Source organism: Pseudescherichia vulneris NBRC 102420, from assembly GCF_000759795.1.
GTDB lineage: Bacteria > Pseudomonadota > Gammaproteobacteria > Enterobacterales > Enterobacteriaceae > Pseudescherichia > Pseudescherichia vulneris.
This window is the reverse complement of record NZ_BBMZ01000003.1, coordinates 1-57,671: the sequence shown is the minus strand read 5'-3', so window position 1 is coordinate 57,671 and position 57,671 is coordinate 1. Positions and strand designations below refer to the sequence as shown.

General features: G+C 55.8%; 53 protein-coding genes and 2 tRNA genes (1 of these 55 running past the window's edge). 19 read left to right on the top strand and 36 right to left on the bottom strand.

The window, feature by feature from the left end:
• The 4 genes in view from EV102420_RS03120 to EV102420_RS03105 are tightly spaced (at most 55 nt apart) and all read right to left on the bottom strand, a layout consistent with a single transcriptional unit that may run on beyond the window.
• Positions 1-214, bottom strand: the start of a protein-coding gene (locus EV102420_RS03120; protein ID WP_042388784.1) for a D-lyxose/D-mannose isomerase. It extends 482 nt beyond the left edge of the window; the window shows 214 of its 696 coding nt (coding positions 1-214); its start codon is at positions 212-214; the stop codon falls past the left edge of the window.
• A gap of 55 nt (positions 215-269) precedes the next feature.
• Positions 270-1,211: an ABC transporter substrate-binding protein gene (locus tag EV102420_RS03115; RefSeq protein ID WP_042388782.1), complete on the bottom strand. Its 942-nt coding sequence runs from the start codon at positions 1,209-1,211 to the stop codon at positions 270-272.
• A gap of 30 nt (positions 1,212-1,241) precedes the next feature.
• Positions 1,242-2,249 (bottom strand): ABC transporter permease subunit, encoded by a 1,008-nt coding sequence (locus tag EV102420_RS03110; protein ID WP_042388780.1) that lies wholly within the window; start codon positions 2,247-2,249, stop codon positions 1,242-1,244.
• Complete coding sequence (locus tag EV102420_RS03105) at positions 2,242-3,753, bottom strand: sugar ABC transporter ATP-binding protein (protein WP_042388778.1); 1,512 nt, start codon at positions 3,751-3,753, stop codon at positions 2,242-2,244. The genes EV102420_RS03110 and EV102420_RS03105 overlap by 8 nt, the downstream gene beginning before the upstream one ends.
• Before the next feature lie 114 nt (positions 3,754-3,867).
• On the opposite strand from EV102420_RS03105, the gene EV102420_RS03100 reads away from it, so the two are divergent.
• Complete coding sequence (locus EV102420_RS03100) at positions 3,868-6,150, top strand: hybrid sensor histidine kinase/response regulator (RefSeq protein ID WP_042388775.1); 2,283 nt, start codon at positions 3,868-3,870, stop codon at positions 6,148-6,150.
• Here EV102420_RS03100 and EV102420_RS03095 read toward each other — a convergent pair whose 3' ends face one another.
• Together EV102420_RS03095 and EV102420_RS03090 are read right to left on the bottom strand one after the other, a co-directional pair.
• A complete protein-coding gene (locus EV102420_RS03095) occupies positions 6,151-6,519 on the bottom strand; it encodes a phosphonate C-P lyase system protein PhnH (RefSeq protein ID WP_042388773.1) in 369 nt (122 codons plus the stop codon).
• Between the two features lie 118 nt (positions 6,520-6,637).
• Positions 6,638-6,973 carry a zinc ribbon domain-containing protein YjdM gene (locus EV102420_RS03090; RefSeq protein WP_042388771.1) on the bottom strand — a complete coding sequence of 112 codons (336 nt, stop codon included), beginning with the start codon at positions 6,971-6,973 and terminating at the stop codon, positions 6,638-6,640.
• Positions 6,974-7,583: 610 nt separating this feature from the next.
• Between EV102420_RS03090 and crfC the strand changes: the two genes are divergently transcribed.
• Together crfC and EV102420_RS03080 are read left to right on the top strand one after the other, a co-directional pair.
• Entirely contained in the window at positions 7,584-9,935 is a 2,352-nt protein-coding gene (gene crfC / locus EV102420_RS03085) for a clamp-binding protein CrfC (protein WP_042388768.1), read from the top strand.
• Positions 9,932-10,816 (top strand): diguanylate cyclase regulator RdcB family protein, encoded by an 885-nt coding sequence (locus EV102420_RS03080; protein ID WP_042388767.1) that lies wholly within the window; start codon positions 9,932-9,934, stop codon positions 10,814-10,816. The genes crfC and EV102420_RS03080 overlap by 4 nt, the downstream gene beginning before the upstream one ends.
• 43 nt (positions 10,817-10,859) lie before the next feature.
• Here EV102420_RS03080 and kdgT read toward each other — a convergent pair whose 3' ends face one another.
• Complete coding sequence (kdgT, locus tag EV102420_RS03075) at positions 10,860-11,861, bottom strand: 2-keto-3-deoxygluconate transporter (RefSeq protein ID WP_042388764.1); 1,002 nt, start codon at positions 11,859-11,861, stop codon at positions 10,860-10,862.
• Between the two features lie 675 nt (positions 11,862-12,536).
• Here kdgT and proP point away from each other — a divergent pair.
• Positions 12,537-14,039, top strand: a complete 1,503-nt coding sequence (proP, locus tag EV102420_RS03070) for a glycine betaine/L-proline transporter ProP (RefSeq protein WP_042388762.1) — start codon at positions 12,537-12,539, stop codon at positions 14,037-14,039.
• A 67-nt stretch (positions 14,040-14,106) separates the two neighbouring features.
• Here the strand turns inward: proP and EV102420_RS03065 are convergent, their stop codons facing one another.
• From EV102420_RS03065 to EV102420_RS03030, 8 genes are all read right to left on the bottom strand, one after another.
• On the bottom strand, positions 14,107-15,063 hold the full coding sequence (locus EV102420_RS03065) for a nickel/cobalt transporter (RefSeq protein ID WP_042388760.1): 957 nt from the start codon (positions 15,061-15,063) through the stop codon (positions 14,107-14,109).
• Positions 15,064-15,153: 90 nt separating this feature from the next.
• Positions 15,154-15,441, bottom strand: coding sequence for a hypothetical protein (locus tag EV102420_RS03060; protein ID WP_042388757.1), 288 nt, complete (start codon positions 15,439-15,441; stop codon positions 15,154-15,156).
• A 19-nt stretch (positions 15,442-15,460) separates the two neighbouring features.
• Positions 15,461-17,158, bottom strand: coding sequence for a hypothetical protein (locus tag EV102420_RS03055; RefSeq protein WP_042388755.1), 1,698 nt, complete (start codon positions 17,156-17,158; stop codon positions 15,461-15,463).
• Positions 17,155-17,895: a hypothetical protein gene (locus tag EV102420_RS03050; RefSeq protein WP_042388752.1), complete on the bottom strand. Its 741-nt coding sequence runs from the start codon at positions 17,893-17,895 to the stop codon at positions 17,155-17,157. The genes EV102420_RS03055 and EV102420_RS03050 overlap by 4 nt, the downstream gene beginning before the upstream one ends.
• 188 nt (positions 17,896-18,083) lie before the next feature.
• Entirely contained in the window at positions 18,084-18,566 is a 483-nt protein-coding gene (locus EV102420_RS03045) for a cold-shock protein (RefSeq protein WP_042388748.1), read from the bottom strand.
• Positions 18,567-18,655: 89 nt separating this feature from the next.
• Complete coding sequence (locus tag EV102420_RS03040) at positions 18,656-18,901, bottom strand: DUF2543 family protein (protein WP_042388746.1); 246 nt, start codon at positions 18,899-18,901, stop codon at positions 18,656-18,658.
• Positions 18,902-19,003: 102 nt separating this feature from the next.
• A complete protein-coding gene (locus EV102420_RS03035; protein ID WP_042388745.1) occupies positions 19,004-20,029 on the bottom strand; it encodes an LLM class flavin-dependent oxidoreductase in 1,026 nt (341 codons plus the stop codon).
• A gap of 149 nt (positions 20,030-20,178) precedes the next feature.
• The gene (locus tag EV102420_RS03030) at positions 20,179-21,069 is read right to left on the bottom strand and encodes an oxidoreductase (RefSeq protein WP_042388744.1); all 891 of its coding nucleotides are present in this window, start codon (positions 21,067-21,069) and stop codon (positions 20,179-20,181) included.
• Between the two features lie 149 nt (positions 21,070-21,218).
• Here EV102420_RS03030 and EV102420_RS03025 point away from each other — a divergent pair, with 149 nt between their 5' ends.
• On the top strand, positions 21,219-21,899 hold the full coding sequence (locus EV102420_RS03025) for a type 1 glutamine amidotransferase domain-containing protein (RefSeq protein WP_042388742.1): 681 nt from the start codon (positions 21,219-21,221) through the stop codon (positions 21,897-21,899).
• 264 nt (positions 21,900-22,163) lie between these two features.
• The gene (catA, locus tag EV102420_RS03020) at positions 22,164-22,841 is read left to right on the top strand and encodes a type A chloramphenicol O-acetyltransferase (RefSeq protein WP_042388741.1); all 678 of its coding nucleotides are present in this window, start codon (positions 22,164-22,166) and stop codon (positions 22,839-22,841) included.
• Between the two features lie 106 nt (positions 22,842-22,947).
• Here catA and EV102420_RS03015 read toward each other — a convergent pair whose 3' ends face one another.
• The 5 genes from EV102420_RS03015 to EV102420_RS02995 form a co-directional block, all read right to left on the bottom strand.
• Positions 22,948-24,876, bottom strand: coding sequence for a putative bifunctional diguanylate cyclase/phosphodiesterase (locus EV102420_RS03015; protein WP_042388739.1), 1,929 nt, complete (start codon positions 24,874-24,876; stop codon positions 22,948-22,950).
• A gap of 17 nt (positions 24,877-24,893) precedes the next feature.
• The gene (locus EV102420_RS03010) at positions 24,894-25,388 is read right to left on the bottom strand and encodes a putative pterin-binding protein (RefSeq protein WP_042388737.1); all 495 of its coding nucleotides are present in this window, start codon (positions 25,386-25,388) and stop codon (positions 24,894-24,896) included.
• Positions 25,389-25,694: 306 nt separating this feature from the next.
• Positions 25,695-25,770: transfer RNA gene (locus EV102420_RS03005), tRNA-Phe, on the bottom strand.
• Positions 25,771-25,899: 129 nt separating this feature from the next.
• Positions 25,900-27,579 carry a glycoside hydrolase family 43 protein gene (locus EV102420_RS03000; protein WP_042388735.1) on the bottom strand — a complete coding sequence of 560 codons (1,680 nt, stop codon included), beginning with the start codon at positions 27,577-27,579 and terminating at the stop codon, positions 25,900-25,902.
• A gap of 56 nt (positions 27,580-27,635) precedes the next feature.
• Entirely contained in the window at positions 27,636-29,090 is a 1,455-nt protein-coding gene (locus EV102420_RS02995; RefSeq protein ID WP_042388730.1) for an MFS transporter, read from the bottom strand.
• A gap of 234 nt (positions 29,091-29,324) precedes the next feature.
• Between EV102420_RS02995 and EV102420_RS02990 the strand changes: the two genes are divergently transcribed.
• Positions 29,325-30,167 (top strand): AraC family transcriptional regulator, encoded by an 843-nt coding sequence (locus tag EV102420_RS02990; protein WP_042388728.1) that lies wholly within the window; start codon positions 29,325-29,327, stop codon positions 30,165-30,167.
• A gap of 44 nt (positions 30,168-30,211) precedes the next feature.
• Positions 30,212-30,808, top strand: coding sequence for a LysE family translocator (locus EV102420_RS02985; RefSeq protein ID WP_165570645.1), 597 nt, complete (start codon positions 30,212-30,214; stop codon positions 30,806-30,808).
• 2 nt (positions 30,809-30,810) lie between these two features.
• Here the strand turns inward: EV102420_RS02985 and EV102420_RS02980 are convergent, their stop codons facing one another.
• The 5 genes from EV102420_RS02980 to aspA form a co-directional block, all read right to left on the bottom strand.
• A complete protein-coding gene (locus EV102420_RS02980) occupies positions 30,811-31,386 on the bottom strand; it encodes a transcriptional regulator (RefSeq protein WP_042388832.1) in 576 nt (191 codons plus the stop codon).
• Positions 31,387-31,433: 47 nt separating this feature from the next.
• Complete coding sequence (locus EV102420_RS02975) at positions 31,434-33,122, bottom strand: protein-disulfide reductase DsbD (RefSeq protein WP_042388723.1); 1,689 nt, start codon at positions 33,120-33,122, stop codon at positions 31,434-31,436.
• Positions 33,098-33,421 carry a divalent cation tolerance protein CutA gene (cutA, locus tag EV102420_RS02970; protein ID WP_042388720.1) on the bottom strand — a complete coding sequence of 108 codons (324 nt, stop codon included), beginning with the start codon at positions 33,419-33,421 and terminating at the stop codon, positions 33,098-33,100. The genes EV102420_RS02975 and cutA overlap by 25 nt, the downstream gene beginning before the upstream one ends.
• Positions 33,422-33,533: 112 nt before the next feature.
• Positions 33,534-34,835, bottom strand: coding sequence for an anaerobic C4-dicarboxylate transporter (locus EV102420_RS02965; RefSeq protein WP_042388718.1), 1,302 nt, complete (start codon positions 34,833-34,835; stop codon positions 33,534-33,536).
• 118 nt (positions 34,836-34,953) lie between these two features.
• A complete protein-coding gene (aspA, locus tag EV102420_RS02960) occupies positions 34,954-36,390 on the bottom strand; it encodes an aspartate ammonia-lyase (RefSeq protein WP_042388716.1) in 1,437 nt (478 codons plus the stop codon).
• Positions 36,391-36,693: 303 nt separating this feature from the next.
• Between aspA and EV102420_RS02955 the strand changes: the two genes are divergently transcribed.
• On the top strand, positions 36,694-37,164 hold the full coding sequence (locus tag EV102420_RS02955) for an FxsA family protein (RefSeq protein WP_042388713.1): 471 nt from the start codon (positions 36,694-36,696) through the stop codon (positions 37,162-37,164).
• Between the two features lie 37 nt (positions 37,165-37,201).
• Here EV102420_RS02955 and yjeH read toward each other — a convergent pair whose 3' ends face one another.
• Positions 37,202-38,443, bottom strand: coding sequence for an L-methionine/branched-chain amino acid transporter (yjeH, locus tag EV102420_RS02950; RefSeq protein ID WP_042388710.1), 1,242 nt, complete (start codon positions 38,441-38,443; stop codon positions 37,202-37,204).
• Positions 38,444-38,621: 178 nt separating this feature from the next.
• Here yjeH and EV102420_RS02945 point away from each other — a divergent pair, with 178 nt between their 5' ends.
• The 3 genes from EV102420_RS02945 (at position 38,622) to EV102420_RS02935 (ending at position 41,097) form a co-directional block, all read left to right on the top strand.
• Positions 38,622-38,915, top strand: coding sequence for a co-chaperone GroES (locus EV102420_RS02945; RefSeq protein ID WP_042388708.1), 294 nt, complete (start codon positions 38,622-38,624; stop codon positions 38,913-38,915).
• Positions 38,916-38,958: 43 nt separating this feature from the next.
• Entirely contained in the window at positions 38,959-40,605 is a 1,647-nt protein-coding gene (groL, locus tag EV102420_RS02940) for a chaperonin GroEL (protein ID WP_042388705.1), read from the top strand.
• 138 nt (positions 40,606-40,743) lie between these two features.
• Entirely contained in the window at positions 40,744-41,097 is a 354-nt protein-coding gene (locus EV102420_RS02935) for a DUF4156 domain-containing protein (protein ID WP_042388702.1), read from the top strand.
• A 62-nt stretch (positions 41,098-41,159) separates the two neighbouring features.
• Here the strand turns inward: EV102420_RS02935 and epmB are convergent, their stop codons facing one another.
• The gene (epmB, locus tag EV102420_RS02930) at positions 41,160-42,188 is read right to left on the bottom strand and encodes an EF-P beta-lysylation protein EpmB (protein ID WP_042388699.1); all 1,029 of its coding nucleotides are present in this window, start codon (positions 42,186-42,188) and stop codon (positions 41,160-41,162) included.
• A gap of 40 nt (positions 42,189-42,228) precedes the next feature.
• On the opposite strand from epmB, the gene efp reads away from it, so the two are divergent.
• Together efp and ecnB are read left to right on the top strand one after the other, a co-directional pair.
• The gene (efp, locus tag EV102420_RS02925; protein WP_042388697.1) at positions 42,229-42,795 is read left to right on the top strand and encodes an elongation factor P; all 567 of its coding nucleotides are present in this window, start codon (positions 42,229-42,231) and stop codon (positions 42,793-42,795) included.
• 177 nt (positions 42,796-42,972) lie between these two features.
• Positions 42,973-43,119 (top strand): lipoprotein toxin entericidin B, encoded by a 147-nt coding sequence (gene ecnB / locus EV102420_RS02920; RefSeq protein WP_042388694.1) that lies wholly within the window; start codon positions 42,973-42,975, stop codon positions 43,117-43,119.
• 30 nt (positions 43,120-43,149) lie between these two features.
• On the opposite strand, the gene EV102420_RS02915 is transcribed toward ecnB, so the two are convergent.
• On the bottom strand, positions 43,150-43,752 hold the full coding sequence (locus tag EV102420_RS02915) for a response regulator transcription factor (protein WP_042388691.1): 603 nt from the start codon (positions 43,750-43,752) through the stop codon (positions 43,150-43,152).
• Between the two features lie 265 nt (positions 43,753-44,017).
• Here EV102420_RS02915 and sugE point away from each other — a divergent pair, with 265 nt between their 5' ends.
• Positions 44,018-44,335 (top strand): quaternary ammonium compound efflux SMR transporter SugE, encoded by a 318-nt coding sequence (gene sugE / locus EV102420_RS02910; protein ID WP_042388690.1) that lies wholly within the window; start codon positions 44,018-44,020, stop codon positions 44,333-44,335.
• Here sugE and blc read toward each other — a convergent pair.
• From blc to frdA, 5 genes are all read right to left on the bottom strand, one after another.
• Positions 44,332-44,862: an outer membrane lipoprotein Blc gene (blc, locus tag EV102420_RS02905; protein ID WP_042388688.1), complete on the bottom strand. Its 531-nt coding sequence runs from the start codon at positions 44,860-44,862 to the stop codon at positions 44,332-44,334. The two genes, sugE and blc, sit on opposite strands and share 4 nt — an antisense overlap.
• A 120-nt stretch (positions 44,863-44,982) precedes the next feature.
• A complete protein-coding gene (frdD, locus tag EV102420_RS02900) occupies positions 44,983-45,342 on the bottom strand; it encodes a fumarate reductase subunit FrdD (protein ID WP_042388687.1) in 360 nt (119 codons plus the stop codon).
• Between the two features lie 9 nt (positions 45,343-45,351).
• Entirely contained in the window at positions 45,352-45,747 is a 396-nt protein-coding gene (gene frdC, locus EV102420_RS02895) for a fumarate reductase subunit FrdC (protein ID WP_042388685.1), read from the bottom strand.
• Positions 45,748-45,757: 10 nt separating this feature from the next.
• Complete coding sequence (locus EV102420_RS02890; RefSeq protein ID WP_042388683.1) at positions 45,758-46,492, bottom strand: succinate dehydrogenase/fumarate reductase iron-sulfur subunit; 735 nt, start codon at positions 46,490-46,492, stop codon at positions 45,758-45,760.
• Entirely contained in the window at positions 46,485-48,275 is a 1,791-nt protein-coding gene (gene frdA, locus EV102420_RS02885; protein WP_042388681.1) for a fumarate reductase (quinol) flavoprotein subunit, read from the bottom strand. The genes EV102420_RS02890 and frdA overlap by 8 nt, the downstream gene beginning before the upstream one ends.
• 240 nt (positions 48,276-48,515) lie before the next feature.
• On the opposite strand from frdA, the gene epmA reads away from it, so the two are divergent.
• Both epmA and yjeM read left to right on the top strand, forming a co-directional pair.
• A complete protein-coding gene (epmA, locus tag EV102420_RS02880; protein WP_042388679.1) occupies positions 48,516-49,493 on the top strand; it encodes an elongation factor P--(R)-beta-lysine ligase in 978 nt (325 codons plus the stop codon).
• A gap of 212 nt (positions 49,494-49,705) precedes the next feature.
• A complete protein-coding gene (gene yjeM / locus EV102420_RS02875; protein WP_042388675.1) occupies positions 49,706-51,208 on the top strand; it encodes a glutamate/gamma-aminobutyrate family transporter YjeM in 1,503 nt (500 codons plus the stop codon).
• A 48-nt stretch (positions 51,209-51,256) separates the two neighbouring features.
• Here yjeM and mscM read toward each other — a convergent pair whose 3' ends face one another.
• The 3 genes from mscM to rsgA all read right to left on the bottom strand — a co-directional run bounded on the left by mscM (position 51,257) and on the right by rsgA (position 56,741).
• Positions 51,257-54,589, bottom strand: coding sequence for a miniconductance mechanosensitive channel MscM (gene mscM / locus EV102420_RS02870; protein ID WP_042388674.1), 3,333 nt, complete (start codon positions 54,587-54,589; stop codon positions 51,257-51,259).
• Positions 54,590-54,624: 35 nt separating this feature from the next.
• Positions 54,625-55,590 (bottom strand): archaetidylserine decarboxylase, encoded by a 966-nt coding sequence (asd, locus tag EV102420_RS02865; protein WP_042388671.1) that lies wholly within the window; start codon positions 55,588-55,590, stop codon positions 54,625-54,627.
• Positions 55,591-55,688: 98 nt separating this feature from the next.
• Positions 55,689-56,741 carry a small ribosomal subunit biogenesis GTPase RsgA gene (gene rsgA / locus EV102420_RS02860; protein WP_042388670.1) on the bottom strand — a complete coding sequence of 351 codons (1,053 nt, stop codon included), beginning with the start codon at positions 56,739-56,741 and terminating at the stop codon, positions 55,689-55,691.
• A 94-nt stretch (positions 56,742-56,835) separates the two neighbouring features.
• On the opposite strand from rsgA, the gene orn reads away from it, so the two are divergent.
• Positions 56,836-57,381: an oligoribonuclease gene (gene orn, locus EV102420_RS02855; protein ID WP_042388667.1), complete on the top strand. Its 546-nt coding sequence runs from the start codon at positions 56,836-56,838 to the stop codon at positions 57,379-57,381.
• A gap of 199 nt (positions 57,382-57,580) precedes the next feature.
• Positions 57,581-57,656: transfer RNA gene (locus EV102420_RS02850), tRNA-Gly, on the top strand.
• Positions 57,657-57,671: the final 15 nt, after the last annotated feature.

Sequence of the window (57,671 nt, the reverse complement as noted above, 5' to 3'; positions counted from 1 at the left end):
TGAAGAGCGTTAACCCCTGTGCTGCAAAGTTCGCTCCGCCAAAAGCAGTCACGTCCCATCCCAGCCGCAGATCAAACACTTCCTGCCAGGCATCGGCAGGCAGCTGCCGCCAGCGGGCCGGGGCGAAGCTGGCAAAAGCCGGCAGGTGCACGTCGTGCATGGAGAAAAACTGCCGCGTGTGACCAAGGATTTCGTTAATCGCGGAGCGTTTCATATACGGGCCTCCAGAGGCGTAGGCCGGGTAAGCGCAGCGCTACCCGGCGTTTACGTTATTTAACCGTCCAGCCTTTGTAGTTCGCTACGCTCTGCTTATCGATCATCGTGACCGGGATCAGCACCGGCTCTTTCGGCGCGGGTTTGCCCTGCAGGATGTCATAGCCAATCTCCACCGCCTTCGCCGCCATTACCTGCGGATCCTGGGCCGGGGTGGCCACGAACAGGGAGTTCTCACGCTTCAGTGCCTCTTCCCCGTCCGGCGAGCCGTCTACGCCAACGATAAAGAACTCGCTGCGCTGGGCCTGCTTCGCAGCAAGATCGGCCCCGATCGCCGTAGGATCGTTAATGGCGAATACGCCGTCGATCTTCGGATTGGCTGCCAGCAGGGAGGTCATGATCTCCAGGCCACCTTCGCGACTGCCCTTGGCGTTCTGGTTCCAGGAGAGCACCTTGATGCCAGGGTGACGCTTGAACTCGGTCTGGCAGCCCTCAACGCGGTTCTGCACCGCTGAGACCGGCGGCCCGTTGATGATCACCACGTCACCTTTGCCTTTCAGGCGATCGGTGATGTACTTACAGGCGATTTCGCCTGCCTGGGTGTTATCGGAGGTGATGGTCGCGTCGGCACCTTCGGCCGCCACGTCAACCGCCACCACCACGATCCCGGCATCTTTAGCACGCTTTACCGCCGGGCCGATGCCTTTGGAATCCGCCGCGTTGAGAATGATCATGTCTACCTTCGCGGCAATAAAGTTATCGATCTGCGACACCTGCTGGCCGAGATCGTAGCCGCTGGAGACCAGGGTCACCTTGACGTTATCCCCGGCCAGCTTGCGCGCCTCCAGCTCTGCGCCCTTGGTGATCTGGACAAAGAACGGGTTCGCCAGGTCGCCGACGGTAACGCCAATGGACTTCAGATCTTTGGCCTGCGCAAACGGCGTTGCGGCAAGCAGTGCGCCAGCACAGAGCGCGGTGACTAAGGGTTTCAAACGCATATTCTGTTCCTTATCTGTAGGGTATTGTTGTTATGCACTTTGATGGTGACGGGTACGGTATTTATCGATTAGCACCGCAATGATGATCACCGCCCCTTTGATCACCAGCTGCCAGAAGTAGGAGACGCCCATCAGCGTCATGCCGTTGTTGAGGGTGGCGATAATCAGCGCGCCCACCAGCGTACCGGTGATGGTGCCGATGCCGCCGACAAAGCTGGTGCCGCCGAGGATCACCGCCGCGATGGCGTCCAGCTCGTAGCCGGTGCCGAGGTTGCCGTTGGCGCTGTAGAGGCGCGAGGCGCTCATCACCCCGCCGAGACCGGAGAGCAGGCCGCTCATGCCGTAGACGAAGAGCAGCACCAGCCACACCTTGATCCCGGTGAGGCGCGCTGCCTGCATGTTGCCGCCGACGGCGTAGATGTGGACCCCGAGGGTGGTGCGACGCAGGATAAACCAGCAGATCGCGATCACCACCAGGGCGATGACCACCAGCCACGGGATCGGGCCGAGGTAGTTATTGCCGATCCACTCGAAGCTAATACTGGAGTTAATCACCGTGGTGCCGTCCGCCAGCAGGTAGGCCGCGCCGCGCAGGGCGGTATAGGTGCCAAGGGTGACAATAAACGGCGGCAGCCCGGCAAAGGCCACCAGCGCGCCGTTAAACAGCCCCAGCACCAGGCCGAGCATCAGCGCCGCCGGAATCGACAGCATCGACAGCTCTGGGATCAGCGAGACGACCATGGCTGCCACGGCGGTGGTGCCCAGTATCGAGCCCACCGACAGGTCAATACCGCCGGTTAAAATAATGAAGGTCATGCCCGCCGCCAGCACGATGTTAATCGACGCCTGACGGGTGATATTAAGCAGGTTGCTCTCGGTAAAGAAGTTAGGCGCAATAAACCCAAAGACGGCGACGATCAGGATCAGGATCGGTAGGATCCCGACCGTTTGCATCAGATCCCCCATCAGCATTTTCTTTGCCGACGCGGATTTCGCTACCTGCTGTGGGGTAGGTGCTAAGGTCTCTTTTTTAGCCATGGTGTACCGCCTCATCTACGCCGGTTGCCAGCGTCATTATATTTTCCTGGGTGATCGCCTCTCCGTGCAGCTCGCCGGCAATGGTGCCTTCATGCATCACGTAGACGCGGTCGCTCATGCCAACCACCTCCGGCAGCTCGCTGGAGATCATCAGGATCGCCACGCCTTTGTGCGCCATCTGGTTCATGATCCGGTAGATCTCGCTTTTCGCCCCGACGTCGACGCCGCGCGTTGGCTCGTCGAGGATCAGAATGCGTGGATTAATAGCGACCCAGCGGGAGATCAGCAGCTTCTGCTGATTGCCGCCGGAGAGTCCCCCCGCCCGAACCTGCGCGTGGGGAACGCGGATCTGCAAGAGCTGAATAGCGTCGTCAGAGATAGCCTGGGCCTTTTTGCGATCCAGCATGCCGTAGTTCGCATCGCGCTCCAGCGTCGCCATGGTGATATTTTCGGCAGCGGCCAGTTCGAGAAACAGCCCCTGCTCTTTACGGTTCTCGGTGAGAAAGCCAATGCCCAAATCGATAGCGGTGCGCGGGGAGTGGATCACCACCGGCTCGCCGTCAATCTCAATGACGCCACCGGTGGCGCGGCGCACGCCAAAAATTAGCTGCGCCAGCTCGGAGCGACCGGCGCCCACCAGCCCCGCAAGGCCAACGATCTCCCCGGCGCGGACGTGCAGGCTGATAGGGTGAATTTTGCCGCCGTCGGTGAGGTTCTGCACGTTGAGGCGGGTTTCGCCAGGGGTAATGTCGCGCTCTTTATTAAACAGGTCGCTGAGCGGGCGGCCCACCATCATGCGTACCAGCTCGGCCGCGTTCAGCTTGTCGCGCATCAGGCTGCCGACGTACTGCCCGTCACGCAGGACGCTGACGCGGTCGGAGAGCTCGTACACCTCGGCCATGCGGTGGCTGATATAGATAATCGCCATGCCCTCGTCGCGCAGGCGCAGGATCAGCTCAAACAGACGATGGGTTTCCCGAGAGGAGAGGGCGGCGGTGGGTTCATCCATCACCAGCACGCGGCTGTTGCGGTGCAGCGCCCGGGCGATCTCGACCTGCTGCTGCTCGGCGATGGTCAGCTTCATCACCAGATCGCTGGCCTTAAACTGCGCCCCGAGGCGGTTAATGACGCTCTGCGCCTGGGTAACCATCTCTTTACGCTTGATCAGCCCACCGTTGGAGAGCTCGCTGCCGAGGAAAATGTTCTCAGCAACGGTGAGGTTCGGGGCGAGCTGCATCTCCTGGTAGATCAGGGTAATACCGGCAGAGAGGGCATCCTTCGGGCCTTTAATGCTGTAGGGCTGGCCGTCGATCAGGATCTCACCGCTGGTAGCGGTGTAGGCCCCGGCGAGAATTTTCATCAGCGTGCTTTTACCCGCGCCGTTCTCTCCCATCAGGGCATGAATTTCACCAGGCCAGACCGTGAGATCCACACCCTTAAGCGCATAGAATTTGCCAAAGGCTTTGGCAATATTGCGCATTTCCAGTACCGGTGTCCTGCTCATGGCGGATCTCCTGCGAGGTGGGCGATATCAGCACTCCATCACAGGAACGTAAACGCAAAATGTCAGAAGCCGTTCATATTTGTCATATTGTGATTTTTCTTCCGGGAGCGTGATATGCCGCAGCAAGGAAGTCACTTTTTCGCCAGCGCGCGCGGGCGACTGCTCATCTTTAACCTGCTGGTGATGGTGGTGACGCTGATGGTCAGCGGCGCTGCGGTGCTGGGGTTTCGCCACGCCAGCCAGATCCAGGAGCTGGTGCAGCAGCAGACGCTGGACGATATGACCGGCAGTATGAACCTTGCGCGGGATACGGCGAACGTCGCCACGGCGGCGGTCAGGCTGTCGCAGGTGGTGGGTGCGCTGGAGTATCAGGGTGAGGCCGATCGGCTGAAGGCGACCCAGGCGGCTCTGCAACGCTCGCTGGCGCAGCTAGCCCACGCGCCGCTGGCGCAAAGCGAGCAGCAGCTGGTGGCGCAGATCATTCAGCGCAGCACCGAGCTCCAGCACAGCGCAACGCAGATGCTGGAGCGGGGCCATCGCCGCCACCTGCAGCGTAACGCGCTGCTTAGCTCGCTCTACCAAAATCAGAGCTACCTGCATCAGATCCGGGGGATCATGCTGCGCGACGGCGGCAGCGTGCCGGATGCGCGACTGCTGGATGAGATAGACCGCCTGATCGGCGCGGCGATCCAAACCCCTTCTCCGCGTCCAACGGTAGCGGCGCTGGATACCATTATGACGCAACTGCCCGAGGAGGCGGGTTCACCCCTCATCAACACCGTGCTGGGCGACTTCACCGCCGAGCTGCGCAAGCTGGGGCCGCTCTCCTTGCAGCTTGAAGAGAGCGATCTGGCGATCAGCTGGTACATGTACCATATCAAGGCGCTGGTGGCCTTTTTGAATACGGATATCAACCAGTATGTTGAACGCGTCGTGGACGTCTCCCAGCAGCGTATCGATCGAAGCCACCGGGAGCTGAGGTCTATCATCCTGTTAATTATCGCCTTTGCTCTGCTGGCGCTGGTGATCACCGGCTTTGCGGGCTGGTACATCTACCGGAACCTGGGATCAAACCTGACGGCTATCTCCCGGGCGATGAGCCAGCTGGCACGAGGGGAGCAGGATGTCTCGGTTCCGGCGCTACAGCGGCGGGATGAGCTGGGGGAGCTGGCGCGCGCGTTTAACGTCTTTGCCCGCAATACCGCCTCGCTGGAGCACACCTCCCGGTTGCTGCGGGAGAAGACAACCCAGATGGAGATTGACCGCACCGAACGGCAAGGGCTGGAGGAGGCGCTGCTGCACAGTCAGAAGATGAAAGCGGTGGGGCAGCTGACGGGCGGACTGGCGCACGATTTTAATAACCTGCTGGCGGTGATCATCGGCAGCCTGGAGCTGGTCAGCCCAGGTTCGCCGGATGCGCCACGCATCAGCCGGGCGCTGAAGGCCGCCGAGCGGGGTGCGCTGCTCACCCAGCGCCTGCTGGCGTTTTCGCGCAAGCAGTCCCTGCACCCGCAGGCGGTGGCGATGCAGCCTCTGCTGGAAAACCTGAACGAGCTGCTGCGTCACTCTCTGCCTGCCACCCTGACGCTGGAGATTGAGGCGCAACAGCCCGCGTGGGCGGCGTGGATCGACGTCGGGCAGCTGGAGAACGCCCTGATCAACTTGGTGATGAACGCCCGCGACGCGATGGAGGGCCGAAGCGGCGTTATCCGCATCCGCACCTGGAACCAACGGGTCACGCGCAGCGATGGACGCCGTCAGGATATGGTGGCGCTGGAGGTGGCCGACCGAGGCTGCGGTATGTCGCAGGCGATTAAAGCTCAGGTGTTCGAACCCTTTTTTACCACCAAGCAGACCGGCAGCGGCAGCGGCCTTGGCCTGTCGATGGTGTATGGATTTATTCGCCAGTCGGGCGGACGGGTAGAGATTGAGAGCGCGCCGGAGCAGGGGACGACGGTGCGGCTGCATCTGCCCCGCGCCTCCGAGCTGGCGCATGACGTCAGCGAGCCTGAGTCCATGCCCGATGGCGATAACACCGACCGGCTGATTCTGGTCCTGGAGGATGAGGCCGACGTACGCCAGACGCTGTGCGAGCAACTGCATCAGCTCGGCTACCTGACGCTGGAGGCGGAAAACAGCGAGCAGGCGCTGGCGCTGCTGGACGCCGCGCCGGATATCGATTTTCTGCTGAGCGATCTGATGCTGCCGGGCAGGCTGAGCGGCGCGGAGGTCGTACAGTTTGCTCGCCAGCACTATCCCGGCCTGGCGCTGCTGCTAATCAGCGGCCAGGATCTGCGCCCGGCGGACAACCCGGCTCTGCCGGACGTTGAGCTGCTGCGTAAACCTTTTACCCGCGCCCAGCTGGCTCAGGCGCTACGAAAAGCGCAGGCGCGCTAATCAGCGGACTTCGATATGGGTCGTGCGGGGAATGGCCATCAGGCGTTCGCCGCAGGTCAGGAGCAGATCGACATCCGGCGAGAAGGGGGGCAGACGTTCGGTAAGCTCATGCACGATGCGCTCCGGCAGCTGAGGGGCAACCATGCGCTCATCGGCGATGCCGTTGCCGGTCAGACGCAGCATGCGCCCGCCGCTCAGGCTGGCAACCTGTAAAATCAGCGGGGCGCGGCTGCTATCGGTTAACGTTAGCAGCACGCTGGCGAGATCGAGCGGCTGGCACTCATCGTTAAGCGGGCTGAAGGTGACAATGACCCCCGGCTCGCTCATAGCTTTAGATAGACGGCGAAAATGGTGTTGAGCACCCTGCATGGACGACCTCCGGTTAGAATCGTCCTATCCTGGCCGCCGAGTGTGACATTTAGGTTAAGTTACCATGACCGGATAATGAAGATAGCGCCAGCGCTGTCTGAAAATGGGTCGCCGAAGATTAATTCTTTTTAACGAATTCTGATTTAAGCTTCATCGGACCAAAGCCGTCGATTTTGCAATCGATATTATGATCGCCCTCAACGAGGCGAATATTTTTAACCTTGGTGCCGATCTTCAGCATTGAGGAGCTGCCTTTGACCTTGAGATCCTTAATTACCGTCACGCTGTCGCCATCTGCCAGCAGATTGCCGTTCGCATCTTTGACGATTAATTGATCGGTATCGGTTGCGGCTTCGCTTTCCGTCCATTCATAAGCGCACTCCGGGCAGATAAGCAGGCCGTTATCTTCATAGGTATACTCGGATTGGCATTTAGGGCAGTGGGGAAGTGACATGGTACGCTCCTCGCAAGGCTGGCAACGCGGACGCAGGGCCCGCAAAACGCTCGGCAACAGGCCGAGAAAGAGGGCGATTATACACTAATACCTTACAGTTGTCGGTGCTATTATTTTTATGTAAAAGCAGAGAAAAATGTCTGGTCTTGACACAACCTGGCACAGCCGTGAGCGATGCTAGCGGTATGACGCAGGGGGAATAGGTTTATGTATGATATTTAGAATATTTTTCGGCGGAAATTGCCACTTTTCATCAATTCATATATGGTGAGATGAAGCATTAAGCGCTATTCGCGACGGCATCTGGCACCCGCTCACTCTTCTGCCGAAGGTGGTTTCTTACCCTCAAATTAGGTGGGTAAATATATGAAGATATATCCTGTTTGCACATAAAAATGCGCTACGCTCTCTAATCGCTCTGGCTTCTTGGTCCGGAACGAAAGATCTGTCGATGAGTTGAGACAAAAACTATTTATTTTCCTGAGCGTCTTCAGGCGATTATCTTTTTTAGATATTTTCCACACGTAATTATAAAAGCCGAAACTTTACTAAATAAATAGCACGGCTAAATAAAAGTAAGAAAAATTTGCGTTAAGGAAAGACTTTCATCATGCACACACAGACAATTTTCGAATTAAGCCAGGAAGCCGAGAGGCTGTTGCAGCTTTCACTGCATAATCTCCAGTCGGTGCAGGCCATCCCTATGGCGACGCTGGATAGCGCATTGTCTGCGGGGGACAGAGACACCGCCAACGTGCTGCCGTTGCATTTTAGTACTCGGGGCGTGGAGGCCCAGTACGCCACTCTCGATAATGAGCTGCGGAAAATTACCCGGCTAGAGATGGTGCTAGCCATTGTCGGCACGATGAAGGCGGGAAAATCGACGACGATTAACGCCATTGTCGGTACCGAGGTGCTGCCCAACCGTAACCGACCGATGACGGCTCTGCCCACCCTTATTCGCCATACGCCGGGACAGAAAGAGCCGGTGCTGCACTTTTCCCACGTTGGGCCCATCGACGCCCTGACGCAGCAGCTCCAGACCCGACTGTTTACCGTTGACCGCGAGCGGCTGGCGCAGAAGCTGGAGATCGACAAGGATATGACGACCCTGTTGGATCGTATCCAGCAGGGCGACGCCTTTGATAAACACTATCTTGGCGCACAGCCTATTTTCCACTGCCTGAAGAGCCTGAACGATCTGGTGCGTCTGTCAAAAGCGCTGGAGGTCGATTTTCCCTTCTCTGCCTATACCGCCATTGAGCATATTCCCGTCATTGAGGTTGAGTTTGTGCACCTCGCGGGGCTGGAGAACACCATGGGCCAGCTGACGCTGCTGGATACCCCTGGACCAAACGAGGCCGGGCAGCCGCACCTGCAGCAGATGTTGAACGAGCAGCTGGCGCGCGCCTCGGCGGTGCTGGCGGTGCTCGACTACACCCAGCTCAAATCTATTTCGGATGAAGAGGTGCGCCAGGCGATCGCAGCGGTAGGCAAGTCCGTACCGCTCTACGCGCTGGTAAACAAGTTCGATCAAAAGGATCGCAACAGCGATGATGAGGAGCAGGTCCGGGCGCTGATCGCCGGGACGCTGATGAAGGGCAATATCAACCCTGAGCAGATCTTTCCGGTCTCCTCCATGTGGGGTTATCTGGCGAACCGCGCCCGCCACGAGCTGAACCTGCGCGGCAAGCTGCCGGATCCCAACGAGCAGCCATGGGTACAGGATTTTGCCGAAGAGGCGCTGGGCCGTCGCTGGCGGCTGGCGGATCTCGATGACATCGCCCACATTCATCATGCGGCGGAGCTGCTGTGGGAGGATTCGCTGTTTGAGCAGCCGATCCGTAAGCTGCTTCACGCCGCCCATGCCAACGCCTCGCTCTACGCCCTGCGTTCGGCATCGCATAAGCTTTTAAACTACGCCCACGGCGCTAACGAATATCTGGATTTTCGCTATCAGAGCCTGACGGTGGCGTTTGAGAAACTTGAGCAAAACATCGCCCGCCTCGAAGAGGATATGAGCCTGCTAAAAAGCTGCCAGGCGCGGGTCACTGATGAGGTTAACCATGAGGTTGACGAGGCGCTGAGCGCAGCGGATATTTTCATTAATAGCCAGCAGGCGGATATTGTCAGCGCGATCGATAGCTATTTTAAAGATGGCTCGCTGACGGAGATGGCCAATCTCAGCTTTGCCAACCTGCAGCAGGACGAGGAGTTTGGCCCAGGCAAGCTGGTGCTGGAGGATGAAGGACAGGCGCAGATCGTGCTGAGCAAGATCCGCTCCGCCTGCGAAGTGATACTGCTGGCGGCGCAGGAGAAGATTGGTCGCGAGCTGGCGCTGCGTTTCGACCAGCTGGAGAATACCCTCACGCGCTCCCTGCATGATGCCATGCGCCCTATCGAAACGCGTATTAAAGAAGAGCTCAGCCACACCGGGTTCCGGGCGCGTATTAGCCTGCCTGCCTTCCAGGCCAGCACCCTGAACTTTAATACGCGCCAGCTGTTTGTCGACGCCATTGCCTCAGAGGATCTGCCGATGGGGCGGTCCCGCGTCGGTGGCGTGAGGGAGTCGATGTCCCGCTGGCTCAATAATCCTGGCTGGGGCTGGAGTGACTGCGTCGTCACGCGCACGCGTTATGTTATCGATGTTTCACTGTTGCATAAGAATTTGACCGCCCATGTTGCGCATTTTTGTGCACAAATTCGTAAAGCTTTAGCAGCCCAGGTCGATGTTTCAGTGACGGCAGGAATGGCCACCTTCTTTGCCGAATTTTCGTTAAGCCTTTCCGGACTTCAGGAGAGCCTGCGTGACAGTCTGGCCATCCGCCAGCAGAACGCGTCATCGGTCATCGCGCTTCGTCAGCACCTGAAGCAGTGTATGACGACGGCAAAATGGATCCACGAGGATGCCCGCCTGTTACGCGATGATATTCAAACTCTATTCGCGGCAGACCAACCATGAAAAATCGACTACTGAACGGACCCGGGAGCACGCTGGAGTGTATCCATCCCAAGTTTATCGTCGATCTGGTGCTGGGCATTGATGCTCCCCGCCAGGCGCAGATCGTACCGCAGCAGCAGCTGTTACGCGATCGCCTGACGCAGGAGATCATGAACCAGACGCAGCTGCGCCCGTGGGCGATGGCGGGCGTCTTTAATGAGAGCGATGCCCTGCGCCTCGGCCTGGCCGAGAAGCTGGCAAGCATGTTCGATCCCGGTCAGCTTGCGCTCGCGCGTATTACCCAGCGTCTGGCTGCGCTTCTGAACAGCATCGAGCGTCGTCCTGCCTCCTCTACCGCCTTGCCTGAGCAGATTAGCGAGCTGTATAAGCATTTCAGTCAGCGCGCGGCCTGGAAAGAGAAAGCCTTAACCCAGCGCGGCCTAATGGTGCAGGCGGGCGCGCATAGCGAGCAGATCTTTACCCGCTGGCGCGCCGGTAAGTACAACGGCTGGTCTATGGCCGGGCGCTGCTATATCGCGCTTGAGGAGCTCCGCTGGGGCGCGTTCGGCGACGCCTGCCGTCTGACCAGTCCGGAGGCCTCCTCGCTGCTGAAGGATAATCTCCGGGCCATGGCCGCCGATTTTCTGGCCCAGGGCATTAACGCCTCGCCCGCCACGCGTCACTTCTATCATCAGTGGTTAACCACCCCCACAACGCCGGGCCTGATGGATTACAAAGATATGCTGGGCTGGCTGGGGGACTGGTGCGATGCGGATCGCCATCCGATATGCTGGACCATCACTCAAAGCTGGCAAAACGTGGCGCTAGGCATGCCGAGGCTCTGTTCGGCAACGCGGCTGGCAACGGCAATGGTGGATGAGATCTTTGGGGAGGGCGTGTAACCCCTCCCGGCTGGCAGGAGGGGTTGGAGTACAAATAACAGTCTTAGTGGTGTAACGAATCGGCTTCTACTGGCTTCTCTCTACTTACCGCATCCTGCGGCTCACCAAAGCGTCTTGCATAGAGTGCCGTAATAATCGGTACCAGAATCGCCGTCACAATCACGCTGGCTGCGACCAGCGCCGTCGCTGACGCCGCTACCGGTTCGAACGCCGGGTTAATCTGAGCAATGATAACTGGGTTGGCTACCGCCGCGCCTGCTGCTGATGAGGCCGCAACCCCCGCCGTACCGTTACCGCCGCCAATGAACTTATCAGCCAAAATCAGTGGGATACCGGTGATGACGATGACCGCCACGCCAAGGACGATACCCAGCAGGCCGGTGTCCATAATGACTTTCAGGTTGATGGTGTTACCCAGTGCGAAACCGAAGAACGGGATCAGCACCGGCGTGGCCTTGCTGAAGAACGCTCGCAGGTCGTGGTCAAGGTTACCCAGCGCGAAGCCGATCAGGAACGGCAGTACCGCACCGACAAAGTGGTGTGGCTCAAAGGAGGCCAGGCCAGCAGAGCCGAGGATCACCATGGTCATCAGCGGGCCGGACTCCAGCGACATCAGAACGAACGCGCCAGACTCCTCTTTGGTGCCGTACTGGTTCATCAGGCTGGCGTAGAGGCCGCCGTTAGTCATATCCATCGCGGAGACAATCGCCAGCACGGAAATCCCGGCAAAGAAGCCTGTCTGGATGCCCTGTTCCGGAATAAAGCTGGCGGCAATCATCGCCACCAGCCATGCGACGGCTATTTTGGTCAGCACCAGGGTGCCGGATTTACGTAAGACCGTACCGGTAGCGCGTAAATCAATGGATGCGCCAATGCAGAAGAACCAGACGGCCAGAATCGGTACCGTACCGGAAATCATACCCTTGGTGAATGAACCGAAATAGGCACCGGTATCGGGCGCTAAGGTATTTAAAATCGCGCCAAGCAGCAGCGGAACCAGCATCATCCCACCGGGGATACGTTCAATTGTGGCCTTGATTTTCATTATGAACCCTCACTTCTCATCACGCTGCACGAGCGAGAAAATAATAGTTTTAATTTCAATTAGTTAAGGCATCCTGGCGTTGAGGCCTTCGATCTCATCATGCAAGTCGAACCGGGGGAAACGTGGCTGGCGTGGCCAGTCCCGATAGCCCGAGCTCGTTAGAACTGCGATTATGATGCGATCTTTGGAATATTGATTCAATGAAAATAAAACAGCGTTTTAGTTATCTTCGTCACAGAATTAACGTAAAGATTTCTAACGCGTTGAGAAGGGAAAAACAGTGTAAATACCTTGTAAAAATTACACTTTTATAATCGCTAGCGATGAAATAATTAGCTGGATTATTAATGAAAAAGGGTTACGTGACATTATTTTATATTTATTTCGGCCGCTTTCCTGTTAACCCCACTCCGATTTACAAACGCGACGGAAATAGAGTAACCGCACACTTTATGTGAAGTTGATCACAAATTTAAACCCTGTTAATGTTAATAGCTCGTTAACTGCCCAATCAGGCGTAAACAGGTTTAGTTGTACAGGCTTTAACCAAACTGAATATCTAAACCTGCTACTCTTGAAGAGGGATGCCACCGCATCCTGAACGTTTAGCATCACCATAGAGGCGTATGCCTTCCTGGCCAGGCGATTAAGGGCGCAAGTCAAAAGAGGATAAAGATGCTTAAAAGGAAAAAAGTTAAGCCTATTACGTTAGGTGACGTCACTATTATTGATGACGGTAAGCTGCGTAAGGCTATTACCGCTGCATCGCTCGGTAATGCGATGGAGTGGTTTGATTTTGGTGTGTATGGCTTTGTGGCTTACGCGCTCGGTAAGGTTTTCTTCCCGGATGCTAACCCTAGCGTACAGATGATTGCTGCTCTGGGTACGTTCTCGGTTCCCTTCCTGATCCGACCGCTCGGCGGACTCTTCTTCGGTATGCTGGGCGATAAATACGGCCGCCAGAAGATACTTGCCATCACGATTGTGATTATGTCGATCAGTACCTTCTGTATCGGGTTGATACCTTCCTATGAAAGTATTGGTATCTGGGCACCGATCCTGCTGCTGGTCTGTAAGATGGCCCAGGGCTTCTCCGTAGGCGGGGAGTACACCGGTGCGTCGATATTCGTTGCCGAATATTCCCCGGACCGTAAGCGCGGATTTATGGGTAGCTGGCTGGACTTCGGCTCCATTGCCGGGTTCGTCCTCGGCGCAGGCGTGGTGGTAATACTCTCTACCGTTGTCGGTGAAGAGAACTTCCTCGACTGGGGCTGGCGTATTCCGTTCTTCCTGGCGCTGCCGCTGGGGCTGATTGGCCTCTATCTGCGTCATGCCCTGGAGGAGACGCCTGCGTTCCAGCAGCATGTAGATAAGCTGGAGCAGGGCGATCGCGAAGGGCTGCAGCATGGTCCCAAGGTGTCGTTTAAAGAGATTGCAACCAAGCACTGGCGCAGCCTGCTAGCCTGTATCGGCCTGGTGATCTCCACCAACGTGACCTACTACATGCTCCTGACCTATATGCCGAGCTACCTGTCGCATAACCTGCACTACTCGGAAGATCACGGCGTGCTGATTATCATCGCCATCATGATCGGGATGCTGTTCGTCCAGCCGGTAATGGGCCTGTTAAGCGACCGTTTCGGCCGCCGTCCGTTCGTCATTCTGGGCAGCACCGCGCTGTTCTTCCTGGCGATCCCGGCCTTCATGATGATTAACAGCGACGTGATCGGCCTGATTTTTGCCGGTCTGCTGATGCTGGCGGTGATCCTGAACTGCTTTACCGGCGTCATGGCCTCCACGCTGCCGGCGATGTTCCCGACGCACCTGCGCTTTAGCGCCCTGGCCAGCGCCTTCAACATCTCGATTCTGATTGCGGGCCTGACGCCAACGCTGGCGGCTTGGCTGGTAGAGAGCACCGAGAATCTGATGATGCCCGCCTACTACCTGATGGTGGTGGCAGTGATTGGTCTGATCACCGGTATCACGATGAAGGAGACGGCCAACCGTCCGCTGCGCGGCGCGACGCCTGCGGCATCGGATATGCAGGAAGCACGTGAGATCCTGCAGGAGCATCACGACAACATTGAGCAGAAGATTGAGGATATCGACGAGGAGATCGCGGAGCTGCAGAAGAAGCGTTCGCGCCTGGTCGATCAGCATCCGAAGATTAACGAGTAAGTTTCACCACTCAGTAAAAAGCGGGCCTCGGCCCGCTTTTTTATTGCCTGATATCAATAATCTACCTTCAACAACCCGCCGCGATATAGTCCCCGTTGGCGCTCACCGGGATCACGGTTAAAAACAGCACGGTGGCAAATAGAATGAGCGCCACGCCGCCCGCAACCTTCAGCGCAGGCACAACCCACGCCAGACGCTGCGCCTCGCCGCCAAACAGCGCCGCCGTACGCCCGCGGGCATAGCGCACCGCCAGCGAGAGACCCATAATCGACAGCGCCGTACCGAAGGACATCGTCATAACCGCAGCGATCCCCCAACTGACAATCCCCAGCGCGTTAGAGAAGAGCAGGATCATAATCGCCCCGCTGCACGGGCGCGCACCGATGGCCAGAATCACCCCCAGCCGCGTCTTCCAGTCGCCCTGCGTCGCCACGCCTACCCCATGATGACCGCAGCCGCAGTCCGGGGCGTGCTGCTGCCCGAGCGGCGTCAGGGAGGCGATACGTAACCTGCGTGGTCTGAGGCTCTTTAGCGCCCGGTACATCACGTAGGCACCAAAGCCGCCAATCATCAGGGCGCTGATCTTCTCAACGTACCAGCGACTTTCGCTCAGGTCGCCTGCCGCGAGGTTAAAGCCAACCGCCAGAATAAACACGAACAGGATCGCACTTACACCCTGCATCAGGCTGCCAAGAAACGGCACTACCCGGGTGGCCAGCTGGCTCTCCTGGTTAGTGCTGAGATAGGTGGCTACGATAAATTTGCCATGGCCTGGGCCAATGGCGTGCAGTACGCCGTAGAGAAATGCGCCGGTCAGCAACCACAGGCCGCCGCTGTACTGATGGTTATTGAGCTGCAGCAGGTACATCACCAGGTAGCGGTGGAGCATGATTTGCGTGCTCAGACACCACTGCAGGAAGGCGCCCCAGTGGCTGTGGAGGGTGAAGAGGGTAAAGAGCGCGATGAGCAGAAGCATCACCGCGCCGGGAATACGCCAGTGTCGGGTAAGCAGTTGCGTCGTCATGGGCTGCCAGTCACGTGAAGAGTTGCCGAATTATAGTGCATGGTGCGGGATTTTCGGCAGGAAGGCTACCCGACGCGTTAATTCACCCGCTTAGTCTTTCTGAATAATCAGGCGTGAATAGGTCGTGGTTTTCGTGGGATCCGTTTGCGAAAGCGTACCGATTTGGTCGGTGATCTGCACAATTTTCCATCCCTGTTTCGCCAGTTCTGGAATGGTTCCTTTTACGCCCCCGCCGCAGGTGAACACGGTGCTGTCATCGATATTCCCCTGATCGCTTGCCAGCGCATTCACCTGACGCGAACCACAAACATGCGCTTCTCCGGCGTAAACCGATGCGCTCATACCGAGTAAAACAGCAACTAATACGCTTTTTTTCATTTGTGCCTCGCTTCGTTAATTATTTATTCCCAGAGGGAATAGCGTTTTCGTGTGTGCTATAGCCGAAATCGAATCCGCCCAGCGCGGTCTCCCGCAGATACTGATTCATCGGATAGCTGTAGCTCTGTCCAATACTGACGGCGTGAACGATACGTAATAACGACTCGCCGCGCAGAAACAGGGGTTCATCGGTGATGGTAATATTCGCCCCCTGCAACGCGTTTTTTAAATCCTGATAGGCCGGTGAAACGGTAATGCTGTTATTCATGCAGCTGAACATCACCAGCAGCCCTGAGATCAGCGCCACAGGGAAAACCAGCGGATGATGATTAAGCACGCGCACGGCACGCGACGATTTTCTACTTAACAGGGCGGCGGTCAGGGGAACGAGAATTAAATAGAGCAGTTTTGCCAGATGGGTCAGCGCACCAATAAGAGAGAAGATCAGTGCAACAGGCGGCACAATCACCGCGAGTGCGGCATCTTCTCCCTGCTTTTCATTCTTTCCACCCATACTGTAACTCTGTAACGACGCGCGCAGGGTCGGTAACTGCTCTTTCACCGCCTCGTTAAGATGGGCTGCGTGTAGCTCAAGGGCAAAAAGCTTCAATCCGTCGTTGAGTGGATACGCTTCACGCACCGGCGTGCCTGCCGGGAGCAATAATTTTTCGCGGAGTGATTTTTGCACCACTTCCTGACGGAAAAAGACGCCCCAGTCGAGGCGTTTAGGGATCGTCACCCCGTTGAATACCACGGTACGCTGGGCGAGATACTGCTGTCTGACGGTTTTCGCCACCGCCGCATCAAAACCAGCCCGATCGGATGGCGACCAGTTATTGGCTACCGGGACGCCCTGGGCGCGGACATTGCTGCGGACGCTGGCATAATAGCGCCGGGGGACATTCCAGGTTCTCAGTCCCTTAGCGCGCAGCGAGCGTTCATACCGCTGCCAGGCTTTCTCCTGCTCCCGACGAGCGGTTTCGCTGATATCCATCTCGTCGTTGTAATAGGCTACGTACTGTTTATGGACGGCTTCCCGCGCCTGGATCCAGGCTTTATAGAAGCCAAGAACGCCACCCTCTCTGGCGCTGATGCTGTCACGCAAATTTTGTTCCGCACCGCTTTTCAGCAGCTCATGATAACGATCAACGGAGCTGAGCAGGATCGGCAGCATCGCCAGAAATGCCTTTCCTGACGGGCTGCTCCATGTTTGCGCCTGACCGCCGTGACTATCGAGCGGAATGCCCTCTAGCGTCTGGTGCCCATCAATCAGCGATTGCTGGTAGAGCTGCGCCAGAAGCGACATCTGCCGAAACGCCCCCGTACTGTTTGACACCTGACGTTCAATAAACCACTCTACCGCATGCCACGTTACTGCGCCGGTCAGCAGACACAGGCAAAGCACCCCACTTACGCTGGCCCTTGTCGACAGAGAGACGTTTTTCCTCTTCAGCCTGGCGATGCCCACAAGGGCAAACTGTAACACCAGAAGCGCTGCGGCAATGGCGGTTAAGGTTCTGCCGTACCGCTCCATGTTGTGAACTTCTTCTGCCGTTGAAATAGTGCCTACCAGATCCAGCAGGCGGGAATTGAACGCCAGTTCACAGATGAGGTAGGTGAGGGTGATGCCCATCACCAGCCAGTTTTGCCAGGCGGGGAGGGGGGAGCGCTTGATCCCGTCCCGCACCTCGCTATTTCCTACAACCTGCTCCGTCATGACTTAATACCCAGGCTGGTCTGGCGGGTTTTTGTTGGCTGGTAGATTTCAGTAGGCAAGGAGTTGTCCAGCTCTGGCTGGGCAACCTTCGGCGGCAACGGCTCTGCGGCTTTTACCTGGGTGCGTTTCGTCGGTTTAACCGCAGGTTGAGATTTGGCCTTGCGGGACGATGTTGTTTTATTCGTAGTGCTATTTTGAACGGTTTTTTGTTGCTGAACCGCGAGCCGACGATGGTAGACCTCACCATGCTGCCAGTTGAACTGCTCAATCCGATTATCGACCTTAAAATTCAGCTGCAGCTTATCTGCGCTGGCCGTCACGTCCGGCCCGATGTCGCATATGCCCGTAAAGGCCCACTCCTGGGAACGTGTATTCTGGAGGTCTACCAGACGGTACTGCGCCGGGCAGGCGGGCGTGGCCACCTTTAGCAGCAGCAGCGTATGCCCTTCAACCTGGTACTGGTTGATGATCCTCACCCAACTCACGCCCTCCAGCGGACGCTCAATCATCAGATTGCTCCACTTCAGGCTATAGCGGCCATTCAGCTCCCGAAGCGCACCTTTTGAGCCATCGGCCAGCGTAAATTGGCCTACTTCATTGCCCAGCACGCTCGCCAAATCGGGGTTAAAAAGCATCTTACCGCTCTTATCGTAACGGACAGAGCAGCCATTTAGCGCGAGGGCAAATGAGAGAACCAGTAGCGTTCTCAGGATGACGTTGAGGGGTGACACGATCATGTCTCAGTTCCATTTGTGTGCGTGGTTTTTATCAATGCGAATAAGTTATCAATGTCACCATGGATAACGTGCAGAAGGGTTGGCCTTGATAGGATTATATTTTTGGTAGTTTGCCTTCGTCAGGATGAAAGGCAAACTACCATATATGGAGATGGGAGGTGGGGGCGCAGCGTTACTTTTGCGTAACGTCAGACCTTAAGCATTTTTACCGTGGCATCAATATCTATCTCATCTGCCGAGAAGATAAGCGTAGTGCCCTGGAAGGTGGTGATCGCCAGCTTTTTCAGCGAGCGCATTTCGCCCGGCTTGATATCTGATTTCGGTCGGATGCTGTTCATCAGGATACCCACCGACAGCACCGGATTCTCTTTATCGATACCGGCATCAGCAGGCACTTCTTCACTGTAAACCACGTAAGACTTGATCGAGGTGAGCTTAATGCGCTCGCCCGCGATATAGATATACTTGCTTTCCGGGGCAACCTTCACCGCGTACGCTGACAGGCCCTTGTTATTGGTGGTGGGCTCAAACGTCACCGCCGCATCTTTTTTGATCAGCTCAGGGTTGGCGACCTTAATCACATGAAAATAACGGTTATCCCCGTTCTCATCTTTGATAAATCCAAAACCTTTATCTTTAAACCACGTTGTGATTGTTCCGTTCATCGCCATTACCGCCTGATTAATCGTTTATCTACTCAATTTTTGCAGCGCGCAGTGTAAAGCACAATGCCTGCGCAGACTACGTCTTTGAACAGACGCTACTCATTGCCCCATCGATTGAGGAACTCTGCGATCTCATCGATACGTTCTGCATCAATGCTCGACTCAAGGGCCATCTCGCGCTGCGCCTCTTCGCTGATCTCTTCGTTGTTCATTAAACGGGTGATCAGCAGCTCGAAATAGCGCGCCAGGGCGTCACGTTCGGCCTCGTCTACGGGTTTGGCGGCTTCCGTCGCATACTCATCCGCAATGTCATAATATTTCAGGGGTGTTTCACTACTCATAGGCCGTCTCCAGAGTGTATGCCTGCATCATTTGCTCTATAAACTATAACGCCTCGCATGCCGTAAAGCACGCGAGGCGTTTTGTCCTGCCGGGTTGCGGTCTTAGTCGCGCCAGCCCATCGCCGGAGCCACGTGTTTTAGGATGGATTCGATAACGTGAGCGTTATAATCCACGCCCAGCTGGTTCGGCACGGTCAGCAGCAGGGTATCCGCTTCGGCAATCGCTTCATCCTGCTTCAGCTGCTCGATCAGCTTGTCAGGCTCTGCGGCGTAGCTGCGTCCGAAGATGGCCCGCGTTTTCTCATCGAGGAAACCGATGCTGTCGCTTTCGTTACGGCTTGAACCGAAGTACATCCGGTCGCGCTCGTCCATCAGAGCAAAAATGCTGCGGCTGACCGAGACGCGTGGCGTACGGTTATGGCCCGCTTCCGCCCAGGCTTCGCGATAGGCGCGGATCTGTTTTGCCTGCTGAATGTGGAACGGCTCGCCCGTCTCATCATCCTTCAACGTCGAGCTTTGCAGGTTCATCCCCAGCTTGGCAGCCCATACTGCGGTGGCATTCGAGCCAGCGCCCCACCAGATACGATCTCGCAGACCCTCGGAATGCGGCTCAAGGCGCAGCAGGCCTGGCGGGTTCGGGAACATCGGCTGCGGATTGGGTTTGGCAAAGCCTTCACCGCGCAGCACGTCCAGCAGCACCTCGGTATGGCGGCGCGCCATATCCGACTCGTTTTCCCCTTCTGAGGGCGCGTAACCAAAGTAGCGCCAGCCATCGATCACCTGCTCCGGGGAGCCACGGCTGATACCCAACTGCAAACGGCCACCGGAGATCAAATCCGCTGCACCGGCATCCTCTGCCATATAGAGTGGATTCTCATAGCGCATGTCGATCACGCCGGTACCGATTTCAATCCGCTTGGTCCGCGCCCCTACGGCTGCCAGCAGCGGGAAGGGTGAGGCCAGCTGGCGGGCAAAGTGGTGCACCCTGAAATAGGCCCCATCCGCGCCCAGCTCTTCGGCGGCAACGGCCAGATCGATGGATTGCAGCAGCGCGTCAGCGGCCGAACGGGTTCCAGACTGCGGCGACGGCGTCCAGTGACCAAATGACAAAAATCCGATCTTCTTCATGGCGTTTATCCTGACTTCAGAGAAATAGGCGGCAGGCCGGAGCCTGCTTTTGATATGCCTACTCTACGCGTTACATAGTGAGAATAAATGCCATTTGTTTAACGTAATTGGTCAAATAAATTGATGGAACACAGGGAAGAGTAGCGGCATCAACCCGGTCCCTCGCTTCCTGCTGCTAGCAGGGGAACCAGCACGTCGCCGATCGGCGTGGGAATACCGTGTGAATGGCCATAGCGTTGTATCACGCCGTTGCGAATATCCCACTCCAGCGGGCGGTTAGCCTGGCGGTCGGCAAGAATCGAGGTACCCAGATCCGCCGGGGCACGGTGGAAACCGTCGACGATCTCCTGGGGTACGCTGTCGCTCAGTGTCGCACCTTCCGCACGCGCAACGGTGAGTCCCTCTTGCAGATAGGCTAGCGCCAGGGCGGTGATATCCGGGCGTGAGAACATCCCCGCGCGGCGATTGGCGAGCACCATCAGGCCTGCGACCGCGTTTTGCAGCAGCTTGCGCCAGGCGAGAGAGATAAAATCAGACGATAGCTCCACCGCACAGCGTGTGCCGCTGAGCGCATCCGCTATCGCTTTTGCCTGAGGTAAATCCGGCAGGGTGAGTCGCGGCGTGGCGCGTAACCAGACAGAGGCGTCTGGCTCTCGCTGCGCGGGAAACCAGACTATCGACGGCAGCACCTCTGCTCCGTTAACCAACGGGGCCAGCTGGGTTTTCTGCTCAACGCCGTTTTGCAGGGCGCACACGATACTGTTTTCATCGCACAGCCTCGCTAACCAGCCCGCAGATTCAGCAACCTGCGTCACTTTCACCGCCACAAAGACGATATCGAACGGATGAGAAACTGCCGCCGGATCGCTCAGTACCGGACCGGGCACCACGATTTCACCCTCCTCGTGGCGCAGCGTTAACTGCGGGTGGGCGGTGCGTCCGCAAAGCAGTGGCGTGCGGCCAACTTCATGCAGCGCGGCAGCGATAGTCGTACCGATTGCACCTGGGCCGATAAGCGCAATTCTTGGATGCTCAGACATCTCGTGTTCTCCTGATGTGATTGAATAATCATTACAGTGCCAACAAGGGATAGTACGCTGATATGCCTTACCGACTAATCTGAATTGGCACTATTTTTATATACGGCCGGGCTAGTATTAATAGCAAAGTGATAAATCGGAGAATGATAATGAAAGTATTAATAGTCCTGACCTCTCACGACACCTTGGGCAACACCGGTCATAAAACGGGTTTCTGGCTTGAAGAGCTGGCCGCACCTTATTACGCCTTTAAAGACGCCGGCGCGGAAATCGTGCTGGCCTCGCCAAAAGGCGGTAAGCCGCCGCTGGATCCGAAAAGCAATGAGCCGGACGCGCAAACTGAATTTACGCACCGCTTTGAAGCTGATGCTGATGCTATGGCTCAGCTGGCGAATACCGTCCGCCTGGACAGCATATCGCAGGCAGATTTCGACACGGTGTTCTATCCGGGTGGGCATGGTCCACTGTGGGATCTGGCGGAGGATAAGCACTCCATTGCGCTGATCGAATCCTTCATCGCTGCCGGCAAGCATGTTGCATTTGTCTGCCATGCTCCGGGCGTCCTGCGCCATGTTAAAACGCCTGAAGGTAAACCGCTGGTCGAGGGACGCAAGGTCACCGGCTTCACGAATACAGAAGAGGAGGCGGTAGGCCTGACTCACGTGGTGCCGTTCCTGGTTGAAGACGAGCTGATTGCGAAAGGGGGGATCTATTCTAAAGGTGAGGATTGGAGTTCCTATGTCCTCACTGACGGCCTGCTGATTACCGGTCAGAACCCGACCTCATCGGCGGCAACCGCTGAGCAGCTGCTGAAACAACTGACCGTATAGAAAATGGCGCGTCAGATTTTGCCCATCTCGTTTTAAAAAGTCTGGCTCTCCAAAAGCAAAAAAGCCCGCCATAGGCGGGTTCTTCTAAATAAGCCAGGATTAACACAATCTACTTTTAGTCTCTGATATACTCGATGTTTTAGATTTTCTTTGCTCTTGCATAAGGATGCGCTCTCTACTAACTCGGGCTGTGCCATATATCTTTTTAATCCACAAAAATGTAGACTAACATCTGATAGGTAATTTATAGACAAAGGTTAAAAAATGAAAAAAACAACCCCTGAATATACGCCTGTTGATTTGTCTCGCTGGGCAAGAAAGGAGCATTTTGAGATATTTCAGTCGTTTGCTGAATCTACTTTTAACCAAACCGTCCTGCTGGATATTACCGCGCTGCTTAAATATACAAAGCAAGTTGGCTGGAAATTTTATCCCACTATTATTTTTCTCCTTTCTAAAGTCGTAAACAGTCACGCGGAGTTCCGCATGGCCATAAAGAATAATGAACTTGTTGTATGGAATGAAGTTCATCCAAACTACACCATTTTTCATAATGAAACGGAGACTTTTTCATCATTATGGAGCCACTACGATGGCAATATTCATCACTTCCAAAAAACGTATTCTGAAGACATGGCGCAGTACCGTGATAACCTCTCTTATTGGCCTAAGGCGGAGTCTCGGGAAAATATATTTTTCATATCGGCTATTCCTTGGGTAAGTTTTACCAGTTTCAATACCAATGTCGCTCATATGCACAACTTTTTTTCCCCCATGTTTACGCTTGGAAAATACTACCAACAGGGTGAGAAAATAGTATTGCCACTCGCCGTTCTGGTACATCATTCCGTGTGCGATGGTTTCCATGTGGCAAGACTGATCAATGAGTTACAAGAGATGTGTGATGACATATCGCATCTTTCAGAGGCACACAAAATTTGATGAGCCAGACGTATTTAAGGCCTCCTTTTACATAGCGGCGGCAGCAAAGATAGCTGTCATGCCTGGCTTGAGCTATAAATTCACAGGCAGGAAGCACATGTTCGCTTTATCCGTTTCTGATTTTCTCATCTACATAAGGCTGAGGTTTACCAAACAGATAGCCCTGTGAGAAATCACAGCCCAGCACCTGAAGGCTTTCCAGCTGCTCCTGAGTTTCAACACCTTCCGCAACGGCCTTCATATTGAGGGATTTCGCCATGCCGGTGATGAGCCTGATGATATTAAGGGCGTCTTCCTGAGTTGATAGCGAATGCACAAAGGACTTGTCTATTTTGATTTTATCGAAGGCAAGCCTGCTGAGGCGCGAAAGAGAAGAATAACCAGTACCAAAATCATCAATGGAGATTTTCACCCCTAGCTCTCGCAGCATGTTAAGCGTATTCATCGGCGCATTATTTTCAGTAAAGAGAGAGGATTCAGTCACCTCCAGCTCAAGACGCTCAGCGGGGAGTCCCGTTTCGTTCAGAATGGACAGCACTATCCCGGCAAAGGCGTTGCTGCTTAGCTGGACAGGGGAGACATTGACTGAAATTTTAGCTGGGATCACCCAGGAAGCGGCTTCCCGGCAGGCCATTTCAAGCACCGATTTCCCCATCTCGTTAATCATTCCTGTTTTCTCAGCCACAGCAATAAAGCTGTCCGGCGACAGGAGGCCCTTCAGAGGATGAATCCAGCGAATAAGGGCTTCATAGCTGTAAATTTCCCGGCTGAATGAATCGACGATAGGCTGATAGTAAACCACGAACTCTTTGTTCACTAATGCCTTTGCCATATCATGCTCAAGCGTTCGGCTTTCTTGCAGTTTTTCTAACATCCATTGACGGAAGACTTTTATCTTACCCGCGCCTTCATTTTTGGCTTCATAAAGAGCCAGATCGGCAAATTTGTAAAGGTAGTCGGAGCGGCGTTCAGTGTCTGAGATAACAATGCCGACACTGGTGGTTATATTGATAATCGTATTATCAAGCGTGTAGGGCTGGCTAATAGCATCGATTATATTTTGGGCCAGTGAAACGGCACAGCTCTCCGTCAGGCCACTCGAGATAAAGGCAAACTCATCACCGCCTAAACGAGAAAGCGTATCGGAAATCAGGCCCATCGAAATCAGACGGTGTGATATTTGGCGTAATAACATGTCGCCGACATCATGACCATACGTATCATTGACCTCCTTGAATCGATCTAAATCAAACAACATCACAACCACAGAATTATTGCTTTTTACTGCGCTCTCGATGGTTTCATTCAGATTCCCCCAGAAAAAATGGCGGTTATTCATCTGCGTCAGTGAGTCATGGAAGATGTCATACTCCAACTTCGCATTCTGGGCTTGCAGTTTTTCTTTAGAGTCTTGCAGTGCATCCGCAAGATTCTGGACCTGAAGATGCGTCTTTAAAATATTTCTTTTTTGATAAAATACCAGCACGCCAAGTATCGCACTCATTATGATTAGCAATAAAGATGTCGCTGAGTAAATATAGTAAAGAGTTTTGATTTTGAGATTGGCGTCATTAATCGAGTTGATATCTTTATCTAACGCGCCGGACGACAGACGCCCCAGTTGGGCATTAAGCGTCTGCATTTTTTTTAGGTATTCCTGGATTTCTGAGCGGTCCATTTTCTCAAGATGCATATCCAGATACTCAAGCGTCTTCTCAAGCTGTAAAGCCAGAGTATGCTGGGCCTTACTACTCTCTATGTAACTCCTCAGATCGCCTTCTTTCATTAAATCGCTCTGGCTGAGCATAAGATCGAGACGCATGCGCACATCATCCACAGGCATCGTCTCATCGATACTGTAAATACCCAGCATCGATTCAAGCCGATAATACTCTGAGACTATCTGTGCAGCAGACCACGCAGCGGCGTAGTGAGTCAGTTTCTGCAGCTCTTGTTGCCTTTCATGAACAAGAAAGGAGATATATCCGGTAGATATAAAAAGGAAACAGATGATGCCAGCCAGAATTCTGTTCATGTTGGTCTTCTGACCCCTTACTCAATATTCATTCTACTGACCTGCCAGGCCGATCTTGAATAATAAATCTGATTGTTCAGCTCAGGCTTACTGTCATAAGGATAAACAACAAACAACGGGCCTTTATCACGGATGCGCATATATTCTCCGTTAACTTTTAAGGCAAGGATGACATTGTGTTTCTTAAAATCACTGAGAGGGATTTCGGTGGTGTAGTCATTGAGCGCAGTGACCTTAACGACAGTACCTTTCGCCCCGACATAGTCCATGAGCTTTTGTAGTGAAATACCCGTAAAGGTAGTGCGGCCATCATACCAGGGAGAGGTCGTCTGAAAGCTGACCATACCCAGTTTCTCAAGGCTGGCGAGATCAAAAACGGCTTTGCCACCTTCATTTGTATTTTCGATATTACCAGACAGCGTTAAAAGGATTTTACCGGCAGGTCTGGAAAGTTCACCCGCCCAGACTGGTGTGCAGAGCACAAAGCTTAACAGCATAACAATTAACCGCATTCTGACCTCGTATATCAACCTGATACTAAAGAATTATAATTTAGTTACCGTGTTATTTATATATGCTCCAGATCTATTTTAAGATTAGGATTTTGCCAAGGTTTTAATGTATTAAAATCAGTGAGTTAATGGGTTTTGCTTTGCGTGTTGATATTAAAGTTTATTTTTGTGAGCAGGCAGAGATTCACGCAAGCGCTGTCCCGTAGGGCGAGTCGCAGGGATGCGAGGAGTGATCGAAGGAAGTTCGGTAAAGAGTCCGGCTCTCCAAAAGCAAAAAACCCGCCATAGGCGGGTTCTTCTAAATAGTGGTGCCCGGACTCGGAATCGAACCAAGGACACGGGGATTTTCAATCCCCTGCTCTACCGACTGAGCTATCCGGGCAACGCAGCGCATTAAACCGTAGTCGCCTCTTTCCGTCAATCAAAATCATCGAAAAGCCGTTCAACTGCTTACTATTGCGACAATCTACCTGTTTACGCCACACGTTTGCCCAGATTTTCCAAACCCTGGCTAGTCAAAGCGTGATTCACTGGCTGTCCAGCTGTAAGTGTCATCGGCCTGGAGGGTGTCACCAAGCTCGTGGTAATCGAAATGATAAAACTCGGCTTTGGCTGCGTAACCAGAGTAGTCAACTACCGCAAGGCCAACGAATGCCCCCGTAAAGAATCCGCCATAGCTTTGGAGTACATAATCATCTGAGAGAATTGCAGCATCTAAGGTGACAGGAATTTCCGTAAAGCGTGTCCCATCCAGACTGTATTCATAAGTATAGGTTTCCTTCCGAACCTTCGTGCGGAACCAGACGTACTCGGTGTCTTCTGGGATGTTGATGGCTTTATCTTTCAGGTGTGAGGTATATTTCCCTCGGTTGTTTTCGGCTATTTCGATTACTGAGCCATTAATTTCATTCCATGTAATGAAAACAAAGCTCCAGTGACGATCGTTATAGTAATTCGTTAATCCCGCCATTTGTTGATAGGTGAAAGGATTGAATTTTACCTTTACCTGAGCATCAAAATAAAAAGCTTGCCAGCGCCGCGCGATAAGCGACAGGTCATGCGTATTGGCTAAAGAACCTTGACCTATTAACGTTAATTTTCCGTCACCTGTTGTGCCCATTTTTTCGGTGAACGGAACACGAAGCGTATTCCAGTTGAGATCGAGCATCGGCGTATCAAACTCATCATGCTGGCTGTGATCTTCTGCGCTTTCGGTATGAATGGTATCAACGGGCCCTTCGACAAAGGTTTTTCCTCCGTGACCCCCTTCAACTCGTGGCCAGCCTTCCTCATCCCAATACACTTTTTGGATAGACGTTTCTCTGCCAAGGGTTGACCAACCGCGGGGAGCGTAGGCCGATTCACCTGCACGATTCCATGGGCGAGCGCAGAGTGAAGCGTAATACCACTCTCCTTTGGGCGTGGAAACCAGCGCACCATGACCCTGTTTTTGGATATAGCTGTCTGGGGTGTCCACGTTAGTTAAGAACACCTCCCCTGGCTGTGTCTCAAAGCTGTTGGCGTCGAGGGTTTTTGAACGTGCAACTACCTCCTGGTGAGTGAAAACGGTCCCGCCCTGAGCGGCGAAAAGGTAGTAATAGCCATTCAGTTTATAGATATGTGGCCCCTCAACAAGTGCAACTGCAGTGCCGCGATAAAGGGTTCGTGCTGTTTCTGGCATAGGTTTCAGGGTATGGATATCCAGCTCGGTTAAGGTAATGCCGTTAAAGGGATGGTGATACTCTCGGTGATCCCAGGTTTGTTGAACGATATATTTACGCCCATCGTCGTCATGGAAAAGTGAGGCGTCAAAACCTACGCCATTAAGCTTGATCGGATCTGTCCAGGGACCACGGATATCTGTTGCGGTGGATAGATAGTTGGTCATGTCTTTAAAGGCACCCTCTGTGACTTTCACATCGGTATAAACTAGCCAAAATTTACCCTCGGCATAGGAGAGGTCCGGTGCCCAAATTCCGCCTGATGAAGGATTTCCTTTCATATCTAACAGCGTGGTAGTTGATAAGGGACTGGGGAGTAGATTCCAGTGCTGCAGGTCTTTAGACTCATGTAGACGAACGCCAGGAAACCACTCGAACGTGGAGCTCGCGATATAGTAAGTGTCTTCTACACGGATAATACTCGGGTCGGCATTAAAGCCACGTAAGATAGGGTTTTGAATAAGTGACATAGATTTCTACCTTTTTAAGCTGTTTTTTGTATTTTGGTTGTTTTTAATTGTTTTAATTACACGCGTATCTCATCGAGTTGACGGTTAATGTCTGTAACATTTTTGTCTGAGATGGGATAGGCTTGAATAACGATCATTGAAATGACAGCTAAAACAATGGGGATCCACACCGCCGTCATAATGATCCCGTCGATTGCATTAGCACTTTGTTGCGCACCTGTTTCGTTAAAACCATAGGCGGCCAGCAGCCAAAGTGGGATTGCGCCACCAAGGGTAAAACCAATCTTGAAGAAGAGCCCCATAATCGCATTAATGATGGCGGCGTTGCGCTTTCCTGATTTTAATTCGCCATAAGCAATGACTTCAGGAACCAGCGCCCACATGAATCCGGTCGCTGACGTTAAGCCCCACTGTTTAATAAAGGTTGCGATATAAGCAAGCCACAAGGCGTCATGCATCCCTTCCCGTGACCACACGTAAGTGAGCAATTCACCGACGATAAACATGCCAAGGAAAAGATGGAAGAAGCCTTTTTTGCCAAAAATTTTCTTGAGCCTTGGCCAGAAAACGGGGAACAGAATACCCGGAATGGAGGCTACCAGGCCTACAGCTCCCATCCACTCTGAATGACCGACAACAAACTGATTGAAAAAGCCATTTACGGTATTCATGAAAAACATGAACGTAAAGCCCAGCATGAAAAACAGTCCGAGGATAACCAGCGGTCGGTTGTATTTCAGTTCAAGGAACAGATCGGTTGTTTTTACGTTGGCAGTCTGTTCTGCAGTCGCGACTACACGTTCTTTCGTGAACTTATAGCAGATAAAAAGTGCCACAGCACCGATTATCATATAAACAGAGTAAACGCCAAACCAGGCGTAATTCGCTGATGGGTCGGTATAGTTCCCCATGTTAAGCTCAAGCCCAAAGAAGCCGGTATCCTTGAGGCTACGATCCTTTGGTGAGGCCATTTGGACAAACATCGGGAAAAGCGTGTAGACAAGCAGATTGGCCGTGTTAGCCAACATCATTCTTGTACTGGTCAGTTTATCAATAGATTCAGGATCTCTGGTCAGTGAAGCATTAAGCGATCCATACGGTATGTTTACCAATGAATAGACCAAATCAAGCGCCAAATAAACGATAAAGGCAAAGGCAACTGAACCTCTGATACCGGGGATAGGTGTAAAAAGCAAAGCGGAGAGAATAACCAGCGGCACGCCCGCTCTTAAGAGCCAGGGGCGATATTTTCCCGCTGCTGAAATTCGTTTGTCGACATAGGTTCCCACCATGGGATCCCAAAAGACATTGATGATTCGGACGAAAAGAAATATAAACCCTGCGGTTGCTGTACCGATGGCGTTGACGGTCAGCATATGCAGAGCAAGAAAGCCGCCTATTGTGCCAAAAACAAGGTTTTGCGCAAAGTCTCCCATTCCATAACCAATACGTTCCCCGCGGGTTAATATATGGTATTCATTATGGTGACTTTTTAGTATGCCTCTACTCATTTGAATCACTTCTCCGGTTTCTTATGAATGAGGGTTACTTTCTGACACAGATGGCCGCGGAGAATCTATTGCGATTTTATATTAATTAATTATGTTTTTTTGCTTCTGTGATCGTGAAAACTATTCAGCAGTTTGCCGCAATCTCAGTGATTTTTGCTCTATGCTGCACAAATCTTCCAGACCTTTCAGGCTGAATGATTGATGCTACACTCGGGAATCATTCAGGAGGTTGATATGGCAGACTGGCTTGAGCTGCGGCAGCATGCCGATACCGGCATCGAAACCATCCGCGCGCACTTTGAAGGTCACGCCTTCGATCCGCACTGGCACGACAGCTACCTGGTGGGCATCACCCTGACCGGCACTCAGCAGTTTCACTGCCGCCGCGAGCGCCATCGCAGCACGCCAGGGGACGCGTTTCTACTGGAGCCGGGCGAGATCCACGACGGCGACGCGCCGGTAGAGGGCGGCTTTACCTACCTGACGTTCTATCTCGATGAACGCTGGCTGAGCGACACCCTGCGCGGCCTGTACGATGCCACGCCCTCAAGCTACTCGCTGCACTTTGACCAGACCATCGCCCGTGCGCCGCAGCTGGTGAACACCATCGCCCAGACCTTCTTCACCCTGCATAATGATGAGATGCGCATCGTGCAGCAGGGCATGATGGATGGGCTGCTGGGCCAGCTGACACACCACTGCCAGTGGCGCAAGCGGCTCTCGGCGCAGCGTCAGAGTGCGGCCATCGCCCACCGGGCGCGGGATTATCTCTACGCCCATCGGGGAGATAACGTCGGCCTGGACGACGTGGCGCGGGAGACCGGCACCGATCGCTTCACCCTCACGCGCTGCTTTAAGCGCGAGTTTCACCTCTCGCCCCACGCCTGGCTGATCCAGCTCCGGCTGGCGAGCGCCCGCGGCATGCTGGCAAAGGGGGAGCAGCCAGCCAGCGTGGCGGCGGCATTAGGCTTTGCCGATCAGAGCCACCTCGGGCGCTGGTTCCAGCGGGCGTATCGCCTCTCTCCGGCGCGTTACCGCAGCTTATGCACAAATCTTCCAGACGCGACAATGAAATAACGCGACAGTCGGGACAACGATAATAAGGAGTCCTGCCTGTGAATATGTTCTATGCCTATCTACCGTTTATGCTGTTTGCTTTCGTGGCGTCCATTACGCCCGGCCCCACCAATATCCTGGTGCTCTCCAGCAGCCAGCGCTTCGGCGTGAAGGCGACGCTGCCCGCCGTAGTGAGCGCCTGTGTGGCGGCCAGCCTGATTGTGCTAGTCTCTGGAGCGGGGGCAGGGGAAGTGCTGCGCCAGCACCCGCTGGTACGTAGCGGGATGAGCTGGGCGGGCGTGCTGTGGCTAAGCTGGATGAGCTGGCAGCTGTTTCGTGCGCCAGCGGCACAGTTGGAGGGTGAGGCACAGCGGCCCTTTAGCGTTCGGGCGGCAGCCATGTTGCAGTTGATTAACCCGAAAACCTGGATGATGGCGCTGGCGGTGGTGAGTCTGTTTGCGCCCAATGGGGCGCATCCGCTGCGGGAGATCGCCATGATGGCGCTGCTGTTCTTGATTATCTCCCAGTTCTGCCTGACCCTCTGGGCGTTCTGCGGCAGAGCGGTAAACCGAATCTTTCGCACCCCTGCCTCGCTGGTGTGGTTTCAGCGGGCAATGGCGCTGTGCCTGCTGATCTCTGCGTGGGCAGGGCTGCTGATCTGATATCAGGTCAGCGCGCCGCCCATGCGGCACTGGGCAAAGCGGAGAATATCCTCTGCCAGCCGGTAGGCGGTATCGACGTCTACCTGGCTACGGTTGACCAGCATACGGCTGAGGCAGCCCTCCAGCACCAGCTCCATCTGTTTCGCGACCATGGCCGGATCGTCGACTTCCAGCGAGGTCAGCAGCTCGTGGGTATAGGCATACGCCGCACTCTTTTGCTGATCCGCCAGCTGATGAATAGGATGAGCCGGATCCGGATAGATAGTGCAGGCAGCAATGAACAGGCAGCCTGGATAGCGATGGTTAGTGACGCACTCGGTAAGCGCCGTATAGCGAGCCAGCAGCTTCTGCTCTTTGCTCAGCTCGTCGTTTAACAGCATCTGCCTGCGCCAGGCATCAACCTGCTGGCTGAGGTGGCGCAGCGCATCGTAATGCAGCGCCTCTTTATCGGGCCAAAAGCGCAAAAACTCGTCCAATGGATAATTAAGACGTTCGGCGATAATTTCGGGCGTCGTGGCAGCAAGGCCTTCGATCTCAAGCCACTGCAATGTTTTCCCTAAGACGTCTTCACGTTGCACGGTGTTCTCCTGCGTTTTTAGAACCATTTTTCCACTCCTGGTGTAGTTTATGGCTGGCGATTGCGCAAATGTCTACTAAATGCTTCCGCGTCCATAAATCCTGCCACCCGTTGCGCAGGCTGCGCGTTGCCCTGGGCGTCAAAGAACAGAATTGTCGGCAGGCCCGGCACGCCAAGATGGCGAAGCAGGGCGGCATCCTCGGCGCTGTTAGCGGTCACGTCCGCCTGCAACAGCACCGTCTCCTTCAGCGCCGCCTGTACCTGCGGATCGCTGAAGGTGTACTTCTCAAACTCTTTACAGGCCACGCACCAGTCGGCGTAGAGATCGAGCATGACCGGTTTGCCCCTGGCCTGCGCCAGGGCCTGGTTTAGCTCATCCACGTTGGCGATGCGGGTAAAGTTCAGCTGCGCCTGCGGGGCGGAGGCGCTGACGCCAAACGCCCAGTCCTGCAGCGGCTTCGCGCTGACCAGCGCTGCGCCCAGCAGGACGATCTGTAGCACACGTATTCCGCGCCGGGTACCCGTCAAACAGGTGATAAATGCCCAGCCGAAAAACGCCACGCCGAGCAGCGACCAGAGGCGCAGGCCCCACGTCTCGCCCAGTATGCGCTCCAGTAAAAAGACCGGCAGGGCGAGGATCGCAAAGCCAAAGGCGATTTTGACCTGCTCCATCCACGGGCCGCTTTTTGGCAGCAGTCGGTTGCCGAACAGGGTCACCAGAATCAGCGGGATGCCCATGCCGAGCGCGTAGAGATAGAGCGTACCGCCGCCGAGCCACAGGTTACCGCTCTGGGCGATATAGAGCAGGATGGCGCTGAGCGGCGCGGTGGTGCAGGGGGAGCAGATCAGCCCGGCGATGGCCCCCATCGCAAAGACGCCGCCCGCTGAGCCGCCCTGCTGGCGGTTGCTCATCAGGCTCAGGCGCGTCTGAACAGACGATGGCAGCTGGAGGGTGAACAGACCGAACATCGACAGGGCCAGCAGGGTGAAAATCACCGACAGGCCGATTAATACATAGGGATGCTGGAGCGCTGCCTGAAACTGTAGCCCGGCGGCGGCCACGACGAGACCCAGCGCGGTATAGGTGAGGGCCATGCCCTGCACGTAGAGCACGGTCAGCAGCAGCGCGCGTCCGGTAGAGAGGCGCGATTTGCCTCCCAGCACAATGCCGGAGATGAGCGGGTACATTGGCAGCACGCAGGGGGTAAAGGCGATGCCAATCCCGATCAGCAGCGCCCACAGCGCCGAGAAGGGCAGCGCGGGCGCAGCTGATGCAGGGGCAGGTTGATCCGGCACGTTTTGTGCCAGCGGCTGCACCTCACTGACCGGCACGACCTTTGTCTCCGGCGGATAACAGAAGCCTGCCGCCGCACACCCCTGGTAGGTCACGGTCAGCGTCGCCGCTTTGTTGGCCGAGCGCACCGTCACCGGCAGGCTGAGCCGCTGGCGATAAATTTCGCTGGTGCCAAAGAATTCATCTTTGTGGCTCTCCCCTTTCGGGAGCTGGAGCGGGGCGATGTCTGCCTGCGCGGGCGTGACGCTGATTTGCTGGCGATAGAGGTAGTAGCCCTCTTTGATCTGCCAGTTGAGCGTCAGGTCGTGCTCATTTTGCTGAAAGTCGAAGGTAAACGCGCTATCCGCAGGAACAAACTTCCCGGCGCCGGGCGCGTCAAACAACCCGGCAAAGGTGGACGTACTGCAAAACAGCAGGATTAACGTAAGGATGCGTTGAGCCATGAGAGGTAATCGTTGTCTCCATATGCGACGGGCAGCACTAATAGTTCAGGGGTCTGATACGGATGGTGCGATTTCAGGCAGGCCAGCAGCGCCTCCTGATGCGCGGGAGTGCTTTTCAGCAGCATCTGGACTTCATACTCCTGCTCCAGCTTACCTTCCCAATAGTAGAGGGAGGTGGCACCGGGCAAAATCGTTACGCAGGCAGCGAGTTTATCCGCCAGCACTTTCGCCGCCAGGTCCTGGGCGGTGGCTTCATCCGGGGCAGTACAGAGCACAACGACGGCATCAGGCGTGTTCATCGGCAATCTCGTATCAGACGAAAAAAGCCACTATAGCATGCCGCTGGCGGGGGATTAATCAACCGGGCCGCCAGGCAGCCCGATTTTAACGACATTTACACCTTCATGCCTGCTACAAAACAATCCCGCCAATAACGAAGCCCAGAATGACGCACAGGGCGATGGCGATCACGCCGGGGATCAGGAAAGCGTGGTTAAAGACATATTTGCCGATGCGGGTCGAGCCGGTATCGTCCATCTCTACCGCCGCCAGCAGCGTCGGGTAGGTGGGTAGCACGAACAGGGCCGACACGGCGGCGAACGAAGCGATGGCGGTCAGGGGGGTAACGCCGAGCAGCAGCGCGGCGGGCATCAGTGCTTTGGTGGTCGCTGCCTGCGAGTAGAGCAGGGTGGCGGCAAAAAAGAGCACCACCGCCAGCAGCCATGGATAGCTGTGCAGCAGGTCGCCCGCCACGCTCTGGATATCCGCAATGTGGGTCTTCACAAAGGTGTCCCCAAGCCAGGCCACGCCCAGCACGCAGATACAGGCGCTCATCCCGGACTTAAAGGTGCTGGCGTTGAGGATCTCACCGGTGTCCACCTTGCAGCTCAGGCAGATCAGCGTGGCGATGGTGAGCATAAAGACCACAATCGCCTCGTTGCGCGGCAGAACCGGATCGGTAATGAGTCCCACCGTTGGGCTGATAATGGTGGCGTAAACCATCACCGCGACGATGCCGATCAGAAACAGCATCACCGAGCGTTTGGCGTGCGGCTTAAGCTGAAAAACCTGGTTGCCGCGCAGCTTCACTTCGCCTTTAGCAAGCCGCTCCTGATAGACCGGATCGTCTTTTAGCTCTGCGCCGAGGAAGTTACACACCACGGCGGTGAGCATGATGGCGATCAGGGTGACCGGAATACAGATCGCCAGCAGCGTCAGGTAGCTGACGCCCAGCGGTTCGAGGATCCCGGCGAAAAACACCACCGCTGCCGAAATGGGCGAGGCGGTGATGGCGATCTGCGAGGCTACCACGGCGATAGAGAGCGGGCGAGAGGGGCGGATGCCCTGCTCTTTTGCTACTTCGGTGATCACCGGCAGGGTAGAGAACGCAGTGTGCCCGGTACCGGCGAGAATGGTCATAAACCAGGTCACCAGCGGGGCGAGAAAGGTGATGTACTTGGGGTGACGGCGCAGCAGGCGCTCCGCCAGGCTGACCAGGTAGTCCATCCCCCCGGCCACCTGCATCGCGGCAATCGCAGCGATCACCGCCATGATGATCTCAATAACGTCAAAAGGGATCGCACCGGGCTTGATCTGGAAAAACAGCGTCAGGACGAGTACGCCAAGCCCACCGGCAAAGCCGATGCCGATCCCGCCGAGTCTGGCACCCAGGTAAATCGCCAGCAGGACGATCACAAGTTCCGCAGCAAACATAGTTGGCTTCCTTGATGTGTATACAAGTTGATATTGATATGTTGAATTTTAGTAGCACCCATAAACAAAAAGGCACGTCATCGCTGACGTGCCTTTGAGGTCTTACCCGGTTGAACGGTTACTGTTCGTTCTCATCCGTATACCGTTTTGCTTTATAAGCCGGGTGCATCAGGTTTTGCGCCGAGAAGATGTCATCCAGCTCCGCCTCGGTCAGCAGGCCGCGTTCAAGCACGACCTCACGCACGCTCTTGCCCGTTTCGGCACAGATTTTACCAACAATATCGCCGTTGTGGTGACCAATAAACGGATTAAGGTAGGTCACGATGCCGATAGAGTTGTAGACGTAGCTCTCGCATACCGCTTTGTTGGCGGTGATGCCGTTGATGCACTTCTCCAGCAGGTTGTAGCAGGCGTTGGTCAGAATGTGGATTGACTCAAACATCGCCTGGCCAATGACCGGCTCCATCACGTTGAGCTGCAGCTGGCCCGCTTCAGAGGCCATAGTGACCGTGATGTCGTTACCGATAACCTTAAAGCAGACCTGGTTCACGACCTCTGGCACGACCGGGTTGACCTTCGCAGGCATGATAGAGGAGCCAGCCTGCAGCTCGGGCAGGTTGATCTCATTCAGGCCAGCGCGTGGGCCGGAGGAGAGCAGGCGCAGGTCGTTACAGATTTTAGAGAGCTTGACCGCCAGGCGCTTCAGCGAGCTGTGAACCATAACGTATGCGCCGCAGTCGGAGGTCGCTTCGATAAGATCTTCCGCCGCAACCACCGGCAGGTTGCTGACTTCCGCCAGCTTCTGCACCGCCAGCTGCTGATAGCCGTCCGGGGTGTTCAGACGCGTGCCGATCGCCGTCGCGCCGAGGTTAACCTCCAGCAGCAGTTCGGCGGTGCGCAGCAGGTTGCGCGTCTCTTCATTGAGCAGAACGTTAAAGGCGTGAAACTCCTGGCCCAGCGTCATTGGCACCGCATCCTGCAGCTGGGTGCGGCCCATTTTCAGAATGTCTTTGAACTCAACGGCCTTGTTCTGGAACCCTTCTCCGAGCTGGTTAATGGCATCTACTAGCTTAACGATAGAGGCGTAAACCGCGATGCGGAAACCGGTCGGGTAGGCGTCGTTGGTGGACTGGCACTTGTTGACGTGGTCGTTCGGGTTCAGGTACTGGTAGTCGCCTTTCTGGTGGCCCATCAGCTCAAGGCCAATGTTTGCCAGCACTTCGTTGGTGTTCATATTCACGGAAGTACCTGCGCCGCCCTGATAGACGTCGACCGGGAACTGATCCATGCATTTACCGTTATTCAGGACTTCATCACAGGCGGCGACGATGGCATTTGCCACGCTTTTGGGAATGGTGTGCAGCTCTTTGTTCGCCAGCGCTGCGGCTTTCTTGACCATCACCATGCCACGTACAAATTCAGGGATGTCGCTGATTTTGTTGTTGCTGATGTAGAAATTCTCAATCGCTCTCAGAGTGTGGATGCCGTAGTAAGCGTCCGCTGGTACTTCCCTTGTGCCCAACAAATCTTCTTCGATACGAATGCTGTTTAACATGTGAACCTTCTTTTTCAAGCTGCGAATGAATGTACTAAACACACAGTACATCTGGGGTTTTGTGTGTTTGCTGACCGACGATTATTTCCTTAATCGGCCACGTACCCGGGATCATATGCTGATGATAGCGAAATGCCGTAATCTGGATCACTTATTATCTTAGTCGTTGCATTAGTTTTAATAATTTGTGAAATGCATCACCGGCCAGAGATTTTCAGCCAACCTGGCGTGCAATCCTATTGAATTATGCTTATTAAGCACCATCTCAATAAGAAGCACGCCGCAAACCTACAGGAGACGCCAGTGCGCTGGATACCACTCATTGCAATATTTTTATACGTTTACATCGAAATCTCGATTTTTATCCAGGTCGCCCACGTCTTTGGCGTCCTGCTCACGCTGGTGCTGGTGATCTTTACCTCCGTCATCGGTATGTCGCTGGTGCGTAACCAGGGCTTCAAAAATATTTTGCTGATGCAGCAGAAGATGGCCGCCGGAGAGAGTCCCGCAGCGGAAATGATCAAGAGCGTATCGCTGATGATTGCCGGGCTGCTGCTGCTGCTGCCGGGCTTCTTTACCGATCTGCTCGGCCTGCTGCTGCTATTACCGCCGGTGCAGAAGCTGCTGACCCTGCGCCTGCTGCCGCATCTGCGCTTCTCCCGGATGCCGGGTGGCGGGTTCAGCGCTGGCAGCGAGGGCGGTCAGACCTTTGATGGCGAGTACCAGCGCAAGGACGAGTACCGCGACCGTATCGATCATAAAGACGATAAATAACCGTAGGCCGGGTAAGCGCAGCGCTACCCGGCATTATTTAATGCACGATGGCGCGCTTGGGTAAAAACCACCACAGCGCCGCCAGCATAATAATGGCGTAGAGGCTCTTCCAGCCTACCATTGCCAGCAGCAGCAGACAGAGCAGGCCACCCACCGCCGCCAGCGCGCGATAGCGCCCTTTCAGCAAACGACATCCCGCCAGCATGCACAGCAGATAGATGATGATGAAAATGCCGTTGGCATAGATAATCAGCGCGTCGAGGTTAATCTTCAGCACGTAGATGGCCAGCGTGCTGATGACGCAGCAGATGAGTACCGCATTCAGGGCATTAAACGGGATCTGGCGTTTTGATAGCTGGGCCAGGCGACCCTGCGTGTTATACATCGCCTGGGACCAGACCAGACGGGCGAAGCTCTGAATGTAGATGTTAAGGCTGGCGAAGCAGGCCAGATAGCCAATCACGCAGGCGACCCACAGCGCCTTCTCACCAAACAACTGCACCACGATCCCCGGCAGCGAGGCCGCGGCAGCACGATCGGCGCCATAGGCGTCAAAGTGCAGCACAATCACCGTGCAGGCCCAGTAGACGAAGCCAGCCAGCAGCAGGCCGATCATCAGCGCGCGGGGGAAGTCCCGCTCCGGACGCTTGAATTCAGAGGCCAGGTGGGCAAACGCTTCCAGACCTACGAAGCACCAGAACATCACCGACAGGGCAGCAAACAGGCCAGACGCTTCGACGTCCTGCGGGGCAGGGAAGGGGATCTCAGCGATCGTCAGATCGCCATACCACCATACGGCGGCGATCAGCGCCACGATCAGCCCGGCGACCAGGGTTTGCAGATTGGCGCTGGAACTGGCCCCCCGCGTTCCCACCGCCCATACCAGCAGCAGTGTGCCCAGTTCCGCCATCAGCAGCAGCGGGCCGTGCCAGCCAAACAGCGCCTGCCAGAAGCCAGCGGCAATGTGCAGCGCGGCGGGCAGCCCCACCGGGATCACCGACAGAAACAGCCAGCCCGTGACGCGTTCCAGACGCGGACCAAACGCCATGCCGACAAAGTGGGCCACGCCGCCCGCGCTGGGGAAGTGCCGCCCGAGCAGGGCAAAGACAATCGCAATGGGGAAAACCAGGACGATCAGCACCGGCCATGCCCACAGACTATTATTACCTGCCACCAACGCCGCCAGTGCAGGCACGGCAAATACGCCAGTCCCTAACAGTGAGGTTGATAACAGCCCCACCCCCTGAGCCAGTCCCAGCTCCTGTTTTAAGCCACTCATCTATTCTTATCCTGCCCCTGTCCAAAGAACGATGATGGTAACACTTTCACAAATTTTTTTTCGTTGGCCCCTTGAAGGGTGAAAAGGCCATCCCCATCTCTCTCGTCACCAGCCGGGAAGCGAAAAGGAACCGGCGTCATCCATAACCGATACTGACTTTCTCAAAGGAGAGCTATCAATGAGTATTCGTCCACTACATGACCGTGTCATCGTCAAGCGTAAAGAAGTCGAGTCTAAATCAGCTGGCGGCATCGTTCTGACCGGTAGTGCTGCTGGTAAATCTACTCGTGGCGAGATCATCGCTGTCGGTAAAGGCCGCATCCTCGAAAACGGATCCGTGCAGCCGCTGGACGTGAAAGTCGGCGACATCGTTATTTTCAACGATGGCTACGGCGTGAAAGCAGAGAAAATCGACGATCAGGAAGTCCTGATCATGTCCGAATCTGACATTCTGGCAATTGTTGAAGCGTAATCCACGCGCGAACTGAACCATACGAATTTAAGGGAAAAAGAAAATGGCAGCTAAAGACGTAAAATTCGGTAACGACGCCCGTGTGAAAATGCTGCGCGGCGTGAACGTGCTGGCAGATGCAGTGAAAGTGACCCTGGGCCCGAAAGGCCGTAACGTCGTTCTGGATAAATCTTTCGGTGCACCGACCATTACTAAAGACGGTGTTTCCGTTGCACGTGAAATCGAGCTGGAAGACAAGTTCGAGAACATGGGCGCACAGATGGTGAAAGAAGTAGCCTCCAAAGCGAACGACGCTGCGGGCGACGGTACCACCACTGCAACCGTACTGGCTCAGTCCATCATCACCGAAGGCCTGAAAGCCGTTGCTGCGGGCATGAACCCAATGGATCTGAAACGCGGTATCGATAAAGCCGTTATCGCCGCTGTTGAAGAGCTGAAAACCCTCTCCGTACCTTGCTCTGACTCCCGTGCTATTGCTCAGGTAGGCACCATCTCTGCTAACTCCGACGAAACCGTGGGTACTCTGATCGCGCAGGCGATGGAGAAAGTGGGCAAAGAAGGCGTGATCACCGTTGAAGAAGGCACCGGTCTGCAGGACGAGCTGGACGTGGTAGAAGGTATGCAGTTTGACCGTGGCTACCTCTCCCCTTACTTCATCAACAAGCCGGAAACCGGTTCTATCGAACTGGAAAGCCCGTTCATCCTGCTGGCTGACAAAAAAATCTCCAACATCCGCGAAATGCTGCCGGTGCTGGAAGCTGTTGCTAAAGCAGGCAAACCGCTGCTGATCGTTGCTGAAGACGTTGAAGGCGAAGCGCTGGCGACTCTGGTAGTGAACACCATGCGCGGTATCGTTAAAGTGGCTGCGGTGAAAGCACCGGGCTTCGGCGACCGTCGTAAAGCCATGCTGCAGGATATCGCTATCCTGACCGGCGGTACCGTAATCTCTGAAGAGATCGGTATGGAGCTGGAAAAAGCAACCCTGGAAGACCTGGGTCAGGCAAAACGCGTTGTGATCAACAAAGACACCACCACCATCATCGATGGCGTGGGTGAAGAAGCGGCAATTCAGGGCCGTGTTTCTCAGATCCGTCAGCAGATCGAAGAAGTTACCTCCGATTACGACCGTGAAAAACTGCAGGAGCGCGTAGCGAAACTGGCAGGCGGCGTAGCGGTAATCAAAGTCGGTGCAGCTACCGAAGTTGAGATGAAAGAGAAGAAAGCCCGCGTTGAAGATGCCCTGCACGCAACCCGTGCTGCGGTAGAAGAAGGCGTAGTTGCCGGTGGTGGCGTGGCGCTGATCCGTGTAGCAAGCAAACTGAGCGAGCTGCGTGGCCAGAACGAAGACCAGAACGTCGGTATCAAAGTTGCGCTGCGCGCAATGGAAGCACCGCTGCGTCAGATCGTGCTGAACTGCGGTGAAGAGCCGTCTGTTGTTGCCAACACTGTGAAAGCGGGTGACGGTAACTACGGTTACAACGCGGCGACCGAAGAGTACGGCAACATGATCGACATGGGTATCCTGGATCCGACTAAAGTGACCCGTTCTGCTCTGCAGTACGCGGCCTCCGTTGCCGGTCTGATGATCACCACCGAGTGCATGGTGACCGACCTGCCGAAAGCTGACGCGCCTGACTTAGGCGGCGCTGGTGGTATGGGCGGCATGGGTGGTATGGGCGGCATGATGTAATCATGTTGTTCTGCACCTCGCAGAAATAAAAAGAAACCCTCGGGCAGAAATGTCCGGGGGTTTTTCTTTTGGTCATCTTTTTAGTATAAGGTTTAGACACGGACAGGTTGTGTCCAGCTGATAAGAACGAGGAATAAAATGCGCATGAAAGTTTCTGCAGGGATCGTAGGTGCGGCACTGCTGCTGGCGGGCTGTAGCTCTGGCAACGCCCTCACCGCAGGCGGACAGAGCGTTCGCTTTGTTGAAGATAAGCCGGGCGCGGAGTGTCAGTATATCGGCACCGCAACGGGCAAGCAGAGCAACTGGCTCTCAGGCCAGCACGGCGAAGAGGGTGGCTCCATGCGCGGCGCGGCGGTAGCGCTGCGTAACCACGCCGCTGAGATGGGTGGCAACGTCCTCTACAGCGTGACCAGCCCTACCCAAGGCTTTATGTCGAGCTTTGTCCCGACCGCCAGCGAAATGAACGGCCAGGTCTATAAGTGCCCGAACTGAGGGTGATGGCCGGATAATTTGTAGGCCCGGTAAGCGTAGCGCCACCGGGCGTGACTATTGAGTTAACTCTGGCGCAGCTGCAGATCCAGCGGCGTCTTGCTTGGCTCGCCGCCAATCTCCCGTGCCAGTCGTGGCACCATATAGCCTGATACCAGCGTCAACAGCTCGCGCATAATCTGGCGGGCTTCATCATCCGTCACCATAAAGTGCGCCGCGCCCTGAACCTTATCCAGCACGTGCAGGTAGTAAGGCATCACGCCCGCATCAAACAGCGCGTTGCTGAGATCCGCTAGTGTCTGGGCACTGTCGTTAACACCGCGCAGCAGCACGCTCTGGTTAAGCAGCGTCACGCCCGCAGTGCGCAGCGTCGCCATGGCCTGACGAAACGACGCATCAATCTCCTGAGCGTGGTTGATGTGGTTAACCAGCAGGATCTGCAGTGACGAGCGGGCAAAGCGTGACGCCAGCGCGTCGGTGATGCGCGCTGGGATCACAATAGGTAGTCGACTGTGAATACGCAGGCGCTTGACGTGCGGGATCGCTTCCAGCTGGGTCAGCAGCCAGTCCAGCTCATGATCTTTCGCCATCAGCGGATCGCCGCCGGAAAAGATGATCTCATCCAGCTCAGGATGCGCGGAGATATAATCCAGCGCGGCCTGCCAGTTGCGCTTGTTGCCCTGATTATCGGCATAGGGGAAGTGGCGACGGAAGCAGTAGCGGCAGTTTACCGCACAGCCCCCTTTTACCAGTAGCAGCGCGCGGTTACGGTATTTATGCAGCAGTCCGGGGACAACGCTGTGCTGCTCATCAAGCGGATCGGTGCTGAACCCTGGGGCGGCAACAAACTCGTCCTGCGAGGTAAGTACCTGTCTTAACAGCGGATCGTGGGGGTTGCCCTGTTCCATTCGGGCGACAAATGCTCGTGGAACGCGCAGGGCAAACAGGCGTTTCGCCGCCCGTCCTGCGAGCAGATTTTCATCGGCGTCTATATTTAACAGACGCAGTAGTTCATCCGGATCGGTAATTACATCGGCAAGTTGTACTAACCAATCTTCTCTGGATGGGGTATTTAGGGTTACAATATGCGCCATTTTGTGGCTTAGCTACCAGTTATCAATTTCAGAGGGCCTTATGGCGACTTACTATAGCAACGATTTTCGTGCTGGTCTTAAAATCATGATGGATGGCGAACCGTATGCGGTTGAAGCCAGTGAATTCGTTAAACCGGGTAAAGGCCAGGCTTTCGCCCGCGTTAAGCTGCGCCGTCTGCTGACCGGCACCCGCGTTGAGAAAACCTTCAAATCTACCGACTCCGCTGAAGGCGCAGACGTTGTAGATATGAACCTGACTTACCTCTACAACGACGGTGAGTTCTACCACTTCATGAACAACCAGACCTTCGAGCAGCTGGCTGCCGATGAGAAAGCGGTTGGCGAGAATGCGAAGTGGCTGCTGGATCAGGCTGAGTGCATCGTGACCCTGTGGAACGGCCAGCCTATCGCTGTGACCCCGCCGAACTTCGTGGAGCTGGAAATCATTGAAACCGATCCAGGCCTGAAGGGTGATACCGCAGGGACCGGTGGCAAACCGGCTACCCTCTCTACCGGTGCCGTGGTTAAGGTTCCGCTGTTCGTACAGATTGGCGAAGTGATCAAAGTTGACACCCGCTCTGGCGAATACGTCTCCCGCGTGAAGTAATTTATGCGCTAAGCCTGTCGGCGTGGCTCCCGCTGCGCCGATAGGTTTTTTACCCTCCTCTCGGCCTTACTTTCGCTCGAATTTTCTTAAAAAATCATCCTCTCCCGCCATTTTTTTGGATTTTGTCTATGCTTAAGTGGCTATACACAAATAACTTTGGCCTTAAAGGAAGATATTATGGTTAAGAAAACAATTGCAGCGATCTTTTCTGTTCTGGTGCTTTCTTCAGCATTGACCGCCTGTAACACTACGCGTGGCGTAGGTGAAGATATCTCTACCGGCGGTAGCGCGATCTCTGGTGCAGCAACCAAAGCCCAGCAGTAATCCCGGACGGTACGGCTGCTTGCCGTACCGTTACCTCACGCCCTCCGGCAGCGACAGGAACGGCGTAAAACGATTACACATCCCCAGCTTCATCCGAATATTGCGCTTGTAGGTGTAGACGGTTTTCCCGTTAATCCCGAGACGGCTGGCAATACAGTGATTATTTGTTCCTTCCATCCATAGCGATAATACCTTCTCCTCCTGACGCGTAAGCAGCGGCGCGGCGGTCTGTGGCTCAGCATAAATTGGTCGTGCCAGCAGGGCTGTATTAATTGATTGCGCGAGCATAGCCAGCGAGTCGGTCTTAGCCAGGCGGGCCGAGATCGGAAACTGCTGACAGTAATTTTCCATGTCGGCGTTATGACCGGACTGAAATAAAATAAGCTTGCTACGATCGCTGCATGCCATAAGCAGGGATGAGAGCTGTTGAATATGGTGTAGATCGCCAGCGAAACCGTAGAGATCGGCAATAACCAGATCCGGTTGCCACTGCATGGCATGCTCTTTTGCCAGCATCAGATTGTTCAGCCCGGTAACGACAACGGGGGTGGAAAATAAACCAGCTTGATTGAGCCATATCTCCAACCCTAAACGGGTGAAATAACAACGGTCAATCAAAAGAATTTTCAGCATGTCTTTATTCGCAGTCAGGATAGGGGTGACGGCTTACTGCTAGCAGAAAGCACACTATCATAGGGGGGTGCGCTAAAGGGTAAATGCGGGAACTCCGTTGCTAACTACCTCTATTTCTTGCTTTAAAGAGGCAAATCAGGGGGATTTATTAAAAAGTTGAAAAACAGTGCACCCCAGGCGACAATTCTTTCTTCACCTCAGCCTTGCGGGACGACCCACAAGCGCCATGTTTCACCGGGGACGGCCCCACAGTCGGGAGCCTGTTATGTCCTGGTTTATTCTATTTATTGCGGGTTTGCTTGAAGTTGTCTGGGCCATCGGCCTGAAGTACACCCACGGTTTTACCCGTTTGATCCCCAGCCTGATTACCGTCACTGCGATGATCGTCAGCATTATGATGCTGTCATGGGCAATGAAAACCCTGCCGGTCGGTACGGCCTACGCCATCTGGACCGGCATCGGTGCGGTTGGCGCGGCAACGGCAGGTATTCTGCTGCTGGGCGAGTCAGCCAGCCCGGCGCGGATCCTCAGCCTGGCGCTGATCGTTGCCGGGATTATTGGCTTGAAGCTCAGTACCCACTAGCGGTTCTGCGGCACCCAAATTAACTTCTCTACGGCAAATCCCTGGCGAGTAGCGGTATCCAGCAGCTGCTGTTTTACCTTGTCAGGGATAGTACGGGTGCGCGACAGGATCCACAGGTAGTCACGGTTCGGGCCGCAGACCAGCGCGTGCTGATAGTCCTTATCCAACGCAATCACGTTATAGCCGCCATAGAAGGGACCGAAGAAAGAGACCTTCAGCGCGGCGCGATCCGGGCTGCCGGTAAAGTAGGCCTTGCCGTCGGTGGACTGCCACATTCCCCGTGACGGGTTATAGCCTTTATTGATAACGTTCAGCCCGCCATCGTCCCGCAGCGTGTAGGTGGCGGTGACGTTAGTCAGCCCACGCTCAAAGCGATGGTCGAAGCGGGCGATCTCATACCAAGTACCGATATAGCGTTTGGCATCGAAATGCTCGACAACCGTTACGCCAGAGGGCGGAGTAGGGGAACTACAGGACACCACGACAAACGCAGCGGCAACGGCAGCAACAATGGGTAGAAGACGCATGGCATTTTCCTTACAGGCTTTTTGCTAAGTGTAGAACCTGACTAAAGAAAATCTATTTTTACAACGCAAGATATTTGCAGAATGCGATGCCCGGCAGCGTTTCGCCGGGCATTACAGCTGTTAAAGGGTAATAACGCCAATCAGCGTGACAACGCTTAAGATCGCCGCCAGGCCATAGAACACCCATTTACCGTGGGAAACGTGGATTTTAAGATCGTGCATGCCGTGATGAATGCGGTGCAGGCCGCACCACAGCGGCAGGACAATCATCAGAAAGATAAAGGCCCGACCAATGAGGCTTTGCGCAAAGGCCAGCACGCGATCGTAGCCCAGCGCCTCGCCCGGATAGAGCCCGAGCGGCAGCAGAATGCCAACCAGCAGCACGATGACCGGCGCGACGATTGCGCCCCACATGCCGCCTGCGCCAAACAGCCCCCAGAATACCGGCTCGTCAGCGCGTTTTGGGTTTGGATTAATCATGAGGCCTCCTTACCAGAAGAGTGCAATAAACAGGATCACCACGCTGACCAGCGCCGTGACGGCCCACAGCGCCATGATGACCGGCTGCGACCCCAGCTTCTCACCCTTCACGATGAGGGTGGCCGCTTTCGGGGCCAGCTCAAACCAGGTTTTGGTGTGCAGCAACGCGGCGGCAAGCGTCAGCAGATTCAGGATAATCACCACGGGGTTTTGCAAGAAGCCGACAAAGCCCGCCCATGACTCCGGGCCATGCTTCAGCGCAAACAGGCCGTAAATCAGTACGATGCTGAACCAGACCGTGGGCACGGAGGTGCCTTCGCGCAGCATGTAGAAGCGGTAAAAGGGCAGGCTTTTCCACCAGCCTGACGGCATCGGCTGCACCCAGGGTTTACGTTTCGTTGTCATCATGCGCTCCTTAGCGTGGTTTCAGGGTGGCGATCAGAAAGTCTTTTGAACTCTCTACCTTACCCTGCTGAATGGCCGCCGCCGGATCGACATGCTTCGGACAGACTTCCGAGCAGTAGCCGACGAAGGTACAGCTCCAGACGCCGTTCTCGCCGTTTAGCTGCGCCATGCGATCCCGCTTGCCGTGGTCGCGGCTGTCTTCGTTATAGCGGTGGGCCAGGGTAATCGCCGCCGGGCCGATAAACTCCGGATTCAGGCCAAACTGCGGGCAGGCGGCATAGCACAGCCCGCAGTTGATGCAGCCGGAGAACTGATGGTACTTCGCCATCTGCGCTGGCGTCTGCCGGTTAGGCCCCTGTTCCGGCGTGCGGAGGTTGCCAATGATGTAGGGCTTGATGGCCTCCAGGCTTTCGATAAAGTGGGTCATATCCACCACCAGATCGCGTTCAATGGGGAAGTTGCCCAGCGCTGCCACTTTAATGCCCTTGGTGTAGTCGCGCAGAAAGGTTTTACAGGCCAGCTTCGGCACGTTGTTCACCATCATGCCGCAGGATCCGCAGATGGCCATGCGGCAGGACCAGCGGTAGCTCAGGTCGGGCGCGAGGTTATCTTTGATGTAGCCCAACGCGTCCAGCAGCGAGGTCTGTTCATCGTAGGGCACCTCATAAAATACGCTGTGCGGAGCGGAGTCGACCTCCGGGTTGTAGCGCACCACCTCTACGTTCAGGTTTTTCATCTCAGCCATTCGCCTTCTCCTTGTTCTCGGCAGCTTCCGCTTCCCCACCGTAGACGCGTTTCGCCGGCGGCAGCGTGGTGATGTTGACATCGCTGTAGGCAAGGCGCGTTGTGCCATCGGCATCGCGGAAGGCGAGGGTATGTTTCAGGAAGTTGACGTCGTCACGCTCGGTGCAGCCTTCGTCCAGACGCTGGTGCGCCCCGCGCGACTCTTTGCGGGCCAGCGCGGAGTGCGCCATACACTCGGCGACGTTCAGCCCGTGTCCCAGCTCAATGGTGTAGAGCAGCTCGGTATTAAAGACGCTGGAGGTGTCGGTTACGCGCACGTGCTTAAAGCGCTCCTGTAGCTCTGCCAGCTTATCGACGGTTTTCTGCATCAGCTCCGGCGTTCGGTAAATGCCACAGCCCTCCTCCATTGACAGGCCCATCTCATCGCGGATCGTTGCCCAGCTCTCGTTGCCCTGCTGATTAACCAGCGCTTTCAGACGCTGCTCGACATCAACGGCCTGGGCGGTGAGGGCGCTATCGGCAGCGGTACCCACGGCACGAGAATGCGCAATAGCGCGCTCCCCGGCAAGACGACCGAATACCACCAGCTCCGCCAGCGAGTTTGAGCCGAGACGGTTAGCACCGTGCAGGCCGACCGAGGAGCACTCGCCCACGGCAAACAGCCCTTTAATGCGGGTTTCGCACCGGCTGTCGGTCTCGATGCCGCCCATGGTGTAGTGGGCGGTAGGACGAACCGGGATAGGTTCTTTCACCGGATCGACGCCGACATAGGCTTTAGCCAGCTCACAGATAAACGGCAGGCGCTCAAGAATTTTCTTTTCACCGAGGTGGCGCAGATCGAGATAGACCACGTCACCGCGCGGAGTGGCGATCGTGTTGCCCTTACGCCATTCGTGCCAGAAAGCCTGGGAGACCCTGTCGCGTGGCCCCAGCTCCATATATTTGTTCTTTGGCTCGCCCAGCGGCGTTTCCGGCCCCATGCCGTAGTCCTGCAGATAGCGGTAGCCATCTTTATTAACCAGAATACCGCCTTCGCCCCGGCAACCCTCCGTCATCAGAATGCCGGAGCCCGGCAGGCCGGTGGGGTGATACTGCACAAACTCCATATCGCGCAGCGGTACGCCGTGAGCCAGCGCCATTCCCATGCCGTCACCGGTGACGATGCCGCCGTTGGTGTTATAGCGATAGACGCGCCCCGCACCGCCGGTGGCCATCACCACCGCATTGGCGCGGATCTGCATCAGGGTGCCTTCCATCATATTCATGGCGACCAGGCCGCGAACCTGCCCGTCGTCCACGAGGATATCGAGGACAAAATGCTCATCGAAGCGCTGGATCTGTGGGAACTGGAGGGAGGTCTGGAAGAGGGTGTGCAGCATATGGAAGCCGGTCTTATCAGCGGCGAACCAGGTGCGCTCGATCTTCATCCCGCCAAAGCGGCGCACGTTAACGCTGCCGTCCGGACGGCGGCTCCACGGACAGCCCCACAGCTCAAGCTGGGTCATCTCCGTTGGACAATGGTGAACAAAATAGTCGACCACATCCTGCTCGCACAGCCAGTCTCCGCCGGCTACGGTGTCGTGAAAATGGTACTCAAAGCTGTCGTGATCCTGCGTGACGGCAGCAGAGCCTCCCTCGGCCGCCACGGTGTGGCTGCGCATGGGATAGACCTTTGAGACAAGGGCGATTTTCGCATTGGGATCCGCCTGGGCGGCCGCTATAGCAGCGCGTAAACCCGCACCGCCAGCGCCTATAACGACGAGATCGGCTTGAAAAGTGTGCACGACATTCCTCCAGATTGGCTGTAAACAGTTCCACTGCTCCATTATGGGTACGCCAGTATACCCGTAGGGATCTGAGGGAAATTTGACGTGTTCGATTTTTTTGCCGATCTTTGCAGCCGTTTTTTGCTCTGGCCCGTCACGAAAAAGGGTTCTGGTTGCGTAAATTTGCCGCACAGAATTTGTCTCCGGGTCCCCCGTCGAGTAGACTTCGTGCCCTTGTCTGACATCGGAGAACACACCATGAGTGAAACGGCAGCCTGGCGGCCGAGCGCATCTATTCCTAACCTGCTGAAACGTGCAGCAATAATGGCCGAGATCCGCCGTTTCTTTGCCGATCGCGGCGTGCTGGAGGTGGAGACGCCCTGCATGAGCCAGGCGACGGTCACGGACGTTCATCTGTTCCCGTTTAAAACCCGTTTTGTTGGCCCAGGCCACTCGCAGGGACTGGATCTCTATCTGATGACCAGCCCGGAGTACCACATGAAGCGCCTGCTGGCCGCGGGCTGTGGACCGGTTTTCCAGCTGTGCCGTAGCTTTCGCAATGAAGAGATGGGGCGTCACCATAACCCTGAGTTCACCATGCTGGAGTGGTATCGCCCGCACTATGATATGTACCGGCTGATGAACGAAGTAGACGATCTGCTGCAACAGGTGCTGGAGTGCCCGGCGGCGGATTCGCTCTCCTATCAGCAGGCGTTTCAGCGTCATCTGGATATCGATCCGCTCTCAGCCGACAAGCAGCAGCTGCGTGATGCTGCGGCCAGGCTGGATCTAAGTAATATTGCCGATCGGGAAGAGGATCGGGACACGCTGCTGCAGCTGCTCTTTACCATGGGCGTTGAGCCGCACATTGGCAAAGATCGCCCGGCGTTTGTCTATCACTTCCCGGCAAGTCAGGCGGCACTGGCGCAGATCAGCACCGAAGATCATCGCGTAGCGGAGCGTTTTGAGGTCTATTTCAAAGGCATGGAGCTGGCGAACGGTTTCCATGAGCTGACCGACGCCCGTGAACAGCAGCAGCGCTTTGAGCAGGATAACCGCAAGCGTGCGGCCATGGGCCTGGAGCAGCAGCCTATCGATTACAACCTGCTGGGCGCGCTGGAGGCGGGATTGCCGGACTGCTCCGGCGTGGCGCTGGGTGTCGATCGTCTGGTAATGCTGGCACTGGGCACAGAGACCCTGGCCGAGGTGCTGGCCTTTTCAGTCGACAGAGCGTAAATAACCAAGCCGGGTAGCACTCTGCTTACCCGGCCTACATGGTTGTACCGAGATAGTGCAAAATAAAATATTACTTTTTGTGCTAATTGCCCACTTCATCTTTTGCTTTCCCTCCTGAAGTCACAATTTAAACCTACCGCTTTGTTACTATCCAGCCGTTCATTTGGGTAACTTTTTTACCCTCTCTTTCACCAGACAGCAGGGATAGATCTATGAGCGACAATCTTAAAAAGATGAGCCTGATGGGGCTTGTTCTCATGATATTTACATCGGTTTTTGGCTTTGCTAACAGCGGCAGCGCGTTTTACCTGATGGGCCACAGCGCCACGCCCTGGTATATCTTTGCAGCCCTGTTCTTCTTCATTCCTTTTGCCTTGATGATGGCCGAGATGGGGGCCGCCTACCGTAAAGAGGAGGGCGGGATCTACTCGTGGATGGAGAACAGCGTCGGGCCACGCTATGCGTTTATCGGCACCTTTATGTGGTTTTCATCGTACGTCATCTGGATGGTCAGCACCGCCGCGAAGGTATGGGTTCCCTTCTCTACTTTTATCGTGGGCGCGGATATGACGCAGCGCTGGCACGTCGCTGGCTTACAGCCCACGCAGGTGGTGGGCGTGCTGGCCGTTGTCTGGATGGTGGTAGTGACCTTTGTGGCGGCTAAGGGTATTAATAAGATCGCCAAAGTCACCGCCGTCGGCGGGATTGCCGTCATGTGTCTTAACCTGGTGCTGCTCTTTGCCAGCATTGCGATTTTACTGCTTAACGGTGGGCATTTTGCTGAGGCGATCAACTTCACTGCCTCGCCGAATCCAGGCTATCACTCCGATCTCTCTATGCTGTCGTTTATGGTCTTTGCCCTGTTCGCCTACGGCGGCATTGAGGCGGTAGGCGGTCTGGTGGATAAGACCGAAAACCCCGAGAAAAACTTCGCTAAAGGCATTATCTTTGCCGCCGTGGTGATCTCCATCGGCTACTCTCTGGCTATTATTCTCTGGGGCGTCAGCACCAACTGGCAGCAGGTGTTAAGCACCGATTCGACCAACCTTGGCAACATAACCTACGTGCTGATGGAGAGCCTGGGCGCAACGCTGGGCAACGCGCTGCATCTGTCGCCTGAGGCGGCTAGCCTGACCGGCGTCTGGTTTGCCAGAATAACCGGCCTGTCGATGTTCCTCGCCTATACCGGGGCGTTCTTTACGCTGATCTACTCCCCGCTGAAGGCGATTATTCAGGGGACGCCGAAAGAGATGTGGCCCGCGCCGATGACGCGATTAAATAAGAGCGGCATGCCTGAGACGTCAATGTGGCTCCAGTGCCTGCTGGTGAGCCTGATCATTCTGCTGGTCTCGTTCGGCGGCGGTACGGCATCGGCGTTTTATAACAAAGTGACGCTGATGGCGAACGTCTCCATGACGCTGCCGTACCTCTTCCTGGCATTGGCGTTTCCCTTCTTTAAGGCCAAAACGGATCTGCATCGGCCCTTTGTGATTTTCAAATCTCGCGGTACGACGCTGGTGATGACCGGCATTGTTGTGCTGCTGGTGGCCTTCGCCAATATTTTTACCGTCATTGAGCCGGTGATTGAGAAAGGGGATTTGAGCAGCGCTCTGTGGATGGCGGGCGGGCCGATCTTCTTCTCGCTGCTGGCGCTGGGGCTATATGAGCGTTACCAGCGGCGCATCAGCCGCGTGGGTAGGTTGTCACCCCGCTAAAAAAACGCCGCAGCGGTTAAGCTGCGGCGTTGTGATTAAACGTGATGACTACAGGCTACCCGATGGGCGCTGGCCGCGTCCGGCAGAGCTTAACGTCCTGGCGGCGCGTTTGCCGTCGAGAGACTCCAGACGCATCTGGAACGGCGGGAACGGCAGGTCGATGCCGTGCTCGCGGAAACCCTGCAGGATCAGCTGATGGATCTCGTGACGCAGCGGCATTCGGTGGCCCATCTCGGCGGCGTAGATACGCAGCTCAAAGAGCTGAATACCCTGCTGCAGATCCACCAGGAAGACCTCCGGCGGCGGGTTATCGATCACCAGCGAGCAGCGCTCAGCGGCGGTGTAGAGCAGCTGCGTAACCTCTTCGCTGTTGGCATCCGAGGGCGCGGGAACGGTAAGCACCACACGCGTCACCGAATCCGACAGCGACCAGTTGATAAACTGCTCGGTGATAAACGCCTTATTCGGCACGATGATCTCTTTACGGTCCCAGTCGCTAATGGTAGTAGCACGGGTATTGATCTTCGTTACGCTACCGGTGAGATCGCGAATGGTCACGGTATCCCCAATGCGGATCGGCTTCTCAAACAGGATGATCAGGCCAGAGATAAAGTTGGCAAAGATCTCCTGTAAACCAAAGCCTAATCCCACACCGAGCGCCGCGACCAGCCACTGTAATTTAGCCCACTCAATACCGATCATAGAGAAGCCCACCAGGCCACCGAACAGCATCAGCAGATATTTGGTGATGGTGGTGATGGCGTAGCCCGTTCCCGGCGTCAGGTCGAGGTGCTGGAGCAGCGCCAGCTCCAGCAGGGCTGGCAGGTGCCGCACCAGCTGGGTGGTGATGATAAATACCAAAATGGCGATCAGCACTGCACCGAGGGTGATCGGCTCCAGGCTCTCGACGCCCTGTACCGTCGAGGTAACGTCCCACAGGGAGATATTCTCCAGGAAGCCAAACGCCGAGTGGATCTCTGACCACAGCACAATCACCGAGAGCAGGGCGATCAGCATCAGAATTGAGCGCACCAGCCGCAGCGACTGGGCGCTGATGGCATCGAGATCCAGCTCGCTTTCGTCTACCTCTACCGCGCCTTCCGTACTGGTCGAGTGGGCCTGCTCCTCCTCGCCGCGGGCGCGCTGGGCCAGGATCTCTGCCCGGCGATGTCTTGCGCGGTCAAAGGCCAGACGACGGCGCTGGATCAGCATCCAGCGGCGGATGATGTGATACACCACCAGCAGCAGGAACCAGATCGCCACCGAGGTCTCTAGTCGGGCCAGCAGCGCCTGGGCGGTTGCCAGATAGCCCACGGCCGCCGCCAGCATCGCCGCCAGCGGGGCGCTCAGCAGCAGGTTCCACAGCATGCGGTTAACCATGTTGTCGCCGCTGCCGGTCTTATCGACGTAGAGCGGGATCCCGGCGCGTTTCAGGCTCAGCGTCACCACGGCCAGCGCGCCGCAGATCAGCATAAAGCAGAGGCGGCCAAGGGAGCCGGAGAACTCGCGGTCGCTGAGATTATCAAACATGATCAGCGCCATAATCAGCGGCACGATCAGGCCGATACTCATCAGGTAAGAGCGCAGGCCGCGTGCCACCCGGCTGCGCGGCCAGCCAAAATGCACGACAAACAGGCCGGTCGGGCGGGCGAAGGTGGCGCAGATCATCACCACCCACAGCAGCGGCACGGTAGCGGTGACGCCATCACCGATCGCCACCGCCAGCGGATAGGGCCAGGCGGATCGCAGACCGTAGCCGAGCGTCGCCCACAGCACCGGCAGCGGGGAGGCCACAAGAATCGACCAGAACACCGTGCGCAGCGTGAGCCAGAAGTGATCCTGCGTCACTTTGCCGACCTTCGCGCTGGAGCGCTCCAGGAAGCGAGTAAAGTGCTTGCGGGAGTAGACGCTGAAGCCCACCAGCACCAGCGCGGCAAACAGCGGTAGCAGCGTCTCCTTGCTGGTCAGCATCATCATCGTCGCCTTGCCGAGCTGGTTTACGGTATCCAGCGAGATGAGGCGGCGCAGATCCTGCACAATCTCAATCGGCCAGCTGAGCGTCATCGGGCTGACGTCGGCGGTCCAGAAGAGATAGCGGTGGGTGGCTTCGTTGACCTCTTTCAGCGCATCCTCAAGCTGGCTGTTGGAAACCTTCAGCTTGGTCAGCTCCAGGATCAGCGTGTCGCCTCCCTGCAGCAGAGAGGTGAGCAGCTCGCGCTGGGTACGCAGCTGCGCCTCCAGGATACGGCTCTGCTCGGCGGTTAGCGGCTGCCCATCCGCCTGGTGGATCTGACGCAGCTGAGGCTGCTTGTTGAGCAGATCCTCATAGTGCATGCGGTGCACTCGCAGCTGGGCCATCTCGGTATCCAGCTGCTGCGGCTTCGGCATCTCCGGCAGGCGGGCCACCTGGGCACGCAGCGCATCGCCGAGCATGTTGGAGACCCCCAGCCACTGGGACTGCTCGCGCAGCGTATTCAGGGCCTGGCGTACCTGCAACGTCTGACCGGTCGCCTGGCGCTGCTGGGAGGCCACCAGATCCATCCGCTGGGCCTGCTGGTTGAGCGCCTGCGACAGCTCGCGGTTGATTTTGAACTGGTCAACGATGCCTGCAGGCAGGTTGGCGCTGTTCTCTGCCAGCAGCTCGGTGCTCTCCAGCGCCTGCTCGGCCTCGCGCTGACGCTGGCTGTTAAGCTGATTACGCAGCGCCTGAAGATAGGTATCCAGCTGCTGGGCCTGCTTCTGGGCCAGCTCGGATCGCATCCGTGCCAGCTCCTGGCGGTTATTTGCCGACAGCTGGGCAAGCTCCAGTTCATCCACCTGGGCCTTCAGCCTGGCAGACGCTGCCTGTGCGCTCAGGGTTTGCGCCTGGGCCAGCGCGGTGGTGCCGGTCTGCGTGCCGATGCGGCGCTCGACTTCGCTTAGCTGACGGCGGGCGTCGGTCTGCTGCTGCGGAAGCTGGCTTAAGGAGTCGTTGATCTCCCGGGCGCGCTCCTGCTCCTGCTGGGCCTGGCGCGTTTTTTCCAGCAGCTGGCTGCTGACCTGGAGGATCTCCTGGTTTAAGGCATCGGTGGTGATGCCTGCCGGAACGGCTTTAGGCTCGTCGCGCAGGTTGTTGAACTGGCTACGCAGCGTCTCGGAGAGTTTGGGGAAGTCGTCGATGACCTGCTGATACTGTTTAGCGCGCTCAAGGGAGCCGTTACGCTCCTCAAGGGCATTCAGCGCGGACTGGAGCGCCTCCACGGTTTCCGCCTGCTCGGGTGAGGCGGCGGCCGCTTTAGCCTGCTCCAGCTCCTGGGTGATCTGTTTGGCGTCGGGGATCGTCGCAGCGTACGCCCCCGCGCTGAGGCACCAGGCCATCAGAAATGCGATAATCAGGCGCACGTTGCTATACCTTTGTAAATTAAACCTTTGTTAGATCAAACCGGGTCTTTGTTGTCGTCTACCAACGGGTTGGCGTCGTGCTCGGCGTCAATCTCTTCCTGCGGCAGCGGGGTAGGGGTGACATCCGGGGCAACGGCCTCGGTAGAGTAAGCCAGCGGCTCGCCGATTTTAGTCACCGACAGGCTCTCTAAATGCTCTGCCAGCGCGACGCTGCCCGGTGCGAAGAGGTTGATCACCGTTGAGCCGAGCTTAAAGCGACCCATCTCCTGGCCCTTCAGCAGTGCCACAGCACCTTCGCTTTCACCTTCTGGCCACGTCCAGCGTTTGATAATGCCTTCGCGCGGCGGCGTGATGGTGCCCGCCCAGACGGTTTCGATGCTGCCAACAATGGTCGCGCCAACCAGAATCTGCGCCATCGGGCCGAATTCGGTGTCGAACACACAGATAACGCGCTCGTTACGGGCGAACAGGTTCGGTACGTTGCGCGCGGTGAGGTGGTTAACCGAGAAGAGATCGCCCGGAACGTAGATCATCTCGCGCAGGATGCCGTTGCAAGGCATGTGGACGCGGTGATAGTCACGCGGCGACAGATAGGTGGTCGCGAAGCTGCCGTCACGGAACTTGTCCGCCAGCAGATAGTTACCGGCCAGCAGCGCCTCAAGACTGTAGTGATGACCTTTGGCCTGCAGCAGCTTGTCGTTTTCGATACGGCCCAACTGGCTGATTACGCCGTCGGCAGGCATCACCAGCACGCTGGGATCGGTGTTAAGCGGGCGGACTTCGTCGCGCAGCGGGCGCACAAAAAAGTCGTTAAAGGTGCGATAGCTGGCGGTATCCGGCTTTTGCGCCTCCTGCATATTAACCTTGTAGTATTTGACGAACAGGTCGATGACCAGCTTGGTAAGCCATCCCCCGCGTTTGCTTGCGCCCCAGCCCGCGAGGCGAGTGAGCCACAGTTTAGGCAGAATGTATTGAAGCGAAAGTTTAAATGAGTCTAACAAGGTAGCCTCCAGGCTAGTGTTTTGGTCGTTCCTGATCCGCAACGCAGCAGCGGACCCTTAAAAAAAGGGGACGATTTTAGCGATGCTCAGCTTAATTGTCAGTCGTCGGATTCAGAAAAGTTTTTACGCGTTTTTACCTGCGCCATGCTCTCCAGAATACGGTGATAGTTTTCAAACCGGGTTTCAGCAATCTCGCCTTTATCAACGGCTTCCCGGATCGCGCAGCCGGGATCGCTGCCGTGCTTGCAGTCACGGTATTTACAGTGACCGAGATAGTCGTGGAATTCGACAAAGCCGCGGGTGATTTGTTCCGGCTCCAGGTGCCAGAGACCAAATTCCCGTACGCCAGGGGAGTCGATCACATCCCCGCCGTGCGGGAAGTGATAGAGCCGAGCCGCGGTAGTGGTGTGCTGGCCGAGCCCCGAGTTATCGGAGACGTCGTTGGTCAGGATCTCTTCCTGTAATCCCAGCAGGGCGTTCAGCAGGCTCGATTTGCCTACCCCGGACTGGCCGGCAAAGATGCTGATACGATCGGTCAGCGCCTCTTCCAGCGGTTTTAAGCCGTCCTGGGTGTGACTGGAGACCATCAGCACGCGATAGCCAATCTTACGGTAGACATCCATCTGCTCGTCCACAAACGCCCTGCTTTGCTCGTCCAGCAGGTCAATCTTATTGAGTACGATGAGCGGTTCCACGTCCAGCGTTTCACAGGCCACAAGATAGCGGTCGATGATGTTAGGCGACAGCTCCGGCAGAATGGCAGAGACAATGATGATCTGATCGATATTGGCGGCGATGGGTTTTACCCCGTCATAAAAATCGGGGCGGGTCAGCACCGACGTGCGCTCATGCACTGCCTCAACGATGCCTTTTACGTTAACCCCTTCAGCAGCGGCCTTGCCTGGACGCCAGACCACCCGGTCACCGGTAACCAGCGAACGGATCGTGCGGCGGATGTTACAGCGGTGGACGTGGCCATCGGCGGCTTCAACGTCGGCGTGCATACCAAAACGGCTAATGACAATCCCTTCGGCGGTTTCGCCAAACAGGTTATCGTCGTAATCCGGCTTCTCCGTAGACGTTTTAAGCCGACGCTGGTGGTTTGCTTTCACACGGCGCTGCTGGCCTTTGGAGAGTTTATTTTTACTCAATCGTACTGACTCCTGGTCGCCCCTGATGGGCAAAACCTCTATGATAGATGCTAATTTAGATAATTATAGTCGTGCGAGATGGGTGGAAAATAGCATGAGTGCAAATGAAAACAACCTGATTTGGATCGATCTTGAGATGACCGGGCTGGATCCCGAGCGCGATCGCATTATTGAGATCGCAACCCTGGTCACCGATGCCAACCTGAATATTCTGGCAGAAGGCCCGGTAATTGCCGTGCACCAGTCAGATGAACAGCTGGCGCTGATGGATGAGTGGAACGTACGCACCCATACCGGCAGCGGACTGGTGGAGCGGGTTAAGGCCAGTACCCAGGACGACCGCGCCGCCGAACTGGCGACTATTGCTTTCCTGAAGGAGTGGGTCCCGGCAGGGACATCCCCTATCTGCGGCAACAGCATCGGTCAGGATCGTCGCTTCCTGTTTAAGTATATGCCCGAGCTGGAAGCCTACTTCCACTATCGCTACCTCGATGTCAGCACGCTGAAGGAGCTGGCTAAGCGCTGGAAGCCGGAGGTGCTCAACGGCCTGAAAAAGCAGAACACGCACCAGGCGCTGGATGATATCCGCGAATCGGTAGCCGAGCTGGCTTATTACCGTGAGCATTTTATTAAGCTGTAAGCGCAACATGCCCGGCGGCAAAGGCTTGCCGGGCCTACGGTATGCGTTCCGATGTAAAAATGTGCAATGTGACGAATATTGCAGCGTTTGAACTTAATTTCGCAAAATTCGCTTTGTAGGGGGTTGCAGCTAAAATGATTTCTCGTATAATGCGCCTCCCGTAACGATGAGAAATTAACGTTACGACAGCAACAAGTTTGCGGGAATAGCTCAGTTGGTAGAGCACGACCTTGCCAAGGTCGGGGTCGCGAGTTCGAGTCTCGTTTCCCGCTCCAAAACTTGATTAGCCG

Coding starts and splice junctions, on each gene's coding strand:
- EV102420_RS03115 (WP_042388782.1), bottom strand. CDS start 1,211: ATGCGTTTGAAACCCTTAGTCACCGCGCTCTGTGCTGGCGCACTGCTT.
- EV102420_RS03110 (WP_042388780.1), bottom strand. CDS start 2,249: ATGGCTAAAAAAGAGACCTTAGCACCTACCCCACAGCAGGTAGCGAAA.
- EV102420_RS03105 (WP_042388778.1), bottom strand. CDS start 3,753: ATGAGCAGGACACCGGTACTGGAAATGCGCAATATTGCCAAAGCCTTT.
- EV102420_RS03100 (WP_042388775.1), top strand. CDS start 3,868: ATGCCGCAGCAAGGAAGTCACTTTTTCGCCAGCGCGCGCGGGCGACTG.
- EV102420_RS03095 (WP_042388773.1), bottom strand. CDS start 6,519: ATGCAGGGTGCTCAACACCATTTTCGCCGTCTATCTAAAGCTATGAGC.
- EV102420_RS03090 (WP_042388771.1), bottom strand. CDS start 6,973: ATGTCACTTCCCCACTGCCCTAAATGCCAATCCGAGTATACCTATGAA.
- crfC (WP_042388768.1), top strand. CDS start 7,584: ATGCACACACAGACAATTTTCGAATTAAGCCAGGAAGCCGAGAGGCTG.
- EV102420_RS03080 (WP_042388767.1), top strand. CDS start 9,932: ATGAAAAATCGACTACTGAACGGACCCGGGAGCACGCTGGAGTGTATC.
- kdgT (WP_042388764.1), bottom strand. CDS start 11,861: ATGAAAATCAAGGCCACAATTGAACGTATCCCCGGTGGGATGATGCTG.
- proP (WP_042388762.1), top strand. CDS start 12,537: ATGCTTAAAAGGAAAAAAGTTAAGCCTATTACGTTAGGTGACGTCACT.
- EV102420_RS03065 (WP_042388760.1), bottom strand. CDS start 15,063: ATGACGACGCAACTGCTTACCCGACACTGGCGTATTCCCGGCGCGGTG.
- EV102420_RS03060 (WP_042388757.1), bottom strand. CDS start 15,441: ATGAAAAAAAGCGTATTAGTTGCTGTTTTACTCGGTATGAGCGCATCG.
- EV102420_RS03055 (WP_042388755.1), bottom strand. CDS start 17,158: ATGACGGAGCAGGTTGTAGGAAATAGCGAGGTGCGGGACGGGATCAAG.
- EV102420_RS03050 (WP_042388752.1), bottom strand. CDS start 17,895: ATGATCGTGTCACCCCTCAACGTCATCCTGAGAACGCTACTGGTTCTC.
- EV102420_RS03045 (WP_042388748.1), bottom strand. CDS start 18,566: ATGGCGATGAACGGAACAATCACAACGTGGTTTAAAGATAAAGGTTTT.
- EV102420_RS03040 (WP_042388746.1), bottom strand. CDS start 18,901: ATGAGTAGTGAAACACCCCTGAAATATTATGACATTGCGGATGAGTAT.
- EV102420_RS03035 (WP_042388745.1), bottom strand. CDS start 20,029: ATGAAGAAGATCGGATTTTTGTCATTTGGTCACTGGACGCCGTCGCCG.
- EV102420_RS03030 (WP_042388744.1), bottom strand. CDS start 21,069: ATGTCTGAGCATCCAAGAATTGCGCTTATCGGCCCAGGTGCAATCGGT.
- EV102420_RS03025 (WP_042388742.1), top strand. CDS start 21,219: ATGAAAGTATTAATAGTCCTGACCTCTCACGACACCTTGGGCAACACC.
- catA (WP_042388741.1), top strand. CDS start 22,164: ATGAAAAAAACAACCCCTGAATATACGCCTGTTGATTTGTCTCGCTGG.
- EV102420_RS03015 (WP_042388739.1), bottom strand. CDS start 24,876: ATGAACAGAATTCTGGCTGGCATCATCTGTTTCCTTTTTATATCTACC.
- EV102420_RS03010 (WP_042388737.1), bottom strand. CDS start 25,388: ATGCGGTTAATTGTTATGCTGTTAAGCTTTGTGCTCTGCACACCAGTC.
- EV102420_RS03000 (WP_042388735.1), bottom strand. CDS start 27,579: ATGTCACTTATTCAAAACCCTATCTTACGTGGCTTTAATGCCGACCCG.
- EV102420_RS02995 (WP_042388730.1), bottom strand. CDS start 29,090: ATGAGTAGAGGCATACTAAAAAGTCACCATAATGAATACCATATATTA.
- EV102420_RS02990 (WP_042388728.1), top strand. CDS start 29,325: ATGGCAGACTGGCTTGAGCTGCGGCAGCATGCCGATACCGGCATCGAA.
- EV102420_RS02985 (WP_165570645.1), top strand. CDS start 30,212: ATGTTCTATGCCTATCTACCGTTTATGCTGTTTGCTTTCGTGGCGTCC.
- EV102420_RS02975 (WP_042388723.1), bottom strand. CDS start 33,122: ATGGCTCAACGCATCCTTACGTTAATCCTGCTGTTTTGCAGTACGTCC.
- cutA (WP_042388720.1), bottom strand. CDS start 33,421: ATGAACACGCCTGATGCCGTCGTTGTGCTCTGTACTGCCCCGGATGAA.
- EV102420_RS02965 (WP_042388718.1), bottom strand. CDS start 34,835: ATGTTTGCTGCGGAACTTGTGATCGTCCTGCTGGCGATTTACCTGGGT.
- aspA (WP_042388716.1), bottom strand. CDS start 36,390: ATGTTAAACAGCATTCGTATCGAAGAAGATTTGTTGGGCACAAGGGAA.
- yjeH (WP_042388710.1), bottom strand. CDS start 38,443: ATGAGTGGCTTAAAACAGGAGCTGGGACTGGCTCAGGGGGTGGGGCTG.
- EV102420_RS02945 (WP_042388708.1), top strand. CDS start 38,622: ATGAGTATTCGTCCACTACATGACCGTGTCATCGTCAAGCGTAAAGAA.
- groL (WP_042388705.1), top strand. CDS start 38,959: ATGGCAGCTAAAGACGTAAAATTCGGTAACGACGCCCGTGTGAAAATG.
- EV102420_RS02935 (WP_042388702.1), top strand. CDS start 40,744: ATGCGCATGAAAGTTTCTGCAGGGATCGTAGGTGCGGCACTGCTGCTG.
- epmB (WP_042388699.1), bottom strand. CDS start 42,188: ATGGCGCATATTGTAACCCTAAATACCCCATCCAGAGAAGATTGGTTA.
- efp (WP_042388697.1), top strand. CDS start 42,229: ATGGCGACTTACTATAGCAACGATTTTCGTGCTGGTCTTAAAATCATG.
- ecnB (WP_042388694.1), top strand. CDS start 42,973: ATGGTTAAGAAAACAATTGCAGCGATCTTTTCTGTTCTGGTGCTTTCT.
- EV102420_RS02915 (WP_042388691.1), bottom strand. CDS start 43,752: ATGCTGAAAATTCTTTTGATTGACCGTTGTTATTTCACCCGTTTAGGG.
- sugE (WP_042388690.1), top strand. CDS start 44,018: ATGTCCTGGTTTATTCTATTTATTGCGGGTTTGCTTGAAGTTGTCTGG.
- blc (WP_042388688.1), bottom strand. CDS start 44,862: ATGCGTCTTCTACCCATTGTTGCTGCCGTTGCCGCTGCGTTTGTCGTG.
- frdD (WP_042388687.1), bottom strand. CDS start 45,342: ATGATTAATCCAAACCCAAAACGCGCTGACGAGCCGGTATTCTGGGGG.
- frdC (WP_042388685.1), bottom strand. CDS start 45,747: ATGACAACGAAACGTAAACCCTGGGTGCAGCCGATGCCGTCAGGCTGG.
- EV102420_RS02890 (WP_042388683.1), bottom strand. CDS start 46,492: ATGGCTGAGATGAAAAACCTGAACGTAGAGGTGGTGCGCTACAACCCG.
- epmA (WP_042388679.1), top strand. CDS start 48,516: ATGAGTGAAACGGCAGCCTGGCGGCCGAGCGCATCTATTCCTAACCTG.
- yjeM (WP_042388675.1), top strand. CDS start 49,706: ATGAGCGACAATCTTAAAAAGATGAGCCTGATGGGGCTTGTTCTCATG.
- orn (WP_042388667.1), top strand. CDS start 56,836: ATGAGTGCAAATGAAAACAACCTGATTTGGATCGATCTTGAGATGACC.